Genomic DNA, 57671 nt, shown 5'->3' on the forward strand with positions numbered 1-57671 from the left:
AATTTCGGCAAACGCACCTTCCTACGGTTCGAACAGAACGGTGATCGAGGTCCCGGCGTCTTCGCCGCCACTACAACGCGGGCAGCAAACTGCGCGATGCGCAGGAAGCGGGTTGTGCAGACCTTCCTTAGTGACGCCGTGGAGCAGAAGGCCCGTAACAGCCAGCAAGGCTGGAGCGACAACTCGGAAATGGCGGCGACATACACACGTAGATATACCGCGAAAAAGGGACGTGAGATTTCTTTGAAACTCCAGGAACGACTCGATGACAAGCTCGATCGCAACAAGTGAAGGCACTTCGACTGGACTCGTGCCCCGCCTGCCTGAGACTGCGTACACGAGAAGCGGCATCGAGTTTCGACCATATGAAAATGTCTGGCATTGGACCGATGGACCCTTTCGCCTACATCTGGACTTTGGCAAGGTGAAGGTGCATGCGGCATTCCCGCGCGATTCCTTGAAGCACACGTTGCTGGTGTTCGCGAAACGTAGCTCGGCATGCCATGTCAGCAACCTGTTCGGTGTATTTCAACACTTTCTTGCTCTTAGGGTGAGCTCGGCGCCGCTGATGTCGATAACTACCCAAGAGGTCTCCAATTATGCTGCTTGCCTCAAGGAACACGAGCGGTGGCGCGTCGGCACATTGAATGTGCTCCTTCAGAAGTGGGCTGCCCTCGGACATAGCGGCGTTGAGCCCGACTGCACGCAGTATTTGCGAGAGCGGCGCAAGCCAGGTAATGAAAAGGGGGCCGCCGTACGCACCCGCGACCCTGAGGCCGGTCCATTCAGTGAAGCGGAATACACGGCCCTCTATAAATCGGTAGACGCGGCGTACGGCTCGGGCGAAGTGCCGCGATGGATCGCCGTCCTGACCCGGTTGCTGTTCGCGTGCGGCGGGCGGATTTCTCAGTACGCCTCTCTCAAGGTGTTGGATCTGGCCGGGCGCCAAGCCCCCTTCGTGCTTAGTCTTCCACAGGTCAAAACAAGGGAAGTGCACTCTCGTGTTTCTTTCAAAGAGTTCGACCTAAGTCCGCAAACGGGCAGGCTTGTGCTGGAGCACATCGAAGATTTGAGGTCGCAGGGCTTCGATAACGACGCGCCGTTATTTCCTGAGTCAATCCTGATGACGCTGGGGCCAAAGGAGGAGCGTCGAGTTTCCAGCGACCTGTTCTTCGACCACTTCACGAGCGATGGGCTTTCCAAGCTGTATAGCGCAATCATGAAGCCGATAGCGCCGCCGACCGCACGTCTCCAGTTCGAACCGATGCCGGTCAGTCCAAGTCGATTTCGGTACACGTTCGGAACCCGACTTGCGGAGGAAGGCGCCAGTAAAGCTGTCATCGCGGACCGCCTGGGTCACGCGGATCTTCAGAACGTAGACGTGTACTTTGAAGCCTCCCCGAAAAGTATTGAAAACATCGATAAAGCGATGGACCCTCAACTTGCACCCTTGGCGCAAGCCTTCAGGGGGCGCCTCGTTGAGGACGAGGAACACTCGACACATAAGGGCGCTCCGGGTAGTCGCATCATTGACTTCCGCGTGTCAAAGGCGCCCGTCGGAAGTTGCGGCTGCAAAGGCGAAGGGTGCGGATTCTCCCGCCCGACTGCTTGCTATACCTGTTTCAAGTTCGAGCCCTGGCTTGATGCACCTCATGAAAAGGTGCTCCGGCGACTGCAAGATGAGCGAAAACGCTGGGAGGGCGACGAGCGACTGGCGGCTGTTAACGATGACGCCATCCGGGCGGTACGAGAGGTCATTGCTGAATGTGCACAGGCCAATGAACAGCGCAGATCGGGAGGGGCCGCATGAACGCGCCTGTCCTTCATTTCACTCCCCGTGCAGAGCTGGAGCCGCAGGCCAATCTCGAGGCTTTCATTGCGCTCTGCAGGAATTCGGACGTGCTGGGTGCCCGGGAGCAGTTCGATAAGAACGCTTGGGAAGTTGGATACGTCAAAGGACAGAACAAAGTAAATCGGGTTGGGTTCAGCACCCTCGAAGCATCCCGCGAAGACAGGTCCGAGCCGAGCCTGCCACATCCGTTTCTGGACTTCGCGAAGGCGACTATCGTCTACCTTCACGATAAGCGCCCGGTCACGTCTCAAGCTCAGCGCATCGCGGCTCTTCGATGTTTAGAGGCGGCGTTGCGAGAATGGAACAAGGCGTCGCGCCCGACGGCGGTTAACGTTGAGGTGCTGAACACTGCGGTCGAGTTAGCCAGAAAGCAGGTCTCGGATGCGGTGGCTTACCGTATTGCCGGCCAACTGCAGCTGATTGCGGAATTCATGAATTCGAAAGGCTTCATCTCGCTTCGGCAGACATGGGTCCATGGGATGAAGAGGCCTCGGGAGCTCGGTTCGCGAATCTCTAAAGAGGCTCTCGATGCTCGCCAGGAGAAATTACCTTCCGCAGCGGTGCTACGGGCGCTAGGCGGTATCTTCCAAGAGGCGGTTCAACCGGCAGACGTGGCGGTGTCCAGCTACCTGGCGGTGATGCTCTGTGCGCCGGAGCGGATCAACGAGGTGCTCCGATTGGCGCGCAACTGTCTGGTCGAGGGCGACGGGAGATTCGACGGAAAGCTTGGCCTCCGCTGGGCGGGGTCCAAAGGTGCGAAGGACACGACGAAATGGCTCCCCACCCAGATGGTCCCTGTGGCGAGGCAGGCTATTTCCAACCTGCTGAAAGTGACAGCACCCGCCAAAAATATAGCAGCGTGGTACACGGACAATCCGAACACGCTTTACCTTCACGACGGCGCGGCGCACCTCCGCGGTCAAGAGGTCCTTACGGCAGCAGAAGTGGCGCTGATACTGTGGGGAGATGAGGGTGCGACTAACCAGGCTAACACTTGGGCTCGGGAGACAGCCGCATTGCCGAAAGTACAGCTCGCCGGTCGCAAGGCTGGGTACTGGTTCGAAGACGTTGAGCGCGCGGTACTGGGAATGCTTCCGGAGACCTTTCCGTTCGTTCCGGGCGCTCCTGAGCTTCTGTGCAAAGACGCCATGGTCATCATCCGGACCAACGAGATGCACGCGCAGAAGGCGACGTACCTCTGCATGATTACTTGCGTCGACTACAGCTCGATAACGAATCCGCTCGGGGCACGGGAGGGTCAGTCTTCTATCTTTGAGCGCTTCAACTACACGGAGGACGACGGTTCGCCCATCGAGCTCCGGAGCCATGCTCTTCGGCATTACCTGAACATGCTCGCCCAGTTGGGTGGTCTTAGCAACGCAGAGATCGCTATCTTCTCCGGTCGTAAGGACGTTCGTCAGAACAGAGCCTATGACCACATGAGCTCGGACGAGGCTCAGGCACCCATCAGCCAGGCTCTGAAGGCGGGTTTTACAGCCGGCCTTATTCCTGCGGCGACGCGGGATTTGATAACGCGTAGCGAGTTCAAGAGGTTTGGGGTCGTCGCCGCCCATACGACGGAATATGGCTGGTGCATGCACAACTTCGCTAGCGAGCCATGTCAGATGTACCGCGACTGCATAAACTGCGAGGAGCAGGAGTGCGTCAAAGGCGATGCGCACAAGGAAGCCAATTTGCGCCTGCTGAAGGAAGAAACTGAGTTCCTTCTGAATGAGGCGCGGGAGGCGTTGAACGACGAAGAGTACGGTGCCGACGTCTGGGTGGCGCATCAATCAAAGACGCTGGAGCGCGTGAACGCCCTCCTGTCCATCATGGACGACCCGTCGGTACAACCTGGATCTCGGATTCGGCTCAATCTGGAGAACGCTGCCCTCATTACCGCTGACTCCACGCAACCCATCTACTTCCTCAAAGCCGAGGAACAAAAGCTGCTGCCATGAAGAAGACCCGCGCCCCTGATCTGACCGCAGAGCGTATCAAGCTTGTGCTCGACACTCTGGATGGGTGGAAAGGCAAATTGACTTGGGACCTGCTGATTGGAGCTATCCGGAAGGACACCGGCATCACTTACTCGCGGTTCACGTTCGCGGAATACACGGAAATTGCCAACGCGTTCTCGCTGAAGAAAGACGCTTTGCGGGGCACCTGGAAGGGCGAGCGCGGTCAGCCTCGGGATGAACGCGTTCGGGCTGCACTTGAGCAGGTCGAACGGTACAAGGCCAAGGTCGAGCGTCTTGAAATGCAAAACCAACTGCTCCTGGAGCAATTCGTGACTTGGGCGCACAACGCCGAGCGCAAGGGGGTGACGGTGATGATGCTAAATGCCCCACTGCCCAAGCCCGAGCGCGACCGAACCAAAGGGGTGAAGTGATGGCGAGCGGACAACACCTTACAGAAGAAAACGTCAAACTTGGGACCGGTGCATTTCGACGCTGAAACGGCGCGGGGCACGGCTATCAAGAAACGAATTGCCGCCGTTGCCGCTTACGCTCGGCGTGCCGATTTCTTGCGGTCCTGCAACAGCGATGCTGGCTCGACTCCCAGAGCGTCAGCGATGCGCTCGATGTTATAGATCGTCACGTTCTTTTCGCTGCGCTCCAACATCCCTACATACGTACGATGGACGCCGGCCCTCTCTGCAAGGGCCTCTTGCGAGAGATCCAATTCGATGCGTCTTCGCCGAACGTTAGCGGCGAAAATGGCAACCAGGCGGCACTGTGTGGGAGCAACGGACATCCATGAAATGTCCGTCGTTGCATACTTTGATTCTACATACTAAGATTAGCATTTTTACTGTAGGCGCCATGTGCGAGTCGTTCTGCACTCGTGCTCATGGCAGACACCCAGCACACCCATGCTTTTGACTCAGACGACCTGGGAAGAAAAGAATCCCGTACGCCGACAACTAGTCAGCCCCTACACCGCCTTCCGATGCGTGGCCGTATCCAGCGAGTCCCTTTGCTTTTTAATTCAGCATACCCGCGGGGACATCGAAGAAGATTCACTTCCCGTGGGCACTTACCTTGTGACAAAGGCCGAGGACGTTCTCGAAGTAGTTGGACAACTCGAAGCCGGGTGCAGTCGCGTTTATGCATTTCAGACGCAACCACTGGAAGACGAGCGATGTGTCATGAACGCGATTGCCGATATCAGGAGCTATTGCGAAGACGGCGTGACTTGGTTTTCATATGTCACCACAGACGGCACCATTACTCCTTGCCTCCCTTGGCAGCCTCGTGCGCGTTCCGACCACAAATTGAAAGTTGAGTGGTCGTCAAAGCGATAGCTTGGAGTCAAGGTCCGTGTCAGCGATCGAGTTCCGTGACGAACTGCTTGAGAGGGGATGGCCCGACGATATCCAGGTTGCCGAGCTGGCCGACGAGGCACCCGGCCCGGAAGCGACAACATTTGCGATCCGGGCGCAAGCGAGCGGTGACCTGCTGGGAGTGTGGTGTGCGCCCCGGCATTGCTTCCTTTACCCCGACTTCCAGTTCCACCGCTCGGGCGCAATACGGAAGGACGTTGCCGACCTCCTCGCCGTCCTGCCCAGCGAAGACGATCGCGGAGGCTGGAGACGGACGTTCTGGCTATATTCGCCGCATGCGTTGCTTGATGACCGGACGCCTGCGGAGATCTTTTTTGACGATCCGGCGCGGGTGATCGCTGTTGCGCGAGAGGAATTTCTGGGCGATCGCGAGGCGACCTGGTGAATTTTCAACCGGCCCCTGCTGGCCCGTGCGGCGGGCCGGATTTCCGTCTCGCGCATGCTTGGCACTCTGCGGACTGGGTCCGCGGCACGGCGAGGTGATAACGAACAGCAGGCGGCCCGCTGGCCGATACATTGGTAGCATTTTTCCCGGGGGCGAACCATGACTGTGCACATCATCCAGAATCGCCAGGAGTATCGCGAAGCCCGACAGACACTCCTCGATCTGGTTAGACGTGACCCGATGCTTGGCACGCCGGAGGACGACCAGCTGTTGGCACTGGCAATCGGTGTCGAACGCTACGAAGTGCAGTATGTCCTGGATCTGCCCGCTGGCTCCCGACTGACGATGGTCGCGAAGCACGGCTGGAACGCTGACGGCTCTCACCGGTTTCTGCTGCCGGCATGGGAGCGACGGCGGCTACGGTTCGCGCTGGGCCTGCACACCCCTCTGACCCAGGACGACCGTCAGGTTCTGCAGCAAGTCGTGCCCGTGATTGAGGACGCAGGCGAGCCGTACGCAGTGCGGATCGCGGACGTGCCCGAGCCCCTGCGGGAGGAATTGAGGGAGTGGTGGCGGATGTGGTGCTTGCCGTTGTTCGACCCGGATGGCTGCGGCGACTGTATATATGTGTGGGACTGGTCGGACTGGCTCGACAGGCGGGTTCCGGACCTCCCTTGAGTCCAGACCGCCGCAGGACACCAGTCCCACAAGGTGACGTTGTTCGATCGCGCTGTAATGCGTCGCAAACGACGCATTACTAATGCATTGATCCATCGGGATGGGGCGGGACGACCGGCGCGCTCCCAAACGACGCAGTTTTACGCAAGCCGTCGGCGGCGTCGTTCGCCGCCTTGACTGGATGGTGCAAACTTTCGTGCTCGTGCGGTTTGCGGCCGTTTCGCTCAGTTGCGAGCGATTTGCTTCGGTGTTGCCCCGTCCTGCTTTACTAGCCTGAGACCACCCTGAGGACGTAGACCATATAGTCGAGCCAGTTCTTCGAAATGAAGGGAAAGCGCGCCAACGAGGTCTTCGTCCGAATACCCGAGGGTCGTAGTTAGGTTGTTGATCAAGCCGTTCATGACCGTAGACGTTTCAGGGGCGAAGTCGAGTGCTTGCGGTTCCTGAGTTCGATAACCACGGCTCGACATCTGTCGCCAAAGCCATTGTGATTTGTTGCTATCGATCCTATGAAGTGACGTTGCGCGCACAATCAAGGCTGCCATCGAGACCTTCCAGAACGGCTTCATATAGGCAGCTTTTTCCAACGTCAGATTGCTAAGGTACGGCCCAATATCGTCGGCTGGCATGAGCAATTCGGATGCGAACTGATCTGCTTCCTCCTCCATGCTCGGCGTCGGATAGTCGTGCATCACAAGGTGTCCGAGTTCATGCGCGAGCGAGAACCGCTGCCTATCGGCTGGTCGATCTTTGTTTAGAAAAATCAACGGCGGTAGCCCGGCAACGCGGTAGCTAATGCCGTCCACTCCAGCGTCTGCCATTTCACAGAAGGCGACGATGCATCCCGCCCTTTCGGCATACTCGACCAAATTACTAACGGGGCCGGACGGCATATACCAGGCGCGACGGACATTGCGTGCTATCTGTGCCGTATCCCCGTTGAAATCATCAAGGTCATAGTGCGGAAACGGTAACTCCGGTGCGATATCTGCACTTTCCAGTAAAGTTCTGACATGGCCAATGCGGACATTGATCTCAGCGATCAATTTGTCGATCACCTTTTGTCCCGTCGCCGCTCGCTTCCTAAACATCGGGTGCGCACTCAGCGGCGCGCCGTACACGCGCTCCGTACGGCAAAAGAAAGAAACCGGGCAGTCCAACGCGACGCCCAATTTCTCTATTACGTCGTCCGTAGCCGGCCGAAGTCCCTGTTCAAGCTTTGAGAGAGTTCCTTGCGCAATTCCGGCTCGCTCAGCGAGTTGAATTTGTCCCAGCCCGAGCATCCGCCTGCGCAGTGAAACAAGCTCAGGTCGGAATGTCTCCGCCAGCGGCTGCCTTGTCTTGAGTTCCATCTTTCCGTGATCCATCTGTTTTCGGCTTGATAACGCGGTCGGCAACTGCCATTCCGTCCATCATCGGGGACGGGGCAAACGGCATTACCGTTTGCGTGTCGGTGCCCGACTCGCCATGCACGTCGATTTTCCAAAGGATCTGCTTCTTGTGTCGCTGCACCAGTACGATTTGCTCGATCTCGGTTTCGTCTTTCGAGAGCACATACAGCAGTTCCAGCCTGGCGATCCCGCCGAAAAGATCCTGAATCTGATCGTGAAACGCCAGAGCGGCCTGCGTCGGATAGTTGCGAGACAGAAGCGACTCTTCTGCCTTCTTCATGCGAATGAAAATTCGGTCATCGATCAATACCCCATCCCAATTGCGCAATGTTTCGACGCGCGCGGTAGGGTGTCCATCGAATCGTACCTTGGCGTGCGAGATCAACTGATTCCACATCAGGTTTGCACGCACGCGCTTGTGCTGCATCCGCGACGCCACTGGGCTGGCGAGCCAATCTTTCCATGCCGAAGCATAGATGTGCTGGAAATCAGCAAAATAAGGGAGCACTACCTTGCGCACTTCTTCTTCGGCGATGAAAGGCATAGCAACACTCAGGCAAATGACATGGGCACTATGATAGCGGCTGACTACAAAATCAACAACAAAATATTCCAAAAATTATTCCATCCCCTCCGGCGGTGTTAGTTGCTCGCCCTACTTAGTGACGTGCCTCAGTTGACAACGGTTCGCCGGCGCGGCGGCCATGAGTAAAGTGGGCCGTATGCGGATTGACCATAGAATGAAAAGCAGAGAGCATGAAGGCCTTAATACATGACCGAACATGCCATCTGCTTCAAGTGCATCGAGGACGAGGTACTACGCGGCCACGGTGAACCCTTAACGATTCGTGGAGCTTGATGAGAGGGAGTGCCTTAAATTTCGTCGATGCTGACGCTTGAAAGCCGTTGATAGCTCGCGGCGAGGATGTCTGGGCGGCGCCCCAAGCGGGCGGTGTAGTATGCTTCAGAAGGTTCAATGTTGAATGGACAATAGCCTTGGCCGCCTTTGACTTCAAAGAAATAGCTCCCCCGAACAAAGGGGAGGATCGAGACCAATTTGAGTTGTTCGCACGCGAGTTTCTAACGATGAAGGGGTTTGCCGTTTTGATCGATCCCGATCGAGGACCCGACGCAGGACGAGATCTTGTAGTCGAAGAAACGCGCACTGGCGTCGCGGGCGAAACCAAGGTCAAGTGGCTAGTTAGCTGCAAACATAATGCCCACTCTGGGGCATCTGTTCTGCAAAGCGCCGAGAGTGACATTCGAGACCGAATTGAAACACACGGTTGCGCGGGGTTTATAGGATTCTATTCAGCCGTCGCGAGCAGCGGCCTAGCCACGAAGCTGCGTGCTCTAGAAAAGACTTATCCCACCATCGTTTTCGACCGCGAGAAGATCGAAGCCTCGTTACTGGCATCCCGAGAGGGAATCGTGCTTGCCCGCAGGTTCATGCCGGTCTCAACCTCATCGTGGGAAAGAGACCATCCGAAAGCTGCGAAGATATTCGCAGAAGAGCCTTCTCTGAAATGCAAAGCTTGCGGTAAAGAGCTTTTGGGCAAGCATCCAAGTGGAATCGTCGTTAGCTGGCAAACCTATTCCGAAGAGGCGAATCTTTCATTCAAGACTAAGCATGAGCATGTATATTGGTGCTGCAAGGGCGATTGCGACGCTCGGCTTGAAGAGGAGTTTGCAAAACCAGGACTTATTGATGGGTGGGAAGATATTTCGGATTTAGCGATTCCGATCGCATACATTCGGTGCGTTATGTCGACGTTAAATGAGTTGCACAACCGTGAGCAATATTCTCAGGAAGCATTCGACGCGACAAAAGAGCTGCTGCTGAATCTTTTCCCCATGGTTGCGCGAGAGCCATCAGCAAACGACCATGAGCGAATCCAAAGCCTAAGCGCGATTCCTGCGCATTTTGGTGGTTGGGGATACGAATGAGGGGATCGGCTTCGGCCGGGGTTCCCGCAATACTTGGACGTTACCGGACGCGGTGAAAATGTGCGCGAGGCGATCCTCTCCGTAATCTTTGAACGATCGAATACGGCTGGAGTGTATGCCAGCCCACGGTGCGTCTATCTCGTCTCGGTCCGCTACCGCCTGATGGCGATCGGCAGCAAGCGACCCGCTGCTGCCGGTCGCCATCTCGGGAGCCATGCGGCCGTGTTGAATGTACAGCGGCCATTCGAAAATCGGGAATGGTCAGCCGCGTGCGAGTCGCTTACCGGACGTTCGCATCTCAGCAGGCAGCGAATAGCCGGTCTCAACGAAATCAGCTACTCCGGGTATCGGCGGGGCGAGTAAAAGTTCGACATTGCGCTCGGCGGCATTGCCCCTCCTCGTGTCGCCGTTACCCGTGGACAAAACGTGCGCGACTTAGGGTAGATAAAGGGAGAAGCTATGGCCGCGCAAGTGTGGCGCGCGGTCCCGCCAGGTCGTGACGCACACAACGAAACGCTAGTCGACGGAAGTCGGCTCGTCTTCGTTCTGTGCAACGGGTGCAGTCCGCTTTGCGCGGGGAATCCTCGTCGCGGCGGTGCTTTCGCCAGACCGTTCTCTCGCCAACCGCTTCAACAGCTCTGCTACCGGTTCATCGCTCGGGTCCTGCGGAACGAGTTCGCCGCGGAATGCCTTGGCGAGCAGCGCAGGCGTGAGCGCGCTGGCAGTGGATCGCGCACTATTTAAGCGAGCCTCAAGACGGTCGGCGAGTGCGAATAGATGCTCGACGCGGCGGACTATTTCGTATTGTTCCGGCAACGGAGGCAGAGTTAGCTCAAGCTCCCGAACCCGCTGACAATTCAGAGCTTGCGGGCCTGTGCCATTTCCCTCTCTGCGGTTGGCCTCGTACTTTGCCTGAAATGAGTACCACAAGTACTCCGCGTGAAGAAGGCCCTCGAATGGCACAACGGCAGCGACATTCTGATTAATCGTGGCCGGAATCTTCAAAACTGCCGATTGACCTCGCGTTTTCCCTTCTCCGATCATCGCGATGAGCACGGTATCAATCGGCAATAATTTGACCGAGCACGAAGAGAACCCGTCGTCTGTGATTTGCTCCCTCGTCTGGTAAATGAGATTGTTGCGTACCTCACCCGAGCTTACCCATGGCACACCCGCGCCCCACAGTGCCTGATCCGCCCGTGATGGCGTGCTGCCATTTGACACCATACCCACGATGCCGACCGGGCAATTGACCCATCCCAGAGGCAGGTCTGGTGACTCTCGAATCAGCGAAAACAGTTCAAGAATCTCGTCCCGCCGTTTACCTTTGAGCTCGACAGAGAGCCTCTCTTTCAGCGTACGAAACTCCGCTCGCCGGTTGGGCGAATCTGTCGATGGCGACGCTTGACGCTTCGTCCGCCAGTCCGCCGTCAAACGCCCGGATGTAGCAGCGGAAAGGACTGAGAGCCTAAAACGCGCCGTAAGTGCAGTCACAGAGTCGAGTCGTTCACGGCACGCATCCACTCGCGCCAGCACGGCGTCGAGTTTCTCTGCGATGCGTTTTTGCTCGGGTATGGGGGCGAGCGCAATCTCATGCGATTTTAAGATTCCCTGACTAATGTTTTGTTGCGCGCCCCCCTGTCCCTTTTTTACTAAGGCACGCTTTGCATTCATCAAAGCAAAGAAAAGATATCGTAGGTGAACGACCTCACTACTTGGTCGACAGAATGCGATGGCTTGATTAGTTGCGCATTCAAAGGTCGTGATGCCGAGCTTTCCTATCGATCCGTACATCGCAACCAACAGGGTGTTCGGCTGCAACTTCTTCGCTGCGCTATTTACGAGCCCTTCATTCGTGATGCTTGTGGCCGCTGAGTCGACGTAGCCATCGTTGAGATCTCCGATGACCAACCACGGGAGGGTACCTGACTCGTAGTAGCTTTTGACGCTCCGAGAGGGTGTCCCTCCGCTCCCCCATTCTCCGAGAACGGAGAGTGGAACCAATTGCCAGCCATCTGCGAGGTTGTTCATTGCTCGGCAGCCTCCACACCCAATTCATCCATCAAAGCCCGCAGTTCATCAAGCGCGCCCTCGATCTCGTCAATTACTTCCTGCGCCAGCACCTCGGGCTTCTCAATCTCCCCGTCAGCACCGTCGCTTTCATCCTTGAGCCACGCTATATCTAGACTATCGCCGCGCTTCGAGATGTCCTCGCGCGAGAAGTATCGGAATCGCCCTTCTTCTCCAGTGTCAACTCGTGCAGCGCTACCATTTGGCGCGCTGCCATAGGCTTTCTCAAACTCGGCGAAATGCGCTCGGGTCAACGGCGTGCGTTTACCGAACTGCGGCATGTTTGCTCGAAGGTCGTAGACCCACACGCCAGCTGTATTGTCCTTTTCGGTCTTGCCTCGGGTGAAAAAGAGAACGTTGGTCTTCACGCCTTGCGCGTAGAAGATGCCCGTGGGTAGGCGCAAGATCGTGTGCAGGTTGCACTTCTCCATCAGATCGCGTCGAATGTCCGCGCCCGTGTGTGACTCGAAGAGCACGTTATCGGGCAGCACAACCGCCGCACGACCACCTGGTTTGAGTGCCCGGTAGATGTGCTGCAAGAATGCGAGCTGCTTATTGCTCGTCGCGTACGTGAAGTCGTCCCGCGTGGGCAGGCCTCCGCCCTTCTTGGTTCCGAATGGGGGATTTGTGAGTATCAGATCCGCCTTCGGCAGTTTCTGACCTTCGCTCGAGAGCGTGTCGCCGTACCGGATCCCGCTGCTTTCCCCCGACTCAAGATCGTGCAGCATCAAATTCATCAGTCCGAGTCGGTGCGTGTCCTGCACTAGCTCCATGCCATGAAATTGCAGCCGGTACTTCTTGTAAGCCGTTTGGTCGAGGGCCTCGATATCATTGTGCTCGCGAATAAAGTGATTCGCTGCAATGAGAAACCCGCCCGTACCCGCAGCAGGATCTTGGATTACCTCCCCCAACTTCGGCTGCATCAGATCTACGATGCTATCGATGAGCATTCGCGGCGTAAAGTATTGCCCCGCGCCAGACTTCTTCTCACCGGCGTTCTTCTCCAGCAAGCCTTCGTAAAGATCGCCAAGCCCTTCAGTTTTGGCTGAGTACCAGTCGATAGTGTCGATCGCCGTGATGAGCGCGGTTAGCGTCGCGGGCTTGTCGATGAACGAACGCGCTGCCGCGAAGATTTCCTTCGTGATGAGCGAGCCGTGCGTGCCAAGGTGAATGAGCATCACCTTGTAGGCTTCGAGCCGCTCGGGCGCGGCCTTGCTCTCGAGGTCGTCCCAGCGATAGTCCTCCGGCAGCTTGTCCTCAGTGCCCGTCTCCTTGGCCATTTTGAGGAACAATAAGTAGGTCAATTCGGTCACATATTCGTGATATGTCACTCCATCGTCGCGCAGGACGTTGCAGAGGTTCCAGAGCTTCGCGACAATGTCAGTGGTGATATTGCTCATCAATCAATTCTCTTTAGTTCGAAGCGGCTTGCTGCCAGATGGCTTCATTCATATCTGCCAGTACTTCGGGGAGTTGCTGCTCAAAAATTTGATTCAGGCGTTTGAAGCCACCCTGTTGCCCGAAAGGGCCTTCGTTGATGGAAACATCATCGAGCAAGATGTTGGCTTTGATCTGCTTCGCGATACGCTTGAGCCAGTCTTGCTGCATCGGAGGTAGTTTGCGGTCATGGATCACGCGATGCACGGCAGCGTCTACGCGCTGGTCGAACGGGATGAGCGCGTCGCCAAGCGCGGCCTGCCGCACAAAGCCCAGCACACGCGCCGCGATCTCGTGATTCGATTTCTGCGCCCACGCATGCGTGAGCGAGTTTTCATTGAAACCCGCGCGATCGAGCGCGACCACAAGCTCCCGCAAATCCCGGCGCGTCAGCTCGCGCGGACGCTGCACCACAGCGATTAGTGCGGGAAAGGTGTTGCTGTTTTCTTTCACAAACTGCGCGAAGCGTTCGAGATAGTCCTCGGGCGGACCATATACCGGGGACACGTCAAGGAGTGAATCCTCGTGTGAAGATATCACGAGCGGGTCCGCGGGTACGTCGCGCTTGCGATCGAGAGTCTCGCCGAGGCCAACGTTGTTCGTCCACCATTCCGCCAACTTCTTGATGTCGGCGGTTCTGATGAACTGCGCGAAGTCTTGCGGATCGCAACCCGCGTGTTTAAGCGCGTTGGTCTGTGCCTCAGTCAGGTGGCGTGTTTTGCGCTGCCACTTCGCGAGCAACTGCTCCCGCGCGCGCTCCGCAATGGCCTCGTCAGGATGGTCGGTGATTTCCTTCGCCAGCTGCGCGAACCCGATGTTCGGATTCTGCACAACGGGCTTCATGCTGGTCACGGCTTCAAGATTCGCGTAGAGGTCCACGGCATCGAAGATGCGGAAGACTTCTTTCTCGATCTCGTCGCATCGGCGCGTCGCGCGCCCAAGCATCTGTTCGTACAGAATCCGGCTATTGACCCGGCGCAAGAAAACAAGATTGCTGATCGATGGCACGTCGATGCCGGTCGTGAGCAGATCCACGGTCACCGCGATTACTGGCAGCGCCTCGTTGCGGTAGCGTCGGATGAGCTGCAAAGGTTTGTCTGCCGTACCAGTAATTTTAAGCACCGCGTCATCTTCGATCTCGATGCCCTTGGCTTCGAACGAGTCTTTCAGCAGCCGCACAACCATATCCGCGTGCACGTCGGTCGCGCAAAAGATCAGCGTCTTATCCGGGCCTGCGGGATTCAAATAGTCTGAGAGCGCATCGCAAACTATCTTGTTGAACGCTTCAGTAATAACCTTGCGATTGAAGTGCCCGACATCGAAGTTCAGTTCATCAGGCGTCTGGAACAAGTCCATCTGCTGCGTGCCCGCGTTGTAGAACTGAACCTGCTCGCCGGGTTTGTAGTGAATGCCGCCATCGCTCAGGCTGGTGCGAATGCGCAAGGCAGGATCATGGTCGATGAGATGGCCGTCGAGGACGGCCTCTCTGTACGAATAGACGAAGACGGGCAAGTCGAAAATCTCGGTCGTATGCAGCGCGGGAGTTGCTGTGAGTCCAATCTTCACCGCATCGAAGTGATCGAGCACGCGCCGGTACTTCGAGATGTAATCCCCTTGGTCCCGAAACTGCACCTCCACATCGCTCATCTCGCGATCTAGCAAATAGCCCCTATGGCATTCATCGACGACTATGCAGTCGTAGGAATCGACTGGCAAGCCGCCATCATCCGAGTAAAGCACGCGCTGTACGAGACCCTGCACCGTCGCGATATGGACCTTGGTATCTGCCTCGGGCTGCTGGTCGTCAATCTCCTTGATCCCAAACACATCAGCGAAGCGTTGCAGCGACTCCATCTGCGTTTCCTTGAACGCATTCGCGGCCTGCTCGCCGAGCGCAGACCGATCGACGAGGAATAGAATGCGCCGGAAGCGTTGGGCCTTGAGCAGCCTGTATACAAGCGCAATGCAAGTCTTCGTCTTGCCCGTCCCCGTTGCCATCGCGAGCAAGATGCTCTGCTTACCCTCCTTAATGGCGTCCTCGGTCGCGAGGATCGCGCGCCGCTGATAATCGCGCAGAGGGAAGCCGTAGTTGAACTCCATGCTGTTGAGCTTTGCTTCCGCGCCGTCGATATCTTGCTTGAGCAACTCGCGCACGCCGCCCGGCGTCCACCAGCCATCGAGCGTCTTACGATGATTGGTCGGGCGACGGAGGTCACAAAACCAGATGCCACTCACCTCGGCGAACTGACGCTGGAATGGGCGACCGTTGGTCGCGAACACGAGCGGCACGCGAAACTGGCCCCATTGCGCGAGCATCGGCGCGTTCGCCTCATCCAGCGCGTCCTTCGCATACCGCTTGGCTTGGTCGATTGCCGAGACGACGTTCTTCGCGCCGCGCTTGGCCTCGACCATTGCAACGCATTCCGCGCCGATGAATAGCGCGTAGTCTGCGGGGCCGCTCGCAGTTGGCCACTCGGCGATGGCGAGGTAACGATTTGGCTCCGGGCGCGTGCCCGCGCTATACCGCAGCGCAACCGAGTCTGCTTCCCAGCCCGCTTCGCGAAGTTGCAGGTCGATAAGCTCGCGCGTGGCTTTTTCGTCGAGAACGATCAGACTTGCGGCTTTGTCGGCTTGCTTTTGCAGCTGGACCAACTGTTCCTTTGGCTGCGCCGCGGCTTTGGCCTGCAATTCGGCTAGCTGCGCTGCCGAGTCTGACTGCAACTGCGCGAGCCTGCTTTCGAGCGTACCGACCGCGTGGCTCCCGTCTATTGCGAGGGATTCCCAGAGTTTCGCTTCTTCCTTGGCGTGCACGGCGAGTTGCTGCGCGGTCTGCACATGGCCGGCTTGCTCTTGGAACTTCTTCTGAAGGTCAGCTAGCTCGGCCTTCAGTGCGGCCGATTCATCAACTGGCGCCGAGGGCGGGATGAACGCACCGCCTTTGAAATCGGCATTGACGAACGTGCGGTGGAACCAGAACCCAAGCTGCGTCGCGACCTTGAGGCCCTGCAACGCTGCGCGGTGATCGCCGGAGAATTGATGGTTCGCCTCGTTCCCCGCCTGGCGGAGCCAGTGAAACAAATCCGCGGTATCGCGTGGCAGCCAGCCGCCGCCTTTGAGCCGCGAGAGCAGTGCGGCCTGATTGCCTTCGTTGGGAGCATAGACGCCCACGCGCGCCGCCACTTGCTGCGCCATCGCCTCGCCAAATTGGCGCAGCTTGAGCAAACTCGTGTTGGGATCGTCGACGAAGTACCGCTCGGCAGCTGCCCCGAGAACGGCCAAGTCTTCCTGCGCGCGCGCCATATGCGCAAAGTTCGAGCGAGGCTGGGACATGTCTAGTTGTTCTCCTACGGCGCGCTCGCGCCCCCGGACCGGAATTTTACCGCAATATCCTCGGCGGTCTGCGAACGTTCAGTTCCGATATTGCTTAGCTTTCACAAACGCATCCGGATGGCCGCTTTTAGCAAATCCTCATCCGAGGTTAAAAGGATGCAGTGGACAGACGCAGATATGCTTAATCCAGCGTCCAGTTCTAAAAGGGAACAGTCATTCGAACGTCTTGGCGGCGGCTACGTTGAATGACTGAAGGTGGCCGACCGCTGTCCCACGCGCCCGCCTGAACCCGACCCACACGGGACAGCCGAGCTGCTCCGAAGCGGTCAGTCCAATGCACGGTACGCCAGTTCTATGGTCTAGATTAGCTCGGCGACGCGTACGATGATGAGCGCGGCCGGTACGAGGATTATTTGTGCGCACACGGTCCCAAGAACACGTGCACCGGCAAGGGTAGTGATAGCTCGCCTAAAGCTATTCTCGGAGATCCGGCCTTCGATCACGTCGTCCGTCATGACAGAAACCTGCGGGTCGATTACCACCGCCAGAACCACGGTCGCAAATCCATTGATGACCGACGATAGATTGGCGCACGTCACGCGCAAATCTGGCTTCAGGTATCCCGCGTAGAGTGACGCGAAAACGCCGACCGTCCAGATGGCTATCGCGAAGACGTTGAGAGCTATCACCCTTTCAGAGACACCCGCACCGCTCGTCAACTGAGAGATGTTTTGGCGTGACGGGATGCGTGCACCGTCACGCATATAGTTGATGCCGCCGCGACTGAAAATATGGAGCAAAAGGCGCGGCAATGAACGATTGGCTTGGAAGTGCTCGACTGCGCGACTGAAATAGCGCTGGAACGTTGGGATCAGCAACGCGCCGACTATGCTTGCTGCAGTGGCCGTAACCAGAAAGAGCCGAAAATCACCGAGCAGCTCACCCTCCAGATGCTGAGCGATATCAAGCTCTACGCGCTTGGCTATGAACGGCCATTGAAACGAGTTCGCGGTTCGGGAGACAAGCGCGATGATCCCGAACAGAGAGAACGACACGGCGATACGCCGCGTGCGAACACCTGCGATCCGTACCGCATAGGCTAGCGTCGCGATGACGTGGATTACGAATGTAAGTCCGCAGATGATGAAAAGCTGGGTGTCCATGCTATCGCAACGAGGTTGGGCAAGAGTTGGAGTCTACTGGAGTGCCGTCCCCGGACCGATCCTCAACAAACTGAAGATCGATCTCGTCACGAAGCTTGGCTCGAAAGCCTCCAGTGTCGCGTCCTGCGCTTCAGCGGAGACCAAGCGTCGACGACCGAGTGCGGCAGACTACCGATTCGACCACGCGGAACATCTGATTTCCATGTATCGCTTGCCGGACCGCCTCTGGTCGGCTAATGTCTGATCGAACGTTTTGGTCACACGATCAGCGATTCTTGCAAAGGGACAGCAGTCAGGGGCGCTTCTTCAACACATCCGTTTTGTTGTCTAACACGATACGCTGTAGACGTGGACGCCCATGACACGGTCTTCACCAACTGCTGATCTTCAAATAGAACGGCCGCAAAATCGTCGATCGCGAGTGTGGACGGTATTAGGCCACGATGCATCTCTGCAAGGAGGTTGACACGTCGTTCAGAGACATGAGCGTTGTGGTAGTGGGCTGCGCATGCTCCCGGAAGTAGCCCCAAGCCGCGCTGGACTCCGTAGTTTCCCTGCTCGAACGGCCCCCCTAGCGCCGTCTCAAACCAGCACATCGCACCAGCACTCATTCCTGCAAGCAGAACGCCGCGATTCCATGCTTCCTTCATCGCAACGTCGAGGCCCCATTCCCGCCATACTGCAAGGGCAGATCGGAGATGGCCGCCTCCCACGAAAATTGCGTCCTGACTCAAAAGGTGCGGCTTGAAATCGGTGTATGGAATGACGTTTGGACCCCAGCCGTTGAAGAACGGAAGGTTCGACACCTCACAGTCGAGCGAACCGTATGCCTCGTAAAACTTATCGATCTGCGCACGGTTATCGCCACTTGGAGTCGCGACGAAACATATACGCGGCCGAGGCTTGTCGATGAGCCGGTGTATGTATGCATCGACTAACGATGGTTCTTTTTCGGTCGTAAATCCGCCTCCGCCAATAGCCAATATGCGTCGCATTCCTTTTGCCTCGAAAACGTACCGGAGTCATTGTTGACGATTTGGGCGGGCGTGTCGAACGGCCGGTGATGGCAGAAACTGAGTCCGACAGCCTCCGGTCCAGTTCGACCGAGGCCATGTGAAAACGTAAAAGTACTCGGTTTTCGGGCGTCGCTTTACTCTTCCCAACGCGCCGCCAAGCCAACATAGCGCGATCTGGAGGGTCGCCTTGCTCGACCTCCGCGTTTAGCCAGCGTTTTCACACGGCCTCGACCGAGAGTGTGTGGAAACGTGCTGATCGCCTATAGTGAATCAATACATCTTCCGGTGATGGCCCATGAAGCGATACATCGAGTGTGCAGCACGAGACCAGATCGCATTGCTTCCAGAAGCTCTTGAAGACTATGTCGATGTTGAGAACCCCGTACGCGTAGTCGATGTCTTCGTTGACGAACTTGATCTCGCTCAATTGGGTTTTGAACGTGCGGCACCAGCATCGACCGGCCGGCCTGGCTATTACCCGGCAACACTACTAAAGCTGTACATCTACGGGTATCTCAATAGGCTTCAATCGAGCCGCAGACTAGAGCGCGAAGCTCAGCGCAATCTCGAACTTATTTGGCTGCTCGGGCGGCTGACACCCGACTTCAAGACGATTGCCGATTTCCGCAAAGACAATGGCGACGCGATACGTGGGGTTTGCCGCCAATTCGTCACGATGTGCACTCGCCTTAAGCTGTTCGTCGATGCGACCGTTGCCATAGATGGAAGTAAATTCAAGGCGGTGAACAACCGCGACAAGAATTTCACTGACCGCAAGCTAGAGGCTCGCGTCGAGCAACTCGAACAGAGCATCGCTCGATACATGGACGAGCTGGATCGTGCAGACCGTGATCCAGCAAACGTACCCGAAGGACGCGTTGCGCATCTGCACGAGAAGATTTCGAAGGTGCGCGAGCATATGCGCAAGATTCGGGAGATCGAGGTGCAAATGAAGGCCAGTCCCGACGGTCAAATTTCGCTGACCGATCCCGATGCTCGATCAATGGCAACCAGCGGGCGCGGGACAGGCATGGTCGGCTATAACGTGCAGACCGCAGTTGATCTCAAGCATCACATGATCGTTGCCCACGAGGTGGTCAACGTCGGTCACGACCGGAATCAACTTGCCTCGATGGCGCGACTCGCGCGGGAAGCCATAGATTCGACTACGCTTTCGGCGTTTGCAGATCGGGGCTACTTCAAGAGCGAAGAAATCATGCGTTGCCAGCAGGACGGAATAACGCCTTTAGTGCCGAAGCCGTTCACTTCGAACAACAAAGCCGATGGTCTGCTCGATAAACGGGACTTCGTTTACATCGAAGCCGATGACGAGTATCAGTGTCCCGCGGGTGAGCGTGCGATACATCGCTTCACCACCTTCGAGGCAGGACTGACCATACACAAATACTGGTCGTCCGCCTGCCCCAGGTGCGCAATGAAACCGCAGTGTACGTCCGGGGTTAACCGAAGGATCACGCGTTGGGAGCATGAATCGATACTGGAAGAGATGCAAAGTCGACTCGACAACATACCGAATGCGGCGAGGTTAAGACGTCAGACTGTTGAGCATCCGTTCGGAACGTTGAAGTTCTGGATGGGCGCCGCACACTTCTTAACAAGGACGCTTTCGAATGTCCGAACCGAGATGAGCTTGAACGTGCTTGCATACAACATGAAGCGGGCGATCAAGATCCTCGGTGCGCAAACCTTGATGGCAGCGATACGGGCGTAAGCCCTGTTCACGCGCTTAAGGCGTTGCCAGCTTCGGCATTCCCAATCGGGCGTTGCCTCGTTCGACGCAAACACTGGGCGGGTGTTTTCACACGGCCTCGACCCATTCGAGTCACTCTGTCTGCATTAACAGCGGTCCGCTGCCTCTCGAAGTGAGACGTTCGCATGCAGCGCTGTTATCGCTAGCATCGCCTTCCGGCGGTTCCGCGATTTACCCTGCCCCGGGACTGCTTGATTTAGGCAGTAGAGTGAGAGAAGATGACTGGTCATTCGTTATCAAGCTGCATGCCCTGTTCGAGTCGGCACTCGGCTATGTCGTCGGTCAACGCCTCGGTCCTGAGGTCGCAGCGGTAGTCATGCGGCCGGACATGAACGGCTCGAAGGGCAAAGTGGCGTTCGCACGCGCGCTCGGCGTGATCAACGACGGCGAGGTCCGGTATCTTGACCTGCTCTCGAAACTGCGCAATCGCTGCGCGCATGGCGTGCGGCAGGCGGTGGAGTTCTCGCTGCCGGGTTACCTCGCGAACGTTTCGCCGAACGAGCGCAAACAGTTCGTGCATGCACTGCACGGCGACCAAACCGACCGGCCAGTCGCCCTCGCGGGCCGTACCACTACGGCGGCGAAGTTCGCGCTCGACAATCCGAAGATCGAGATCTGGCTGATCGCGATGTGGATGCTTGCCTCCTTGTACCTGCTCAAGGAACTGGAGGATCTTGTCCGCGCGAAGGAACGTATGCTGATCGAGGCGTCGCTGCGCCGGCAGCAGCCGGTCCTAAACGGCCTGTTCGCCGCGCTGAGAGGCAGCCCCTCTGCTGCGGCCCAGCTCGCCACGGAGCTGCTCGGGACATCACCTAGCGCGTGCCGGCACTCCGTGGCGTCTCCGGCTCATGTTCGCGCATAGTGCAGCAGGACGTGACGACTAAGGCTAATCTCAGGGAGCGTTATCAGCCGAAGAGTAACCTCGCTGCAGACGCTGCTTGACCGGTTTTCCAGAGAAAAGTACATATCTTATGGCACTACTTCGAGGGGATGCACTCGACAACTTCCGGCAAATGGTCGTCTCGGCGAAAAAGATTGAGCCGCACTGGCATGTCGGAAGTGACCATTGGCTGGACAGGGCGCTAGTTAAGCTCTGGCGCCAATATATTGAATTGCGAGCAGAGATCGAGGTGGCCGCGAGCGATGCGGCAAGCAAGGCCCAAGCAGACCTTGAAATGTGGCGCAAGCGGCTCTCAGAACTTAACCCCGACGCACTGAGGGAGGAAGTCGAGAAGGAAGCCCGAATGATCTCGGCAATCGATGCTCAACCATACGAAAGGGTTGCTGCCCGGTTCAGCGGGCGCCTAATGCCACTATTCACGGAGGTGACCATCCTCTCGGCGGCATTATGCGAAGCCGACATTAATCTTGCTCTCGAGTGGGGATGCTCGTTCATTGGCAAGCCGGAGCTGTTCGTACTCATCGAGTCGCGCACGACCGTGGATAAGTGGCGGCATGGACCGAAAATGTTGCTGTCAGACTATTTGCTTCCCTCAGATTCAGGTGAGTTCGAAGCATTGGGACGGGTCTCTCGCGAACGCAATCGGCTGATCCATCCTAAGGCCCATGTTCAAGTCCAAGGGAGAAAGAATCGCCTCGCCGAGAAGCACAAGAGTTTAGGAACTGCCGAAGTGCTGTTCTGGTTGCCTCGCTTTTTCAGTCTTCCCTTTGATTTGACCGATTTTCTGCGAGGCTGCACGCCGGTCAACGGAGCGAAATTTCCCGTTTTGTCGCATCGGGGCGAAATTAAGCGAGCGAGCCAGCACCGACTAGCATGCGCGGTCGATCTGGACTCGTCAGGCGAGGGCGTGAAAAAAACAGAAACGACCGCTTCCGGAAGGCAACCGCCGCTCAGCAGCAACCTTTGAATGTCGCTTCCTTGTCGGTCGTTGCCAAACAGCGTCCCACTGCCAGGTTCGACGATCGCCTCGGGCGCGCGGTCCATGCAAGCTCAGCACCATTCAGACGTGGTGTCCAACGCCGCACAGCACCGCATGTATTGCGCCGCCCGCGCGCTTTGCATCAGATCCAGCCGAATTTCCCGTCTGCCGTCATGTGACCGATGACCGTTTCGATCGCACTTCGAGGTTTGATAATCGCGCTTCCGCGTGCGATGCCCCGCCGCAAGCACAAGGGAGGTAGATCTTCACGCTGTCGATCGCGACATCCTTCCAGGCACGGGCAACGATAGCGAGGACTTAGGCTCATCTGTGAATCCGACATGGGGTGGTCGAAGCGAGATTCGGCAACGGGGAGCGAGCCATCTTGTAAGCCGTCGGACGGCAGCGGGCACCCGACCAAGTTTCTCATTTGACAATGTATTCAGTCATGCCGCGCCCTGTTCGCCCGTCACGTCGAGCGCAGCCAAGTCAATCACCGGAACTAAGCTCAAGCGATTGTCTAGTATGACTTCGACCGGTGATTTCCCATCAAGCTCGTCTCGCTGACGCCGCATGAACGAATGGATCACCCAAGCGTTTGTTTTCGCATTGGCGAACGGGCGGAGAACCGCGACCAGCCTCGCAGGCTCGGCATCGAACTGCCATTTTGGGTATCGAAACCCTCTCGCCTTCCCTGGTGGAAGCAGGGCATACAGTTCACCGTTCTGGCGCTGATCATTGATCGTCCGCTCGTTGCGACCCGCATATTAGCGGGCAAGTAGGAGCGCAAGGTTGTCAGGGCTCTCGTATTCGACGAGAGCCAGGCGCCTTCCCCGAGCACGGGCTCCAGGCAGCAAGTCAGCGACGACTGCACTGCGTTGGGCCAGCCTAGTATGCCTAGCTGCTCCGTCATTCGGAACATTGCCGCTCCGCACAGTTTCTAGAGCGGCCGTCAGATATTCAATGGCATCCCGCGTAGCATTTGCGACAAGTGTCCCCGCGATCTGGCCAGCAAGCTTGCGCAAGGCAGCTTTTCCATCAATCCCCCCTGTGAGACCGGACATGCGTATACGAGCGGCCGCGTCTATGCCCAGCTCACTGTGCGACGCGTCGGCACTGAGGGCGGGCGGGATGATATCGGTCAACAGGCCCGTCAAGCCAACCCAATTCTCAGTCGACCGTTCTTCCGGCCGTTCGACGATTTCCCTGTCTAGCTTGCAGGCGAACGGCACCAGCCCTTTCGCTTGATCGACCTTGCGTTGCTCCCTGCGATCCAGAGCAGTCGTGGTGCACCTCTTGTCTACGCGCTCAGAGCTTTCCAGCTTCAAACTGTTCGGCCTTGCGGCCCTATGTTTCTCGCAATCGCCTTTTTTCATCGCCATATGCTCTTGTACCGACAACATTCTTGCCGCGATAACCGACCCGACTGGACGGCTGTAATAAATCAATACTTCGAGGTCACGCACGTGACGCTACGACGACAGTTCTGTGCCGCGCGCGCGGCGAGGACGATGGTCGTACGTCCGCGTCGGGGCCTCATACCCGCAAATCGAATGGCGCCAACTCCTTGTCGGAAGGCTCTTTGCGGTATGCCGGTACTCTTGTAGCACGCGGCGCCAGACGTTGTAAAACAGCTTGGAGGCATCGCTCGCTGATCGCCGACGCCAATGTATCGGGCAGCGCTCGAAGGCTGTGCGGTGGACCGGCACATGTTTTTCGGCTAACACGGGGCTTCTTTTTGCGGATGGGCACGCGTGATCGCCGTGGCAATTATTTGTGGATAACTTCTGTTCATTACTCCCCCGCACCCCCTCATGCCAACGAGAGATATTGTTGCCAAAACGTCCAAAGCGACGAAATGCCGAAAACAACCGCCGCGGGGCATTTGCGTTAAAGCGAAGTATTACCCACAGTTCGGTGGCTCGCGTCGATTTTTTGCGTGGAATATGCGCGTAAAACTACGTGTACCCACATTGTTTGCGCATATGACGGCATGAAACTGCCCAACTTAGAGGCATTGCATCATCTGCCAACACTTTTTAGTGTGGATAACCGTTCTAAGACGAATATCGCGCACTGAGGTCAGAAAGGCCCCGGATTGTCCCGCCAGATCAAAAGTCTGGCAGGATTTTCCGGGGCCTTTTCTATTGATTCGACGGGATCAAACCACCCCGTCCAACCTCGTACTCAAACGCTCGATTTCAACGCCTCGAGCAAAGGCGGCAACCATCTTTCCTCGGGTCCTTTCCGGCGAATCAGCGCCACAGGCCGGCGAGGCAGCGGCGGCGACACGCGGATCGTCCTGACTTTATCTCCCGCCGCCTGGCTGCGCAGAATCGGCGAAGGCAGGACGCTGATGCCCACATTCTCGGCAACCAGCTGCAGATTCGTCGACGGTTGGCTGGAATTGACGATCGGTTCAGGCGCGGCCAGTCCCTCCTGGCTGAACATTTCCACGACCGATCGGGTGAGGAGCGAATCGGCCGGCGGCAGAATCCATCGCTCGTTGCTTAGCATGTCCCACGACACGCTTCGTCGTTCGGTGAGAGGGTGAGCGGTCGCGGCAATCACCTCCATGTTCGCCGTGAACAACTTCGTGATGTCCAGTGCCTCCGTCCTCATGCTCGGCAGATCCAGCGAACTGATCAGAAAATCCAGTTCGCCTTCCTGCAATCTGAGGAACAGATCGGGCACCGCGGCTTCGACCATCTTCACGCGTATGGACGCATCGAGGCTGAGTAGCCGTTGGAAAACACCGGGCAGATAACCTTGCGCGATGAAATGAGGCGCGCCCACGTTAAGCGACAAAATCTGGCTGTCGCTCAGGGTCTCTTGACGCAGTCGCTCCAGCTCGCCCATCAGGAGTTTTGCGCCGCGCAGCACCGTCGTCCCGTACTGGGTCGGCACCACGCCACGCGCGTCGCGCTCGAACAACGGAACGCCGAACGCGCTTTCCACCTCGACCAACGCCTTGCTCAACGCCGGCTGCGTGACGTTGAGGAGCCTCGCTGCCGAGTGCAGGCTTCCGCTCTCCTCCAGCGTCAGCAGGATATGCAGATGCCGGAATCTCAACCGGCCGACGAGTCGGCGTAAGCCCTCGCTGTCTTTTTCTGCTGGCGGCACGGTGATTCCAAAAAGTTTTCGCTAGATAAAATCATATCACTATCAGTAATTTCATCGGATGCGTAAACTCCGAACACAACAACTGCTCAAGTTATCGACATGCCGCCTGCTTTTCGCTCTTCGTTATAAGACGTGGGGCGGATGCGGAGACGGACTTGGGAGTGGTTGGTGTCAGCAATAAAAAAGAGACGTGATGCAAGCGCCGTTCGCGGTAGCTCATGCAGTCCAAAAAACATATTGGAGACATGGATGGACAGTTCGACTGGAACGTATTCGCCGCCTGCCTGTGCCCGACCGATTGTTCGGTCCCGGGAGGAGCGCTCATGACGCAGGCCACCGTGGGCGGACATCGTCGGTGGGTCATCGTAGCGATGCTCACCGCTTTCATGCTGATCAACTTCTGCGATAAAGCCGTATTCGGCATCGCCGCGCCGTCGATCATGCGCGACCTGGGACTCGGCCCAGCGCAGTTCGGCACGCTGGGCGGCAGTTTCTTTTATCTGTTCTCGTTGGCGCTGATCCTGTTCGGAAAACTGGCGGAGAGAATCAGCCCGAAAAAGCTTCTGCTGGTCTGCGCGTTCATCTGGACGGTGGCGCAGTTGCCCATCGCCTTTGGTGCATCGATTTCCCTGCTGTACGCGTCGCGGATTCTGCTCGGATTCGGCGAGGGTCCCTCGGCGCCGTTGTGCAATCACGCCGCGTTTACCTGGTTCGAGAACAAGGAGCGCAATTTGCCCAGCACGTTTGTTTCGCTGGGAGCATTCGCGGGGCTGCTGGTTTCCGGGCCGCTGCTGACTCATATCATCGTCGAATACGACTGGCATCGCGCCTATCTGGTCCTGAGTCTCGCCAGCCTCGCGTGGGGCGTGATCTGGATATTCGTGGGTCAGGATGGACCGTACTCCAGCCTGAATATCAAGTCGTCCGCTGCCGCCATACTGCGCGCACGCTACTTTCAACTGTTCTTTAACAGGACATTTCTCAGTGCCGCGTTTGTGATCTGGACGTCCTATTTCGCCTTCTCGCTTATTTTCAGTTGGGTGCCGTCTTATATGCGCGCGGTTCTGCATTTCGGCGACTCCGCGACAGGATGGGCATTCATGCTGTTCTCTTTCTTAGGGATGCCAATTCTTCTCGTGACGTCGTTGACGAGTCAGCGTTTGCAGATGCGCGGTGTCTCTTCGAAGCGCGCGCGAGGATGGATGAATTGCGGCCTCCTGATGCTAAGCGGCGTGTTGACCGTCGGCGCATTGATGCTCCCTCTCGCTCCGATGGTCCGGGCGGGCATTCTGGCCGTCGCGTGGAATTTGCCGCAGGTGTCGTTCGTGCTTGCCGTCGCTATCGTCGCGGAAATTACGCCGGATTCACAGCGCTCGACCTTGCTGTGCGCATTGTCCGCCATCGGGACCACGGCTGGATTGATCGCGCCGGCGATGACGGGACATTTTCTCGAAGGGGCGGCGGGGGTGGAAGCCGGATATCACAGCGCATTTGAAATCGCGGGTGCGTTGCTGATCGTGTCCTCGTTAGTCGGGTTCTGGCTCATCGACCCCGAGGCAAGCAAACGACAGATCCTGCTCGAAGCGCGTGACGACAAGCAACAGGGCAACACCGAAACCGTTTTGAGCAGTCAGGCCTGAGCCTGAATGCAGATAAAGATATCGATAAAAATCCCGGCAATGCCGGCTTTGAATAACGAACTCATTAGGACGATCGAGAAACGAGCTTCGCGATAACGATGTAACGCCAGCATTCAGCCCCTTTCACGGAATTGTTCAGCAGACGGTTGACGCCAGTCTGGCGGGATCGCTCGTCCGTCGAATTTCGATCGACCTATTTACGCAATACAACCTGATCCGCCGATATGTCCATCGGCATCGGCGATCCGGCTATCAGTTCATATCAGGAAGAAGACAGGAAGCGACCATGATTAAACCGCTGCAAGGTGTGCGCATCGTTGATATGTCCCATGTTATTGCTGGGCCTATGGCGTCACTCTATCTTGCGCAACTCGGCGCGGAGGTGATCAAGATCGAGTCGCCGACGGGCGGCGACGTGATGCGCTCCAAAGCGTCGAAGAACCAGGTCGATTGTTTCGATACGCCGTCGGCGTTCGCTGCGTTCAATGCCGGAAAGAACTCCGTGGCCGTGGACATCCGGCAGCCTGAAGGCGCGGACATCGTCCGGTCGCTTGCCAGGCAGGCGGACATTTTCATCGAGAACTTCCGGCCGGGCGTCGTCGCCAAATATGGACTCGGCTTCGACGACATCCGCAAAGACAACCCCGACATCGTCTACTGCTCCATTTCCGGCTTTGGACAAAACAGCAAATGGTCCAGTCGCGGTGCCTACGACCACGTCATCCAGGCACTTACGGGCATGATGATGATGTCCGGCGATTCCCCCGATTCGCCGCCTGCCAAAGTCGGCTTCCCTGTCGTCGATATGGCAACCGGAATGATCGCCGCGCTCTCGATGATGTCGGCGCTGCGCATGCGCGATATCACTGGCGACGCGCAGTACATCGACTGTTCGATGACGGATGCGTCGTTGATGCTGATGTATCCCCACGCGTGCAGTTTCCTCACGGACGGCGTCGAGCCCGAACGAATCGGCAATCGCGGTTTTACGGGTAGCCCGGGTGCGAATACCTACAAGTGCCTGGACGGCTGGCTGGCGATTGCGGCCAACACGCCTGCGCAATTCCGCAAGCTCGCGGACCTGCTGGGACTGAGCGGTTTGTGCGAGAACGACGACATCATCGATGTGCAGGCATTCAACGCACCGGGAGGCGGATTCGTTGTCGCGCGTAACGAAGCGCTGGCGCAGGAGGTGCTGTCGTCCGCTTTCGAAAAACGGGCCGCGGCGGAAATGGAAGTCGCGTTGAATGACGTCGGCGTGCCTGCGGCGAGAGTGCGCAGCATCGGTGAGTACCTCTCCACGGAACACTCGGAAAGCAATCTCTCGCCGCACGCCAGTTTCGATCAAGGTCCGTTTCGCATGCGTACGCCGGGCCTTGGATTCCGGTCGCAAGACTGGGGCAATGAAGATTCGAAAAAGGCTCCTTCATTAGGAGAGCAAACCCGTGAGCAGCTTACGCAACTCGGGTTGGATAAAGACCGCGTAGAGAGTCTGTTTGAACGTGGGATCGTAGGTTCACCAATAAAAAATAAGGAGACATGTCAATGAAAATCCGTCACCTCGCATGGATCGCCGGCACCGTCGCATGCGCGGCTCATGCACAGAGCAGCGTTACGCTTTATGGCGTTATCGACGTCGGCGTCACCTATGCCAATAACGTGCAGACCGCCGTCACCAGTCACGGTTTAGTGGGCGGCAGTCAGGTCGCGCTAAGCGACGGCGCCGCCAACGGTGCCGCCGGGAGCCGCTGGGGCATCCACGGCGTCGAAGACCTCGGAGGCGGTCTTGCGGCGATCTTTACTCTGGAAAGCGCGTTTACGGTCAACAACGGCGCGCTCGGCACGGGTGGCGCCGAATTCGGCCGACAGGCGTTCGTCGGCTTGACAGGCCATTACGGTACTTTGACGCTCGGGCGTCAGTACGATACCTATACCGACTTCGTGCAGCCACTCACGGCAACCGGGCAATGGTCCGGTTACATGGGCGCGCAACCCGACGACGTGGATAGTCTGTCGAATACGAGCCGGATTAATAGCGCGATAAAGTTTAGAACACCTACTTATAAAGGCGCGTCGGCAGCGGTCATGTACAGCCTGGGCGGCGTGGCCGGAAGCTTCACGCAGAATCAGGTCTTTTCGATCGGCGCCGGGTATTCGCAGGGTCCGCTGACGGCAGCCGTCGGTTATCTGAATGCGCGGGACCCCAATATTTCCCTCTACGGGACCATGCCGAACAAAGGGTCGACGACGACCAACAACATCGGTTCCTTCGGCTCTCCGACGAGCCCGCAATCCTATCCGGTGAATGCGGGTTACGCGTCGGCCAAAACCACCCAGTTCGCCGGCGCCGGCATCAACTACACGTTCAATCCGGTGACTCTCGGCGTGGTCGTCACGAATACGCGCTACTACAGTCTCGGCTCCAGTTCGGGACCCAATCCGTTGGGATATACCGGCACCGCCTCGTTCATGAACTACGAGTTGAGCGTCAAGTCGCAGGTGACGCCGGCGTTTCTGGTCGGTACCGCGTTTCACTATACCGACAGGAGTTCGGTCAACGGCGACGGCGGAGCCAAATATCTGCAACTGGATCTGGGCGCGTTCTACTACCTGTCGAAACGCACCGACGTGTACATATTGACGGTATTGCAACGCGCGAGCGGCCGCGATTCGCTCGGTCAACCCGCGGTTGCGTCGATTACCGGCTTCAGTCCGTCGACCACCAATCGTCAGATCGCCGTGCGCGTTGCGTTACAGCAGCGGTTCTAGATCGGGTCTTGCTCAACATCTGAAGACGCATCGTTGGTGCCCGGTTGCAGCGTGAGCGTGGAGCTTGCCATGCGGCCGGCGCATTGAAGCGTCGTCTGTTTAACTGGAATTGGAGAAGGGTTCGCATGAGAGAAGCTGTCATTGTCTCCACGGCTCGCACGCCGATTGGCCGCGCGTTCAAGGGGGCGTTCAACCAGACGAAATCGCCGACCTTGCTCGCGCATGCGCTTAACCATGCCGCGCAGCGCGCATCGATCGATGCAGCGGAAGTCGGAGACGTCGTGATCGGCTGCGTGCTCGCCGCCGGTACGTCGGCGATGAACGTGGCCCGCAACGCGGTCCTCGCGGCGGGCTTTCCCGCCACCGTGTCGGCGCAAACGATGGACCGTCAGTGCTCGTCCGGTCTCATGGCGATTGCGACCGCCGCCAAGCAGGTGATCGTCGATGGCATGGACATCACCATCGGCGGTGGGGTGGACAACATTTCCGCGGTTCAGAACGAGTACTTTGCGTGGTGCGCGCGGGAGCAGGACGCCAAGGTGATCGGGCACGCGCCGCATGCGTATATGCCGATGCTGCAAACGGCGGAGTTCGTGTCGAGCCGCTATGCGATCAGCCGCGAAGCCGCCGACCACTACAGCCTCCAGTCCCAGCAGCGCACGGCGGCCGCTCAGGAGGCGGGCTACTTCGACGCGGAGATCGTTCCGGTCACGACGACGATGGCGGTGTCGGATCGTCAGACCGGCGCAATCAGCTACAAGGACGTGACGATCGCACGCGACGAAGGCAATCGGCCGGAGACGACGTACGAGGGGCTGGCGAGTCTCAAGCCCGTGATCGAGCATGGCGTGGTGACCGCGGGAAACGCGAGCCAGTTGTCGGATGCGGCCTCCGCGTGCGTCATGATGGAACGCGCCGTCGCCGAGCGACGCGGCCTCGCTCCCATCGGCATCTATCGCGGCATCGCGGTCGCGGGATGTGCGCCGGAAGAAATGGGCATTGGTCCCATCTACGCGGTGCCGAAGCTTCTCGCGCGGCATGGTCTTAAAGTCAGCGATATTGGCCTGTGGGAATTGAACGAAGCCTTCGCATGTCAGGCGCTTTTCTGTCGCGACTACCTCGGCATCGATCCCGACATCTACAACGTCAACGGCGGCAGTATCGCGATTGGTCATCCTTATGGAATGACGGGAGCGAGACTGGTGGGGCATGCGCTGATCGAAGGCAAACGTCGTGGCGTAAAGTACGTGGTCGTCACCATGTGCGTTGGTGGCGGCATGGGCGCCGCGGGGCTTTTCGAGGTCGCGTGACGGTGCGATCAGCGTAACGCGGTCAGGCGGCTTATCCCGTGCGATTGCGAGCGTGAGTTGCACGACGGCTCTTCTCACAGGTCACCCGCGCGGATCATTCGCGCAGGTCATTCGGATTGATGCACGGCGCTCGTGTCATTACGACGCCGATTTCACGCAGGGGCGAAAAGAAGCAATGAGATTGAATGGAAAAGTGAGCATTGTCACTGGCGCGGGGCAAGGCATCGGCGCGGCGACCGCACTCAAATTTGCGCGGGAGGGGGCGATCGTCGTCGTGGGCGATCTGAACCAGGCGGCGGTGAGCGGCGTGGTGAGCGCATGTCGGGATACCGGTGCCGAAGCGTTTGGTATCACGCTCGACGTGGCGAACCGCGAAGCCGTCGATCGCATGGTCGAGACCGTGCTGGAGCGTTACGGAAAGATCGACGTGCTGGTGAACAATGCCGGCATTACCCGCGATGCACGCCTGCAGAAAATGACGCCGAAACAGTTCGACGACGTGATCGACGTGAACCTGCGAGGCGTGTTCCATGCGTCGCAGGCAGTGGTGGACGCGATGATCGAGCGGGGCACGGGGGTGATTCTGAATGCCAGCTCGGTGGTGGGTATCTATGGCAATTACGGCCAGACCAACTATGCCGCCGCGAAGTTCGGCGTGATCGGTTTCACGAAGACGTGGAGCCGGGAGTTGGGACCGAAGGGCATACGCGTCAATGCGGTGGCGCCGGGCTTTATCGACACGCCGATCCTGTCCACCGTGCCCGACGACGTGCTGGCGAAGATGCGCGAACAGGTGCCGTTGCGCCGACTCGGCAAAGCCGAGGAAATCGCCAACGTGTACGCCTTTCTGGCCAGCGACGAAGCCAGTTACATCAACGGCGCGGTGATCGAAGTGTCGGGCGGCATGACGCTGTGAGCGATCGGACTCGATCATTTAAAAGCACTCCTGAGGGCATGATTCATGAAACCGTTCGCAACGCTCAATCGTCGTAACGACATCGCCTTGCTATGTATCGATAACCCGCCGGTCAACGCGTTGTCGCCGGCGGTGATCGCGGACCTCGTCGCCGCACTCGACGCTTTCGAGGCCGATCGCAGCTACAAGGCACTGGTGGTGTATGGCGAGGGCCGCACGTTCGTGGCCGGCGGCGACATCGCCGCGTTCGATCTCGACGACTTCTCGACGGCCCCGTTCAACCGGTTTCTCGCGCGGCTCGAAGCGCTCGATCGAATCGTGGTCGCCGCGTTGCATGGCACGGTGCTCGGCGGCGGGTTGGAGCTCGCGTTGGCCTGCCACTATCGGGTCGCGCAACCGCGCACGCAGCTCGGCCTTCCCGAGGTCAAGCTCGGCATCCTGCCGGGATCGCTGGGGACGCAGCGTCTCCCGCGGCTGGTGGGCGTCGACGTGGCGCTCGATCTCATCGCCAGCGGCCGCAGCATTGGCGCCGCCGAGGCGCTGGAGATCGGTCTCGTCGATGAACTGAGCGACGCGGCACCGCTGGAGGCAGGTCTCGCGCTGAGCGCGGCGCTCGTGGCGCGCGGCGCCGCGCCGCGGCGCGTCAGCGAACGCGAGGTGTCCACGGAAGCACTCGCACCGACGTTCTTCGAACAGGCGTTCGACGAAGCCACGCGTCGCAAACCGTTCTATCCGTCCGCGCGCAAGATCGTCGAGGCGGTCCAGGCGTCGACGTTGCCGTTCGCCGAGGGCGAGGCGGTGGAGGCGCGGCTCTTCGAGGCACTGCGTCTTTCGCCCGAATCGCGGGCCTTACGCCATCTGTTTTTCGCCGAGCGGCAAGCCGCCCGAATTCCGGGCCTGCCGCGCGATACGGCGCTGCGCCCGGTGCGATCGGTCGGCGTTCTCGGCGCGGGCACGATGGGCGGCGGCATCGCGATGAACTTCGCCAATGCCGGCATTCCGGTCGTGCTGGTCGAGACCTCGCGGGAGGCGCTCGATCGAGGGCTCGGCATCATCCGCCGCAACTACGAGGCGAGCGCCGCGAAGGGCCGGCTCACGATGCAGCAGGTCGAGGAGCGCATGGCGTTGCTGTCCGGCTCGCTGGACGACACCGCGCTAGCCGACTGCGATCTCGTCATCGAGGCGGTGTTCGAAAACATCGATCTCAAGCAGCAGGTCTGCGCGCGGCTCGGCGCGGTGTGCAAGCCGGGCGCGATCATCGCGACCAACACGTCGACACTCGACGTCGATCGACTGGCCGAGGCCACGGGTCGTCCGGCCGACGTGGTCGGCATGCACTTCTTCAGTCCGGCCCACGTGATGCGCCTGCTCGAAGTGGTGCGGGGCGCGCGTACCGCGCCCGACGTGCTCGCCACCGTCATGCAGCTTGCGCGCACGATCCGCAAGGTGGCGGTGGTGTCGGGCGTGTGCTACGGATTCATCGGCAACCGGATGCTGGAAGTCTATCTGCGCGAAGCGGAGTTCCTGATGATGGAGGGCGCCAGTCCCGCGCAGATTGACAGCGCGGTCGAGGCGCTCGGTATGGCGATGGGGCCCTGCCGCATGCTCGATATGGCGGGCATCGATGTCGGTGCGAAGGTGGTGATCGAATGCGGCAAGGCCGGTGGTTTGCCGCCCGACGACAGCTATCGCGCGATGGTGCGCCGGATGTTCGAGCTTGGCCGCCTCGGGCAGAAGAGCGGAGTGGGCTACTACCGCTACGAGGGCCGTACGCCCGTGGCGGACGCGGAAACCGCGCGCATCGCGCGGGAGCTCGCCGGGCATCATGGGATCGCGCAGCGCACGGACATCGGCGCGCAGGAAATCGTCGAGAGGCTGCTTTACCCGCTGATCAACGAGGGCGCGAAGATTCTCGAAGAGGGCATTGCTTATCGTCCCGGCGATATCGACATGGTGTGGACGGCCGGCTACGGTTTTCCCGATCACAAGGGCGGCCCGATTTTCATGGCCGATGCGATCGGTCTCGAACGCATCGTCGAGCGGCTCAACCATTACGGGCAGGTGCGTGGTAATCGCTTCGGCTACTGGAGCGTGTCGCCGCTGCTGGCCGCGTGCGCGCAGCGCAAGCAGCGGCTCGGCGCTGTCGCGTCGAGCTGAATGGAGTGAATGTGTGCGCGCGTCGGCGGCTCTGCAGGCTGACGCGCGGCACGATCGAAGCACGCGAAGACGCCGCCACATTCACGCTCACCGCCGCAAATGCTCCAACGTATCCCTTAACGGCGTACTCGAAATCACGATCGGCCCGGTGAACGGCGTATCCAGATCCACGATCACATAAATCGCCGACGCGATCGACACCGCCCCCAGCGAGATCGTCACCAGCGCCAACGCATTGCGTGGCGCGATCAGGCCGAAGCTCAGAAAAATCACGCCCAGCCAGAACGTCAGCGTCTTGAGGAACGGCTGCGAGATCGAGCTATGCGCTTCCTCGATGAGTTTCCAGCGAGCATCGACGACGCGCCGATATTGCGTCAGCGAATCTTCGAGCGCGCGTTGCTGCAGCGAATCCTGCGTGCGCAGTTGCCGCAACTGCCGGCCCACCGCGGTCAGCATGTCGCCGAGTTGCACGTTTTCAAGTTGCTGCAGATCGTCCGGCGCGCCGAGATTGCGCGGATAGTCGCCGCCCGGCGCCGCCTCCCGTGGCCACGTCGACGCGATCGCCGCCGCCGTGTACTGGCGCAACAGTTGCCGCGATTCGTCGGCGGCGCTGCCGAGTTCGCGCAGCGTGGTATCGAATTCGATCAGCTCGGCCGCATAGGTGCGCAGATCGTTCGACGCCGTATCGAAGCTCGATTTCGCCGACGCCGTCATCAAACCGAGCACCAGCGCCGCGAACGTGACGAGCATGCCGATCACCAGTTGCACGAGCTGCACGGTCTCGTGCGCCTTGTGCTCTTCCGGCAGCAGCGGCCGCACGCCAACACCGATCGCGGTGGCGACCAGCAACAGCGCGAATACGACTATCGCTGAACCGATTTCCGACATGGCGTGCTCCGGGTGGACAACAGGCTTCAGCAAGCAGCCCTGAGGAAACGGGCTTGGACACTTATTGATTTAGCGCAAGCCGCGTGTGCGATCAACCATAAAGTTTTCCGCTGTTGCGCCGTTGTTGCTCAATGTGGTGTTTGCTTACTTTTCAGTCAAGTTGCGGACCGGGCCGAACGGGCGTGGAGCGCAGCCTGCGTGGGCAGGGCGCGGCCGGAGACGATCCGGCAGGCGTTGTGCGCGCAGCCCAAGGAGACCAGTCCGATGTTGAAAAAGCTGTCGATTCGCACCAGCCTCACCCTGATGATCGTGTTTTTCGGCGTCGCGCTGCTGCTTGGCGCCGCCGCGGGATTGTTGTCGCTGCGCTCGGCCAATGCGTCGCTGCAGCAGATGTACACGGTCGACACCCCCGCCGTCGCCGATCTCGAGGGCAGCTCCGGCCAACTGTTGCGGCTGCGTCTTGCGCTCGCGACTTATGCGTCGCTTGCCGCGCTGAACGATCAGGACGGCGCGAACGCGGTGCTCAAGCGCTTCGATCAGTACCGCAAAGCATCCGACGAGCGGCTCGCCCACTATTTGAGCAATGCGGGTACGGAGAGCGGCGAACAGCGCCTGATCGCGGCGATGCAGCAGCAACGCGATACGTTCCTGCGCGACGGCGTCGAGCCGGCTCTCGCCGCGCTCAAGGCCGGCGACGTCAACGCGTTCCAGCAACTGCAGGCGCACAAGCTGCCGTCACTGTACAGCGCGTACGAAAAGGCGATGCTCGCGCTCGAACAGCTGCAACTCGATCACGGCGCGCAGCGCTATCAGGACGCGCAGAGCCTGTTCTACGCGATCTGCACGACGGTCGCGATCGGCATGGTGCTGTCGCTGCTCGGTGGGTGGTTGTGCCGCGCGGTGCTGGTGCGTGCCATCGTCCGTCCGGTCGACGCGACGATCGCGCAGTTCCAGCGTATCGCCGGCGGCGATCTGACTGGCCGCATCGAGGTGACCGGCGACAACGAAATGGGCCGTCTCGCGGCCGCGCTGCGCAAGATGCAGACATCGCTGATCGCGACGGTGAATTCGGTTCGTCAGGGCACCGAATCGATCGATACCGGCGTCAGCGAGATCGCCGCGGGCAACGCCGATCTGTCGCAGCGCACCGAGGAGCAGGCCGCGTCGCTCGAAGAAACGGCCGCGAGCATCGAGCAGCTGACCTCGACCGTCAAGCAGACCGCCGACAACGCGAAGCAGGCGAGCGCGCTGGCGCAGGGTGCGTCGACGCTGGCCGCGCAGGGCGGCGAGCTGACCGAGCAGGTGGTCGGCACGATGCATGGCATCGTCGACGATTCGCGGCGGATTGCCGATATCGTCGGCGTGATCGAGGGCATCGCGTTCCAGACCAACATCCTCGCGTTGAACGCGGCCGTCGAAGCGGCGCGTGCGGGTGAGCAGGGCCGCGGCTTCGCGGTGGTCGCGAGCGAGGTGCGCTCGCTCGCGCAACGCAGCGCGGCGGCGGCCAAGGAGATCAAGGGCTTGATCGATGCGTCGACGGCGCGCGTCGAACAGGGTTCGCAGCTCGTCGAGCGCTCGGGCACGACGATGTCGGATATCGTCGCGGCGATCGCGCGCGTGAGTTCGATCATGGGCGAGATCGCCGCGGCGGCGCTCGAACAGAGCACCGGCATCGATCAGGTCAACCTCGCGGTCGCGCAGATGGATGAGGTGACGCAGCAGAATGCGGCGCTGGTCGAGCAGGCGGCTGCGGCGGCGAGTTCGCTGGAGGAGCAGGCGCGGCGACTGTCGGCGGCGGTTGCGGTGTTTCAGACCGGGGGCGGCGCGCGGGCAGTGGCGGCGGTGGCTGGGAGTAAAGCCTCGGGTTTTGCTTCGGAGCCCAAATTGACGGGCGAGTTTGCGGCGGCATAAGCGTAGGCCTGCAAAGGCCGCTTCGTTGCGCGACTGGCCATGGTTCGTTATGAATGGAGTCGAGCCGAAGCTGCCAGGCAAGTTCGCGGCAGCCTAAGCGCAGTGCCGAGAAAGTACTCCGTCACGCGGCCTGGTCGCCGTTCTTCACGACTTGCGCCGAGCCTAAGCCGACGGGGGCGTTCGCGGCAACCTAAACGCAGTGCCACGAAGGCACCTCGTCACGCGGTCTGGTCACTGTTCTTCACGACTAGCGCCCAGTCCAAATTCACAGGCGAGTTCGCGGCTGCCTAAACGCAGGCCTGCAAAGGCCCACTCATAACACGGTCGTGCCGTCGTTTGTGATGAGAGCCCCGACCATGACGCCGCACGGCGCCACCACCTGCGCCTCTTACCCCTACTGCATCGCCGCGTAATACCTGGCCACGCTATCGATTTCCTCCGGCGTCATCTGCCGCGCGACGTTGCGCATCTGCTCGTTGATGTCGTTGTGCCGTGCGCCCGACGCGAACGCCCGCAGTTGCGCGGCCAGATAGTCCGCCGACTGCCCGCCGAGCCACGGCGCCGCGCCCTTGCGGTCGAGCTGGCCGTGGCAGGCCGCGCACGGCGCGATGTTGCGCTGCGGGTCGCCCTGCATCGCGAGTCGGACCGCCGTCGCATCCGGCTCGGCGCCGGCGCGCGTTGTTTCGGCCGCCGGCGGACGCGCGAACGACGCGAAGTAAGCGGCCAGATCGCGCAGATCCTGGTCGCTGCGCTCGGCGATGATCGCCTGCATCACCGCGCTGGGCCGCTGGCCGCTCTGGTAGTCGCGCATTTCCTTGTACAGCACGTCGGCGTACTGACTGGCGAGCGCGGGCGCCGTCACCTGCACGGTGCCGAGCACACCGTGGCACATCGAGCAGTGCTGCGTCGCGATCGTCGCGCCGCGGCCGATCGAGTCCGCGGCCGCGCGCGTCGAGCCCGACGGCGGCAACACCACCACGTCGCTCGGCACATGGCTCGCCGCGTTGCCGCTGTACCAGCTCGACGGCACGCCGGCGGCGCCGCAAATTCGCGCCCACAGGCCGCATTCACATTTTATTCATCGCGTCATTCACGGCCTTTTCCACGGCTGCGTGCGCCAGTTCGTTCCTGTTGTGCGCCACCTGCGTCACGCGAAGAGCCGCATCAACGCCGCACGCGCGTTGCTGACCAGTTCGCTTTCGCCGGCACGCGGCGGCAGCAGATGAAACTCGATGGCGGGCAGCGCGGGCAGCCCGACATTCGCGGCACAGGCCACCACGCCGTCGCCCAGCGACGACTCGTTCAGGCAGGAGATGCCGAGCCCCGCCTTCAACGCGAGCTGCAGACCCGCGACGCCCGACGCCGAATGCGACACCACGTACGGCACCTTGTGTTCGTCGAGCAGCTTGACGACGAAGCGCTGCAACTGACACGTGGTCGGCAGCAGCACCAGTCGATACGGCGCGTCGGGGCGCGACCCGGTATCGGCGGCACTGGCCCACAGCAGCTTTTCGCGCCGCACCACGGTGCTCGTGGCGCGGCCGCCGCTGCGTGCGCGCGTGGGTGCCGGCATGAAGCGCGCGGACAGGCCGATATCGAACGACGCGTGATCGTCCGCGCCGCTGTCGATCACCGTGCTCGGCAGCACGGTCACGTGCAGCTTCAGGCGCGGGTGCTGTTCGGAGAAGGTCTTCAGGATGCGCGCGATGTCGTGTGGACGGTAATAGTCGGTGATCGCGATGCGCAGTTCGCCGTCGAGCGAGCGGCCTTGCAGGTCGTCGAACGCGGCTTCGCTCATCGCGATGATGCGGCGCGCGTGCTCGAGCAGGCGCTCGCCGGCGGGTGTCGGATGCACGCCCTGGCGGCCGCGCACGAAGAGCGGCTGGCCGGCGCGTTCCTCGAGTTTCTTGAGCTGCTCGCTCACCGACGACTGCGACAGAAACACCCGCTCGGCACCCGCCGACACGCCGCCCGATTCGGCCACGGCGACGAAGGTGCGAAGCTGCGTGAGGTCAAAACCGCGTTGACTCATGATTCGGATTTTCCGATGGGTTCGATCTGAATTTCCGGCTTTTCCGATGGATAGCCCAGCCGTAGGATACCTCCGAACGACTTGCGGAGGGTGTGATGGAAAACGGATCTTTAGCGGCACAGCGTGGCGTCGACGAACACGGCGCGCGGCATCGGTGGAAAGTGCTCGGCGTCGGCTTTGCGGCGAACGCGAGCTTTTCGGCGGCGTTCTCGGGTATTCCGACCACCGCGGTGTTTCTGCGCTCGGGTTATCACCTCGGCAATCACGAGCTCGGTCTGGTGCTCGGTATGCTCGGCCTCGGGATCGCGGTGAGCGAACTGCCGTGGGGCCTGCTGACCGACCGTTGGGGAGATCGTCGCGTGCTGCTGCTCGGTCTGCTGTCGACGGCCGCCGCGCTGGCCGGCCTCGCGCTGTTCGTGTCGCCCGGCGGCGCGCACGTGCCGGGTATGACGCCGCTCGCGCTCGGGCTTCTGCTGGTCGGGCTGCTCGGCGGCAGCGTCAACGGTTCGAGCGGGCGCGCGGTGATGGCTTGGTTTCGCGAGGGCGAGCGTGGTCTCGCGATGAGCATCCGCCAGACCGCGGTGCCGGCGGGCGGCGGACTCGGCGCGCTGGTGCTGCCGGTGCTGGCGTCGCGCTTCGGTTTTGCGAGTGCGTATGCGGTGCTGGCGGTGGCGTGCGCGTTCACCGCGTGGTTTGCGTGGCGCTGGCTGCATGAGCCTGGGTATGGGAATGAGGCGGCGAAGGCCGTGGTGGCATCGGCGGGGAAGGGCGCGACGGCTGGAACGGCTGCAACGGTAGTGAACGGCACGAACGGTGTGAACGGCACGAACGGCACGAACGGCACGAACGGCACGAACGGCACGAACGGCACGAACGGCATGCGACCAGTCCACCAGCCGACGTCTCGAACGAATGCCGTGAACCCCACGAGCGCCACCTCGACCGCTTCCGCCACGTTCGCCCGCGCCGCATCAACGACTGCTCAGTCCACCAGCGCTTCATCCACCGCCGCATCGCCACTGCGCGATCTCGCGATCTGGCGTGTCGCGCTCGGCGCCGGTGCATTGTGCGTGCCGCAGATCGCCGTGATCACGTTCGGCACGGTATTCCTGCACGACTTCAGCCGCGCCGGTGTATTCGCGATCAGCGCGACGATGGCGGCGGTGCAGGCGGGCGCGGCGGTCGCGCGGGTCTGGAGCGGCGCCTGGACCGACCGGCGCGGCAATCGTCGCGCGTATATGCGTGCCTGCAGTCTGCTGACGGCGGTGTTGTTCGCGTTGCTCGCGCTCGCGACCGGGCTCGTCGGCCTGCATCGCACGGCGAGCGTCGCGCTGTTCGCGCTGATGATCGTGCTGGGCGGCGTCAGCGCGTCGGCGTGGCACGGCGTCGCCTTCACCGAACTGGCGACGCTTGCCGGCACGCGCCGCGCGGGCACCGCGCTCGCGATGGGCAATACCTGTGTGTTCCTCACGCTGTTCCTGACGCCGCTCGCCATTCCGGCGTTGCTGTCGGTGGGGGCGTGGCCGATGGTGTGGGCGGTGGCGAGCGCCTGCGCGTTGCTCGCGCTGCCGGTGTTGCCGCGCGCGGCGGCCACACGCGCGCTGCGCGCGGTGCGTGCCTGACATATAGGGGGAAGAGCACGCCGGCGCGGCCGGCGCGCGTGTCGATCGTGAAGTGCCGACCGCGAAGTCCAGATTGCCTGTTCGGGCTAAAAACAAGAAATTTTCTCCCTGGATTCGGAACACTCCGATTGTCGCGACATGGTGAGGGTGATGTGATGGCTTTACCCGCGCGCGATCCGTCGCCGGGATGCCGGATGGCCGCGCGCGGGACAACGCGGCCATTGCCGCGCGCAAGCGCACCACTCTGACAATGCGAGATCAACCGCAGTGAATCTTCGAATCATTCTGGCTGACGATCACCCCTTCGTTTTACTCGGCTCCCGATCGACGCTCGAGACTTGCGAGGACCTTGCCATCGTCGGCGAGGCGCTCACGCCCACGGCGTTGCTCGCGCTGCTGCGCGGCACGCCGTGCGACGTGCTGGTGATCGATCTGTCGATGCCCGAGCCCCGCGGCCAAGGCGGCGTAGTCGAGGAGGGCATCGGCCTGATCCGGCGCATTCGCCGCGACTGGCCCGCGTTGCGCGTGCTCGTCGTGACCGGGCAGACCAACGGCGCGATCCTGCGCACCGTCGCGGCAGACAGCGCCGTCAGTCTGCTCGGCAAAACCGATTCGCTCGACGAATTACCGCACGCCATTCGCGAATGCGCGCGCGGCGTGCGCTACCTGGGCCGTTCGGTCGCCGCCGCGCTCGCGCTATCGCACGAGGACGACAAGCTGTTCCTCACGGCGCTGCTGTTGTCGAAGCGTCAGACGGAGATTCTGCGCAGACTGGTCAGCGGCGAGTCGATCGGCGAGATCGCGGCGGCGCTCGGCTGCAACCGCCGCACCGTCACCCGGCAAAAACAGGCAGCGATGGCGCATCTCGGCGTCAGCGACGACCCCGCGCTGTTTGCCTGCGTGCGTACCTGCGGGATGCTGTTTTCCGATTTTGCCGCCCGGCGATAAAGCTCATATTGCCTGAGTCATTTCGGAGTGCTCCGATGTCGATCCGCGAAGAATTCCTCGACCATTGAGCGGTATCGGTTACGCGAAGAAGGCCGGGAAATGAAGGCAATGAGGAGCGTCGGGTAATGAATCCGTTAGCGGCGGCAGGTACACCGATTCGCACGCCGGTTCGCACGATCATCGCGGACGACCATCCGCTGGTGCTGCTGGCTATCGAGAATCTGATCGGCCATTACCCGAACCTGCAGGTGGTCGGCCGCGCGGCGGACGTGACCGGGCTATTCGTCGAGGTCGATCGCAGTCCGTGCGACCTCGTGCTGATGGATCTTTACATGCCTGGCGCTTTCGGCGGCGATGGCTTCGACGTCCTCAGGCAGTTCAAGGCGCGCTATCCCGACGTGGCGCTCGTGATCCTGACCATGGAAACCGAAGCGGAAGCGTTGCGCAAGGTGATGTCGCTGGGTGTCGACGGCTTGCTCAGCAAGCGCGACCGCATCGATCTGATTCATGTAGCGGTGGTTACGGTGCTCGCGCGCGAGCGTTATATCAGCCCGGCGGTGCGCGCGTCGCTCGCGGATAACACGCTCGCGCAGCGGCGCGAGTTCGTGCGAACCACGCTGACGCGGCGCGAGTTCGAGGTATTTACGCAATATGCGCTCGGTTTTTGCGTCACTGAAATTGCCGCCCGCCTCGGGCGTAGCGTGAAAACGATCAGCACGCAGAAATGCGCGGCAATGCGCAAGCTGGCGCTCCATAGCGACGCGGCGCTGTTTCGCCTGGCCGGCGAGTGCGGTGTGGTGCCGAACGAGTAGGAGGACCGCCAGCGGGTGGCGTTCATTCCCGCAGCAGGAGCAATCGAAATCGCGGCAGCAGTATCCCTCTCTGCCTGACCGGGGGAGCCACCTTGCGTGCAAGGCGGGCCGGTCGGCAATACGAAAAAACACAACAACACATGACCCGGAAAATCAGCCTTGTCGTGGCGGACGACCACGACTGCATTCGCGCAGGTATCCGCTGTCTGCTGCGCGACAAACCCGAACTCGAAATCGTCGGCGAGGCGGCGCATCTGTCCGGTCTCGCGGATCTGCTCGATGCCTGTCCATGCGATGTCGTCGTCTCGGACATCGGTATGCCGGGACTCGATGGAGACAACAGCGCGGTGCCGTTGCTGCGGCGGCTGCTACGGCGCAAGCCGCATCCGCGTGTGGTCGTGCTGACGATGGAGCGGCGCGCGCATGTGCTGTCCGGATTGCTCAGCATCGGCGTGACCGGCATCGTCGACAAACGCGATGCGCCGTACGCATTGATCGATGCAATCGAAGCGGTTGCCGCCGGCGGGATCGATCTGTCGGCGCAGGTGCGGACTGCGCTCGAAGCGGCCGAGCCACGGCTGCTGCCACGCGACGGCACGATGAGCGCGCGCGAGTGGGAAGTGTTCCAGCTTTACGCGCGCGGACTAGCGGTGCATGAGATCGCGGCGCGTCTGCAACGCAGCGGCAAGACCATCAGCACGCAGAAGCGTACCGCGATGCGAAAGCTCGGGCTCGAAACAGAAGCCGATCTGATCAATTACGCGAAGCAAATAGGACTGGTATGAGGGAAACCAATCTATAAACGTTCGTTTTTGTCCGGAAATTGCCAGGCAAAGTAATTCTCTAGGACTTTTCTGATTGGCGAGCGCCGAAGGGCATTCAATAATTGAGTCTGGCCTAAGTGTCCCGATCGCGTGCGCGTCATGCATTTGCGATGGGCGCTTAGGCTATTTCGTGATCCTGAGCTTTCGTGGGACGAAGGCGGATCCGGAAATCGTGTGCAGATGTTCTTCGTGCAATCGTGCGGTGCCTTCTGCTTCGTGGCTGGACGAACGAGTGGAGGGTAGATGGTTGCGTTAGGCAAGCGATTATGGTGCGAGGGTGTGGGCACGGCATGGCTCGTGTTCATTGGTTGTGGCAGCACCGTGCTGGATACCAGCGGGATACTGCAAGGCGGTAGCGCGCTCGAAATGTCGCTGGCGTTCGGTCTGGCGCTCATCACCGCCAGCTACGCGTTCGGCAAGGTGTCGGGCGCGCATTTCAATCCCGCGGTCACGGTCGGTTTCACGGTTGCGAACCGCTTTCCGGTGCGCGATCTGCTGCCGTACATCGCCGCGCAGATTCTCGGCGCCATCGTCGCGGCGGCGTTGCTTGCCTATATCGCGAGCGGCCGGCCGGGCTTCGACCTCGCGGCGAGCGAATTTGCCGCGAACGGCTTCGGTGACCATTCTCCCGCCGACTATCCGTTGCATTCGGCGCTCGTACTGGAGTTCGTGCTGTCCTTTGCCTTCGTTGCCGCGTGTCTGCTGCCCATCGATCGGAAAGAGCTTGCGCCGGTTGCGCCGTTCATCGTCGGCTGCTGTCTGATACTGGTTTATCTGGTGTCCATCCCGGTCACCAACGGCTCCGTCAATCCCGCGCGTTCCACCGCACAGGCGCTGTTCGTCGGCAACTGGGCGCTCGATCAGCTGTGGCTGTTCTGGGCCGCGCCGCTCGCCGGTGCGATCGCGGCCGGCGGCCTGTTTTCGTTTCTGAATGGTCATCCCGATCCGTCCTCGGCGTCGTTGGCGGACGGCCGGGGCGACATCGCGTGAACGGGAAGCGAGGCCATTCTTTGCGGTTCGTCGTCGGCGTTCTGCGCGTGCTGGCGGCGAAGCTGCGGCGGTACGCGTTGCCGTGCCTCTTCACGTTGGGTCTGCTGATCGCGGCTTACGCGCTCTACGGGCCGAGGCTCGCCGGCGTCGCCTGGGCGGCGCGCACGGCTTCCTCCATGGCGACCGGCAACGCTTCCAGCCAGGCCGGCACTTCTGCTGCGCCCCCAGCCACGACCTTGCCTGCTCATCTGACCGTCGGCGTACTCGAAGACGGCTGGCCGCCGTTCGACATCCCGCAGGACGGTCAACTCGCCGGTATGAGCGGCGAACTGCTGCGCGCGCTCGTGGGGCCGGACGTCGTCATCGAGACGAAGGCGTTTCCCGATATGACGCAACTACTTGCCGCCGCCTGTGCCGGCCAAGTCGATCTGTTGATGAGCGCGGCGCGCACGCCCGAGCGCGAACGTTGCCTGAGCTTCACGGCGCCGTATTTTCACTCGTTCGCGGCGGCCGTCGTGCGACGCGACGACGATCGCTACGCGAGCGCCGCCGCGCTTACCGGCGCGCGGATTGCGGTCGAGCGCGGTTTTGCGCGTGAGCGTCTGCTGCGCGACAGCTTCCCGCGAGCCAAAGTCGTTGCGTTCTCGAATACCCGCGAAGCGCTCGGCGCGGTTCTGCGCGGGGATGCCGACATTTACTTCGGTTTCATGCCGGTCGTGCAATTCGAACTGGCCACCGACGCGTTTCGCGGCTTGCGCGTGGCATTCGAGCAGAGCGGCAAGGCGCTCAACCTGCGCTTCGCGGTCCCGCTCGACCGGATTGCGTTGCGCGATCAACTGAACCACGCGCTCGAATCGATGAACCCCGTCGAGGCCGCGGCGATCCGCTCGCGCTGGTTGCCCGGCAATTTCAATGCCGCATATGTGCCCGATGTCCCCGGCTTCAGGCTGAGCGAGGAAGAAAAAAACTGGCTGGAGGCGCTGCCGCCGCTGCAGATCGGCTTCGACGGCGACTGGGCGCCGCTCAGCTATGTCGACGACAGCGGCCGTCCATCCGGTTTGACCGCCGATTACCTCGCGTACCTGAGCAGCACGCTCGGTGTCGAGTTCAAGCGCGCCCACGAGGGCGACTGGGCGGCCACCGTCGAAGCGTTCCAGCGCGGAGATCTGGCCATGCTGTCCACGGCGTCGAGCCACGGTCAACTGCTTGAAGGTGTCAGCCGCAGCCGCGTCTACGAGAGCGATCCGCTGGTGCTCGTCGCACGCAGTGGGACGCCGCCCGCCTGCGCGCTCAAGGATTTCGCGTCGTGCCGCATCGTCATGTCGCCGCATACGGGCGGCTCGGTGCCGCTTGCGTTCGGTGCCGTGCCGCCCGGGCAGCTCGTCGTCGCGCCGAGCGTGGCCGACGCGCTACATCAGGTCGCGACCGGCGAGGCGGACATGCTGGCCGGCAACGCGGCCGTCGTCAATGCGCAGCTGCAGCAGGGCTACGAGGGCGTGCTTCGGGAGTTCGGCACGCTAGGCGAGTCGCATTCGCTGTACTTCGCGGTGCGTGAGGACCTGAGCCCGCTCGTCAAGCTGATCGACCGCGCGTTGAAGGCCATGCCGACCGCCGAGAGACAGCGCATCCGCGCGAAGTGGGTGAGTGCCGACGCGTCGGGCAACCCGGTGCTGAGCGTGACCGCGATGCGTCTGCTGCCGGTGCTGATCGGCATCGGCGTGGTGTTGCTGGTCACGCTGCGCGCGTACGTGCTGCTGCAACGCGAGGTCAGGCTGCGCAAGCAGACCGAGCGGGAGCTCGCGCTGCAGCTGAATCTGCAGGACACGATGATGAAGACCGTGCCTTATCCGCTCGTCGCGCGAGATCTGGACGGGCGCTACATCGCGGTCAACGAGGCCTATGAGAAAGCCAGCGGGCTGAGCCGCGAAGCCGTGCTCGGACGCACCACGGCCGAGGTCGGCACCTGGGGCGAGGCGAACAGCCGCATGCTCGACGACATGACGCGCGAGATGCTGCATGGCGGCAGCATGGCAAAGGTCGAACTGCAATTCGAGGACAGCGCGGGCGAACTGCGCCACGGCCTGTTCTGGACGAGCGTGTGCGACGGCAGCGACGGGCAGCCGGTGTGCATACTCGGCACGATGGTCGACATCACCGACATCCGCCGCGCCGAAATGCGTGCGCGCAAAACCGAGCGGCGCCTGTTCGACGTCACGCGCTCGTTGCCGGCGGTGGTGTTCCAGTTGCGGCGCTCGCCGGCCGGCGAGTATTCGTTTCCGTACATCGGCGGCGATACGCTGCATCTGGTCGGCGACGCGTCGCTCAGGCATCGCGCGCGAGTCGATTTCGAGCGCGTGGCGCAGCCGGACCGCGCGCTCGTGCTCGCCGAACTCGAGCGCTCCGCCAGTTGTGTGACGCCGGTGCACATGGAATTCCGCCTCGAAACCATGGGGCAGCAGAAATGGGTGCGCGCCGAGCTGGTGCCGCGGCGCGACGCGGATGGCAGCGTCGTCTGGGGCGGCTACTGGGTCGACGCGAGCATCGAGCGCGCGCGTTCCCAGGAGCTGGCACGGGCGCGCGACGTGGCCGAAGCGGCGTCGCGCGCGAAAGACAATTTCCTCGCCATGATGAGCCACGAAATCCGCACGCCGATGAACGGTGTGCTCGGCCTCGTCGAAGTGCTGGAACGCACGCCGCTCAGCACCGACCAGAGCGAAATGCTCGGTATGGTCAACGAATCGGCGGGCGCGTTGCTGCAGATTCTCGACGACCTGCTCGACTATTCGAAGATCGACGCAGGACGGCTCACGATCGAAGCCGAGCCGATCGATCTGCGCGAACTCGTCGATAACGCGGTCGGGTTGCTCGCGGCGCGCGCGCATGAAAAAAGGCTGAAGGTGCGTGTCGAAATCGCGGCCGAGGTGGCCGCGACGCTGCGCGGCGACAGCGTGCGGCTGCGACAGATTCTCTTCAACCTGCTCGGCAATGCGATCAAGTTCACGCCGACCGGCGAAGTGGGCGTGAGCGTGTCGGTGATCGGTCATGACGACGGCACGGGGACGTCTACGCAGACGCTCGAAATGATCGTGCACGACACCGGCATCGGTATCGCGCCGGACGTGCAGGCGAGTCTGTTCGAGCCGTTCGTGCAGGCCGAGTCGTCCACCACGCGGCGTTTCGGCGGCACGGGGCTGGGGCTGACGATCTGTCGCAAGCTGGTCGAGCTGATGAACGGCACGCTGGCGCTGCACAGCGAACCCGGGCGCGGCACGAGCATGATCGTGCGGCTGACGATGCCGGTCGTTGCGCAGCACTACGCGATCAGCGGCTTGCGCGGCAAATGCGGCGTCGTGATGGCGAGCGATCCGCGTGTCGGCCGGGCGCTGCTGCACTTCGGCAAGGCGCTTGGGCTCGAATTGCGCGGCCTCTCACCCGACGCGCTCGATGCGTCGACGTTGCGCGAGCGAGCGGCGCTGACCGACGCCGATCTGCTGTTCATTAGCGAGGATGCGGATTTGCCTGAAGGGATCGGCGCGAACACGCGCGTTGTCACGTTGACGGAAAAGTCGAAACCGACCGGCTACCGCATTCTCGACGACAAGGTGCGCGTGAGCATCAATCCGATTTCATGGCGAGGTCTCGGCGCCGCGTGCACAGCCGCGATGACGGGCCTCGCGTCGCTGGCGCCCCGCTCGAACGGCGTGCCGCTGACGGCCGAAGGCGTTGCGATGCCGCCGGATCGCGAACGCGCGATCGCGAGCGGACGGCTGATTCTCGTCGCCGAAGATCATCCGGTCAATCAGGAGCTGATCCGTCATCAACTGGCGTTGCTCGGTTTTGCCTGCGACGTCGCGAACGACGGCGCCGAAGCGCTCGCCGCGCTCGAACGGACGAATTATGGCTGCCTGATTACCGATTGCCACATGCCGAACCTGTCGGGCTACGAGTTGACGCGGCGGATTCGCGAAACGGAAGCGAAGCGCGGCAATGCGCAACGTCTGCCGATTCTCGGCATCACCGCGAACACCGCGCCCGACGATCTGCGTCGATGCCGCGACGCCGGCATGGACGACAGCCTGATCAAGCCGACCCGGCTCGCCACGTTGCGCGACTATCTGGACCGCTGGTTCGGCGGCGACAGCGCGTGGCAGGGCACGTCGGCGGAGGCGGCCGGTCAACTGCCGGCCGGGCCGACTATCGAAAGTCCTGTGCCTCAGGCTAGCGTCGCGGAACCGTTCGTGCCGGTCGATCTCGCGCATATGACGCAGTTGTGGGGCAGCGAATCGACGGTCAAGGTGTTGCTCGACTCGTTCGTTTCCTCGTTGCGTGACGACATGCAGGCGCTCGCGTCGCTGCTCGAACACGCGGAGCTCGCGCGGTTGCGCGAGTGGTTGCATCGGGTGATGGGGGCGGCGAGCGTGCTGCAATATGCGCCGCTCATCCAGGTACTCGACGCATATCGCCACGACATCGCCGGCAAAACGCCGCAGTGTTTGCGAGAAGAGGGCTTTGCGCTGATCCACAGCTGTGAAGTGATGTTCGACGGCATCGAGCAGCAGGCAGCCTTGCTCGCGTAGCGTCGGCGATTGCGCACGTGTGGTCGTGCGCACCACGCCGGCATTTCAAATTGCCGGCATTTCAACGGCTCGAGGCGAAAAAAAACGCGGCCGAGGCCGCGTTAAAGATTTGGAGACACCCTTCGATGAAGGAGTCACTTCTCGCAGGCAGGAGCATACCAGGGATGGGGTGCTTTATTCATTACAAATTGCACAATTAACTCTTTGGATAAATCGATTAAAACGCGCACCTGACACATTTTAACCCTCTATTTAGGGCCTATTTTGCGAACGTCTGTGCGTGGTGCGCACTTTTTCGCCTGTCGGGGCGTTTGAATTCCGCGCGAATCTTTATCGTCTCCAGGCTCGCGCGGCGTCGCGGAATCTGCGCGAAGCCAACGAGAAGAGGCCACGACGATCCCCATCGCGGCCGTCACCCGCGTCGAACGATTTGCACTAGTATGTGGAAACCCCGCGCGGTTGACGTGACACCGCGGCGGCGCGTCAAAGTGCGGAGAAGACCATGATTACGCTGCGAAAACTGAATCTGGCCGTGGTGTTGTGGGCGTTGGCGTCGGGCGTTGCGTGCGCGGATACGGTGGCGCTGAAGGCCGATCTCGAACCATCGAGCGAAGTGCCGCCGCGCGTAAGCCACGGCCACGGCATGCTGAACGCGACCTTCGACACGTCCACCCAATCGCTGCAATGGACGATCACCTACGAAGGCCTGAGCGGCCCGGCGACCGCCGCGCATTTCCACGGTCCGGCGCCGGTCGGCCAGAACGCGAAGGTGCAGGTGCCGATCGACAAGAGCGCACTCGCGAGTCCGATCAAAGGTACGGCGAAGCTGACCGAGCAGCAGGTCACCGATCTGATGGCCGGGCAGTGGTACTTCAACGTCCATACCGCGCAGAATCCGATGGGCGAAATTCGCGGCCAGGTGTTGCCGGCGAACTAGGCGTTGTATTGGCGTGGGCCGCTGGCGGACGATCGAAGACCGTCGCCGATTAGAACCCGCCACCCACGCGGCCTGCCCGCCAACGCACGTACCATGACGGGACTTCAACGAAGGAGCCTGTCCCGATGAGTTGGCAAAGCGCGCTCGCCTGCTGGTATTTGCGCCGGCAGTTCAAGCCGGAAACCCTGAAGCCGTCCATCAACGTCGAACGGGCGCGAGCGCTGAGCGCGAAGCGCGTGTGGTCGCCCCGCGTGCCGCACGGCTGGCATCTGCGTGAAACCTATGGCGCGGCCGATGCCCCGCTGCTCGGCGAATGGCTCGAACGCGTGGATGGCGGCTCGGCCGGTGGCGCCGAACCTCTCGTGCTGTATTGCCACGGCGGTGGCTATTACTTCTGCTCGCCGCGCACGCATCGTTCGCTGACGTTCGGGCTGGCTACGCGCGCCGACGCACGGCTTTTCTCCCTCGACTACCGCCTCGCGCCCGAGCACCGTTTCCCGGCCGCGCTCGACGACGCCACCGCCGCGTATCGCCAGTTACTGGCGATGGGCGTCGCGCCCGGTTCGATCGTAATTGCCGGCGACTCGGCCGGCGGCGGTCTCGCGCTCGCTACGCTGGTCGCGCTACGCGACGCCGGCGAGCCGTTGCCGGCCGGCGCCGTGCTGTTCTCGCCGTGGACCGATCTCGCGACGACCGGCGCGAGCCTGCGCACCAACGACAGCGTCGACCCGATGTTCTGTGGTGCGTCGATCGAACGCGCGGCCAAGGTCTATCTGGGCGATGCGGCGGCCACGCATCCGTACGCGTCGCCGGTCTACGCCGACCTGCGCGGGTTGCCGCCGCTCTTCATTCTGGCGGGCAGCACCGAGGTGTTGCTCGACGACTCTCGCCGGGTCGCCGACAACGCGCGCGCGGCGGGTGTCGATTGCGAATGCGAGGTGTGGAAGAAGCTGCCGCACGTGTGGCCGATGTTCGCGCCGTTCATGCCGGAGGCGAACCGCGCGCTCGACCGCGCGGCCGCGTTCGTGCGGCGCGCGACGAGCCGCGCGTCGGCGGCGGCGAGCGCCGCTCAGGCGTCCAGCGTGACGTCGAGCGTCTGATAGACGGCCTCGATCGTTTCCTGACCGTACTGCCGCTCCAGTCGCCGCACGGTGAAGTGACCGTGCGCGACCTGCTGGAAGTGGTCGATAAATACCGTGTTGACCATCGCGCCGAGCACCGCGCCGATCGCCGGAATCGATTTGGCCGCGATCTGCTCGCTCACCTGCACCGAAAAGCGCGCGGCGATCGCGTTGAGCAGGCGCAGCAGCGCCGCCGAGCCGTGCGTCGCGAAACCCTTGCTCGCCACCTCCGACGACGCCTTCGACACCGCCTGCGCGAGCGCGCCGCGCATGAAGAAATAGCCGAGGTCGGCGTCGTCGTCCTCGCTCGACGTGCCGCCCATGCCGAGCACGGTCAGGCATTGCAGCTGGGTTTCGACCGAGCTCAGATCCTCGCCCTCGCTGCGCGCGATATCGCAGATCGAGCGGAACATCAGCGTGGTCGTGACCGGCAGCTCGACCGGCAGCGCGACGAGGCCGAACGCGCCGCCGGCCGCGCCGGTCGTCGCGACCGCGAACTTGTGCAGCAGGTTGCTCGGCTTGTCGGGCGCGAGCGCTCGCGCGGCGTCGCGCCGGCCGAGCGTGCGCAGCGCGATCGACAGGCATTTGCGCAACGCGGCCTGGGTCGCGTCGGAGACCTTTTCGTTGGCGAATGCGGGGATGCGCGACAACAGCTTCTCGATCGGCGCACCGACGACGCTCGCGAGCTTCATCGTGAGAGCGGGGCTTTCGAGCTGGTGTTTGGCGCGCCGCAGCGCGTTCAGATCCTGCTCCGATAAGGTTTGGGCTGCAAGCGGACTCGGCTGCATGGGCCTCCCTGAAGGCTTCGTGTGATGAGTAATGTGGGGCAGTTTAACGGCGCGGCGCGATGCGTCGCGGGTCACGCTTAGAGCGTCGCACCATGGTATGATTCCCGACCCTTTGACAAGTCAACTTTTGCTCCATCAAAAATGGCTGTCCATACCGCCGCCCATCACTCGAGTGGGCAAGTTCTACCGTTTCGCGAATCCCTGCTGGCGATGCTCGGCATTTCCTTCGTCACGATGCTGGTCGCGCTCGACCAGACCGTGGTCGGCACCGCGCTGCCCACCATCGTGTCCGAATTGCGGGGCTTCGAGCTCTACGCGTGGGTCGCCACCTCGTACCTGCTGACTTCAGTCATCACCGTGCCGATCTTCGGGCGGCTTGGCGATTACTACGGGCGCAAGCCGTTCGTGATCGCGTCGATCGTCGTGTTCACCGGCGCGTCGGTGCTGTGCGGCGCGGCCAACAGCATGATGTTTCTGGTGCTCGCGCGCGGCCTGCAGGGCATTGGCGGCGGGATGCTGGTCGGCACCGCGTTCGCGTGCATTCCCGATCTGTTCCCCGATTCGGTCGTGCGGCTGCGCTGGCAGGTGCTGATGAGTTCGGCGTTCGGGATCGCCAACGCGGTCGGGCCGTCGCTCGGCGGTTTTCTCACGCAGTACTACGGCTGGCGCTCGGTGTTCTACGTGAATCTGCCGGTCGGGCTGCTGTCGCTGTTTTTCGTCTGGCGCTTCCTGCCGCATCTGCGGCAGGTCGAGCACACGACCAAGATGCGGCTCGACTGGCCCGGCGCGGTGCTGATCGCGGTCGCGCTCGGCTCGCTGCAACTGTTCGTCGAATTGCTGCCGAAGCACGGCGTCACGCTCTCCGCGGTCGCGCTGCTCGGGCTGAGCGTGGCGGCGGCCGTGTCGTTGTGGAAGTGGGAAAAGCGTTGTCCGACCGCGATCCTGCCGGTCGACATGTTCCGCAATCGCAGTCTCGCCGCGTTGTTCACGCTGGCCGTGCTCGGCGGCTTCACGATGTTTTCGATGCTGTTCTACGCGCCGCTGCTGTTCCAGGGCGGCTTCGGGATGTCGCCGAAGGAGGCGGGGCTCGTCATTACGCCGCTCGTCGTGTTCATCACGATCGGCAGCATCGCGAACGGGCGCATCGTGTCGCGCGTGAAGAATCCGAACCTGATGCTGTATATCGGCTTCGCGATGATCGCGCTGTCGTGCCTCGGCGTCGTCGTCGCGACCCGTTCGATGCCGCAGTGGATGCTGATGTCGTTCATGGTGCTCGGCGGTCTCGGCCTCGGCTTCGTGATGCCGAACCTGACGATCTTCGCGCAGCAGACCGCGGGCCGCGAACACCTCGGCATCGCGACCGCGCTGATGCAGTCGCTGCGGATGATCGGCGGCATGCTCGGCACGGCGCTGACCGGCACGCTGGTGACGCACATGTACCGGAGCGGCGTGCGCAACGCGCTCGATACCGACGGCGCGACGCACTGGTTCGCCGATCTCGGCGATCCGCAGATCCTGATCAATCGCGACGCGCAGACCACGCTCGTCGAGCAGTTGACGCACGCGGGCCACAACGGCGCGATGTTGCTCGAAAGCGCGCGCGAGGCGCTGGTCGGGGCCATCCATCTGGGTCTCGCGATGGCGGCGGTGATCGCGGTCGTTTCCGTGTGGCAAAGCCGCCGCGTGCCGCCGATCAAGCTGCAACGCAAGCTCGAACCGGTGATTCACGCGGACTGATTTTTTGACTTGGTGTTGGACAGCAGATTATGGAAGAACAGGACCGCGTCGCCGTGATGCAGCAATTCGGCCGCACGTATCGGGCGTTCATGTCGGCATTCGAGACCCAGGTGGGTCATCCGTTGCCGCGTTGGCGCATTCTGCTCGCGCTGCACGAGCAGGCCGGCGAGTCGTCGCAGAAGCGGCTCGTCGAGCGGCTGCGCGTCGATCCGGGCGCGCTTACGCGGCAGCTGAAAACGCTCGAAGGAATGGGCTGGATCGCGCGCAGCATGGATACGCGCGATAACCGCGTGACCAACGTGCGTCTGACCGAGGCCGGGCAGGCGGCAACCGAAGAGAGCCTGCCGCGCCGCAATGCGTTTTTGCACGACACGATGGCGTCGTTGCCGGATGACGCGCTCGGGGCGCTGTCGGGTGCGCTGAAGATGCTGGAGGCGCGGATCGGTGAGGTGGTGGCTACCGCCGCTGCCACTGCGGTTGCCGGCGCGGCCGTCGCGACTGCCCCAGCCGCTCCGAAAACCACCGGCGACGAGACTGCGCAACGCGCCTGATTCATCCAGCGCGCGTCGCAAGGAAAAAAGGCTGTGGACCATGGGTCCGCAGCCTTTTTTCATTTCAGAATTCATTAACAGCCCACGCGCGAGCGCAGCGCGGGCCGAGCGCAATCGCAATCAGAAGAACGTCTCGATCACTTCCTTCACGCGATACTGCGGATCGACGACCAGCACCTGTTTCCATTTATCGAACGTCAGGCACGGGTGCGAAATGTCGAACGCGATCATGTCGCCCACCTTCAGATCGGCGCCGGCGGGAATTCGCAGATACGCGTGCTGGTCCATCATGCCGAAGATTTCCCAGCCTTCGCTCGCGGCGATATCGCGCGGCGCTTCGCTGCCCGGACGATAGTGACGCGCCGGCTCCGGCATGCCCGCGTCGAACGCGGAGTCGCGCTTGCCGAGACCGATGATCGCGCGATCCGGTTCGGGAATCGACTGCACGTATGCCCACAACTGCAGCGCCGGAATCAGCCCTTCGCCCATTTTCTTCGCGACCGGATTGCGCTTGAAGATGTCGGTCTGCGCCTTGCGGTAGATGCCGACGTCGTGAGTCAGATAGCAGCCGGGGCGCAGCACGACCTCGACCTTGCCGGTTTGCGTGGCTTGCGCGAATTCTTCGGCGACCACGTCGTACCACGCCGAGCCTGCGCCCGACAGCACCGCCGGCGAACGCGCGAAGCGCCCCTGTTCGACCAGTTCGCGCGTGACCGCGACCGCGCCTTGCAGAAACGCGCGCACCTCGGCTTCTTCCTTCAGCACGCCTTCATACAGTTCGACGCCCGCGAGCTTCAGCACGTCCGGATAACGCGCGATCGCGTCGAGCACCGCATTGCGCTGCGCTGCGTCGCGCACACCGGTGCGGCCGCCCGGCACGCCGAGTTCGAGCAGCACCTGCAGCGGCTTTTTCACCGACGTGAAAAACTCGCCAAGCTGCTCGGCGCCTTCGGCCGAATCGACGAGGCAGAAGAATTCAAAGTCCGGATCGCTGAGCAGTTCGGCGACCATCATCATGTTGTGACGGCCGACCAGCTGGTTCGCCATCAGCACGCGCGACACCCCGCCGTGATACGCGGCGCGCACCTGATGCGCGGTGGCGAGCGTGATGCCCCACGCGCCGGCGTCGAGCTGGCGGCGGAACAGTTGCGGCGCCATCGTCGTCTTGCCGTGCGGCGCGAGCTTCACGCCGTATTCGGCGACGAACGCCTGCATCCACTTCAGATTGTGCTCGACGCGATCCGCGTACAGCACCGCGGCCGGCAGGCTCACGTCCTCGTCGAGCAGGTTCCATTCGAGGCGCGCGGCATCCGTCAACTGGATGCTGGTGCCCGGAACCATGCCCAAGCCCTTGCTATAAGGATCAATCGTCGCGCCTTGATAGTTTGTAACTTTCATGTCTCCGTGCTCCATCGTCCGGTTAAATTGAATCAGATTTGACTTCATCATGTTACCGAAAGTACGATGTCTGGAGAAATGTTATTTAGTACCAAAACTTTCGCGGACCTTTCCAGCGGCCGCGCAGGCCGTGTCGCAAATCGCACCGTATCGCACCGCCATGAACAGTAGCGCCGAACCGCTTGCTTTCGACATCGTCGCGCGCATCGCCGAATGCGCGCCGGAATTGCGCTCGGCCGAACGTAAGGTCGCCGCGCTGATCCTCGACGACCTGACTGGAGCGTCGCGCGCGAGCATCGGTGCGCTCGCGCAGCAGGCCGAGGTCAGCGTCGCCACGGTCACGCGCTTCGCGAAAGCGGTCGGCTGTCGCGACGTGCGCGAACTGAAGCTGCGGCTCGCGCAGGCGGCCGCGGTCGGTCAGCGCTTTCTGGAGCGTGACGCAGCAAGCGACGCACCCGAGCCGATCGCCACCCGCGTGTTCGACGAATTGCAGACCGCGCTCGCGCACAATCATCAGTTGTTGCGCCAGGCGCCGCTCGGCGACGCGGCGGCGGCGCTGCGCGATGCGCGCATGATCTACGTGTTCGGCATGGGCGGCGGCTCGACCGCGCTGGCCGACGAAATGCGCTTTCGTCTCGTGCGCCTCGGCCGGCCGGTCGCGACCTATCAGGACGGGCTGTTGCAGCGGATGGTGGCGAGCACAGTGTCGCGCGAATGCGTGGTGATCGCGCTGTCCACCACCGGCCGCGTGCCGGAGATGATCGAGAACTGCAAGATCGCGCGCAGCTACGGCGCGACCGTGATCGCGCTGACCGCGCCCGCGTCGCCGCTGGCGAAGCTCGCGGATTGGGTGATCCCGATCGTCGCGTTCGAAACCGATTTCATTTACAAGCCATCGTCATCCCGTTACGCGATGATGATGGCACTCGACGTGCTCGTCACCGAACTTGCCGTCAGTCAGGGCGACGAGAGCCGCGAATTGCTGCGCCGCATGAAGCACGCGCTCGACGCGCATCGCGGTGGTGGCGATCGACAACCCCTAGGGGACTGATAGGAGACTGATCCATGCATTCGCATCCCGAAGCCGCCGACACGCTGATCGTCGGCGCGCAACTGTACGACGGCACGGGCGCGCCGCCCGTCGAGCGCGACGTGGCGATCCGCGACGGGCGCATCGCCGCGATCGGCAATCTGTCGAACTGGCTCGCCGAAGAGGTGATCGAGGCCGAGGGCCGCGCGCTCGCGCCGGGCTTCATCGACGTGCACACGCACGACGACACCCACGTGATCCGCTCGCCGCAGATGCTGCCAAAGATCACCCAGGGCGTGACGACGGTGATCGTCGGCAATTGCGGGATCAGCGCGTCGCCGGTGTCGCTGAAGGGCGATCCGCCCGATCCGATGAACCTGCTCGGCGAGCGCGACGCGTTCCAGTATCCGAGCTTCGCCGACTACGTGAACGCGGTGAATGCCGCGCGGCCGGCGGTGAACGTCGGCGCGTTGGTCGGTCATACGGCGTTGCGCAACAACCAGATGGACCGGCTCGATCGTGCGGCCACGGCGCAGGAAATCGACGGCATGCGCGCGCAGCTCGAGGAAGCGCTCGCGCATGGCGCGCTCGGCCTGAGTTCGGGGCTCGCGTACGGTTCGGCGTTCGCCGCGCCGACCGAGGAGGTGATGGCGTTGGCCGAACCGCTCGCCGCCGCCGGCGCGCTGTACACCACCCACATGCGCACCGAGTTCGACGCGATTCTCGACGCGATGGACGAGGCGTATCGCGTCGGCCGTCATGCGCATGTGCCGGTGATCATCTCGCATCTGAAGTGCGCGGGGCCGTCGAACTGGGGGCGCAGCGTCGAGGTGCTGAAGTCGCTCGAAGGCGCGCGCGGCGCGCAGCCGGTCGGTTGCGACTGCTATCCGTACAACCGCAGTTCATCGACGCTGGACCTCAAGCAGGTGACCGGCGACATCGACATCACGATTACGTGGTCCGAGCCGCATCCGGAGATGGCGGGCAAGCTGATCCGCGAAATCGCGACCGAATGGGGCGTGTCGCAGCAGGAAGCGGGCAAGCGCCTGCAGCCGGCCGGCGCGGTGTATCACAACATGTCGGAAGACGACGTGCGGCGCATCCTGTCGCATCCGGCGACGATGGTCGGCTCGGATGGCCTGCCGAACGATCCGCTGCCGCATCCGCGGTTGTGGGGCGCGTTTCCGCGCGTGCTCGGCCATTACGCGCGCGATGCCGCGTTGCTGCCGCTCGAAGAAGCGGTGCGCAAGATGACGAGCCTGTCCGCGCGCCGCTTCGGTCTCGCGCAGCGCGGCGAGGTGCGCATCGGCTATCACGCCGATCT

At 61.4% G+C, this 57671-nt stretch carries 42 protein-coding genes and 2 pseudogenes (1 of these 44 running past the window's edge); 29 read left to right on the plus strand and 15 right to left on the minus strand.

From position 1 onward, the window contains the following. From HHL14_RS32815 to HHL14_RS06975, 4 genes and pseudogenes are all read left to right on the plus strand, one after another. A pseudogene (locus tag HHL14_RS32815) lies at positions 1-291 on the plus strand (hypothetical protein); the annotation flags it as partial. Beyond that, entirely contained in the window at positions 266-1810 is a 1545-nt protein-coding gene (locus HHL14_RS06965) for a site-specific integrase (protein WP_169496862.1), read from the plus strand. The pseudogene HHL14_RS32815 and the gene HHL14_RS06965, both read left to right, overlap by 26 nt. Then, positions 1807-3813, plus strand: coding sequence for an integrase (locus HHL14_RS06970; RefSeq protein ID WP_169496863.1), 2007 nt, complete (start codon positions 1807-1809; stop codon positions 3811-3813). Before HHL14_RS06965 ends, HHL14_RS06970 begins: the two co-directional genes overlap by 4 nt. Then, the gene (locus tag HHL14_RS06975; protein WP_169496864.1) at positions 3810-4244 is read left to right on the plus strand and encodes a hypothetical protein; all 435 of its coding nucleotides are present in this window, start codon (positions 3810-3812) and stop codon (positions 4242-4244) included. The genes HHL14_RS06970 and HHL14_RS06975 overlap by 4 nt, the downstream gene beginning before the upstream one ends. A 113-nt stretch (positions 4245-4357) precedes the next feature. On the opposite strand, the gene HHL14_RS06980 is transcribed toward HHL14_RS06975, so the two are convergent. Beyond that, positions 4358-4609 (minus strand): helix-turn-helix domain-containing protein, encoded by a 252-nt coding sequence (locus HHL14_RS06980; protein ID WP_169496865.1) that lies wholly within the window; start codon positions 4607-4609, stop codon positions 4358-4360. A 566-nt stretch (positions 4610-5175) separates the two neighbouring features. Here HHL14_RS06980 and HHL14_RS06985 point away from each other — a divergent pair. Both HHL14_RS06985 and HHL14_RS06990 read left to right on the plus strand, forming a co-directional pair. Continuing rightward, the gene (locus HHL14_RS06985; RefSeq protein WP_329601629.1) at positions 5176-5583 is read left to right on the plus strand and encodes a hypothetical protein; all 408 of its coding nucleotides are present in this window, start codon (positions 5176-5178) and stop codon (positions 5581-5583) included. A gap of 159 nt (positions 5584-5742) precedes the next feature. After that, entirely contained in the window at positions 5743-6261 is a 519-nt protein-coding gene (locus HHL14_RS06990) for a hypothetical protein (RefSeq protein ID WP_169496867.1), read from the plus strand. A 224-nt stretch (positions 6262-6485) separates the two neighbouring features. Here HHL14_RS06990 and HHL14_RS06995 read toward each other — a convergent pair whose 3' ends face one another. Continuing rightward, positions 6486-7613, minus strand: a complete 1128-nt coding sequence (locus HHL14_RS06995) for a helix-turn-helix domain-containing protein (protein WP_169496868.1) — start codon at positions 7611-7613, stop codon at positions 6486-6488. Then, on the minus strand, positions 7567-8268 hold the full coding sequence (locus HHL14_RS07000; protein ID WP_169496869.1) for a hypothetical protein: 702 nt from the start codon (positions 8266-8268) through the stop codon (positions 7567-7569). Before HHL14_RS07000 ends, HHL14_RS06995 begins: the two co-directional genes overlap by 47 nt. 380 nt (positions 8269-8648) lie before the next feature. Here HHL14_RS07000 and HHL14_RS07005 point away from each other — a divergent pair, with 380 nt between their 5' ends. Then, a complete protein-coding gene (locus tag HHL14_RS07005) occupies positions 8649-9599 on the plus strand; it encodes a PDDEXK family nuclease (protein WP_169496870.1) in 951 nt (316 codons plus the stop codon). A gap of 516 nt (positions 9600-10115) precedes the next feature. On the opposite strand, the gene HHL14_RS07010 is transcribed toward HHL14_RS07005, so the two are convergent. The 5 genes from HHL14_RS07010 to HHL14_RS07030 all read right to left on the minus strand — a co-directional run bounded on the left by HHL14_RS07010 (position 10116) and on the right by HHL14_RS07030 (position 18594). After that, a complete protein-coding gene (locus tag HHL14_RS07010; RefSeq protein WP_169496871.1) occupies positions 10116-11630 on the minus strand; it encodes a restriction endonuclease subunit S in 1515 nt (504 codons plus the stop codon). After that, a complete protein-coding gene (locus tag HHL14_RS07015) occupies positions 11627-13069 on the minus strand; it encodes a class I SAM-dependent DNA methyltransferase (protein ID WP_169496872.1) in 1443 nt (480 codons plus the stop codon). Before HHL14_RS07015 ends, HHL14_RS07010 begins: the two co-directional genes overlap by 4 nt. A gap of 13 nt (positions 13070-13082) precedes the next feature. Next, on the minus strand, positions 13083-16436 hold the full coding sequence (gene hsdR, locus HHL14_RS07020; protein ID WP_169496873.1) for a type I restriction-modification system endonuclease: 3354 nt from the start codon (positions 16434-16436) through the stop codon (positions 13083-13085). Between the two features lie 359 nt (positions 16437-16795). After that, positions 16796-17599 carry a lipid II flippase Amj family protein gene (locus tag HHL14_RS07025; RefSeq protein ID WP_169496874.1) on the minus strand — a complete coding sequence of 268 codons (804 nt, stop codon included), beginning with the start codon at positions 17597-17599 and terminating at the stop codon, positions 16796-16798. 257 nt (positions 17600-17856) lie between these two features. Then, positions 17857-18594, minus strand: coding sequence for a Type 1 glutamine amidotransferase-like domain-containing protein (locus HHL14_RS07030; protein WP_169496875.1), 738 nt, complete (start codon positions 18592-18594; stop codon positions 17857-17859). A 316-nt stretch (positions 18595-18910) separates the two neighbouring features. Here HHL14_RS07030 and HHL14_RS07035 point away from each other — a divergent pair, with 316 nt between their 5' ends. The 3 genes from HHL14_RS07035 (at position 18911) to HHL14_RS07045 (ending at position 22254) form a co-directional block, all read left to right on the plus strand. After that, on the plus strand, positions 18911-20347 hold the full coding sequence (locus HHL14_RS07035) for an IS1182 family transposase (RefSeq protein ID WP_169496876.1): 1437 nt from the start codon (positions 18911-18913) through the stop codon (positions 20345-20347). 247 nt (positions 20348-20594) lie between these two features. Then, the gene (locus tag HHL14_RS07040) at positions 20595-21248 is read left to right on the plus strand and encodes a hypothetical protein (protein ID WP_169496877.1); all 654 of its coding nucleotides are present in this window, start codon (positions 20595-20597) and stop codon (positions 21246-21248) included. A 109-nt stretch (positions 21249-21357) separates the two neighbouring features. Next, a complete protein-coding gene (locus HHL14_RS07045) occupies positions 21358-22254 on the plus strand; it encodes a hypothetical protein (protein WP_169496878.1) in 897 nt (298 codons plus the stop codon). Between the two features lie 779 nt (positions 22255-23033). On the opposite strand, the gene HHL14_RS32820 is transcribed toward HHL14_RS07045, so the two are convergent. Together HHL14_RS32820 and HHL14_RS07055 are read right to left on the minus strand one after the other, a co-directional pair. Next, a complete protein-coding gene (locus HHL14_RS32820) occupies positions 23034-23732 on the minus strand; it encodes a hypothetical protein (protein ID WP_206002236.1) in 699 nt (232 codons plus the stop codon). Positions 23733-24453: 721 nt separating this feature from the next. Beyond that, on the minus strand, positions 24454-25389 hold the full coding sequence (locus HHL14_RS07055; protein WP_169496879.1) for a LysR family transcriptional regulator: 936 nt from the start codon (positions 25387-25389) through the stop codon (positions 24454-24456). 323 nt (positions 25390-25712) lie between these two features. On the opposite strand from HHL14_RS07055, the gene HHL14_RS07060 reads away from it, so the two are divergent. The 6 genes from HHL14_RS07060 (at position 25713) to HHL14_RS07085 (ending at position 34181) form a co-directional block, all read left to right on the plus strand. Further along, complete coding sequence (locus HHL14_RS07060; protein ID WP_169496880.1) at positions 25713-27029, plus strand: MFS transporter; 1317 nt, start codon at positions 25713-25715, stop codon at positions 27027-27029. Between the two features lie 286 nt (positions 27030-27315). Beyond that, entirely contained in the window at positions 27316-28578 is a 1263-nt protein-coding gene (locus HHL14_RS07065; protein ID WP_169496881.1) for a CaiB/BaiF CoA transferase family protein, read from the plus strand. Next, on the plus strand, positions 28575-29798 hold the full coding sequence (locus HHL14_RS07070) for a porin (protein ID WP_169496882.1): 1224 nt from the start codon (positions 28575-28577) through the stop codon (positions 29796-29798). Before HHL14_RS07065 ends, HHL14_RS07070 begins: the two co-directional genes overlap by 4 nt. Positions 29799-29923: 125 nt before the next feature. Next, complete coding sequence (locus HHL14_RS07075; RefSeq protein WP_169496883.1) at positions 29924-31108, plus strand: acetyl-CoA C-acyltransferase; 1185 nt, start codon at positions 29924-29926, stop codon at positions 31106-31108. A 175-nt stretch (positions 31109-31283) separates the two neighbouring features. Then, entirely contained in the window at positions 31284-32024 is a 741-nt protein-coding gene (gene fabG / locus HHL14_RS07080) for a 3-oxoacyl-ACP reductase FabG (RefSeq protein ID WP_169496884.1), read from the plus strand. Between the two features lie 45 nt (positions 32025-32069). Beyond that, positions 32070-34181, plus strand: coding sequence for a 3-hydroxyacyl-CoA dehydrogenase NAD-binding domain-containing protein (locus tag HHL14_RS07085; protein ID WP_169496885.1), 2112 nt, complete (start codon positions 32070-32072; stop codon positions 34179-34181). A gap of 87 nt (positions 34182-34268) precedes the next feature. Here HHL14_RS07085 and HHL14_RS07090 read toward each other — a convergent pair whose 3' ends face one another. Further along, complete coding sequence (locus HHL14_RS07090) at positions 34269-35069, minus strand: bestrophin-like domain (RefSeq protein ID WP_169496886.1); 801 nt, start codon at positions 35067-35069, stop codon at positions 34269-34271. Positions 35070-35333: 264 nt separating this feature from the next. Between HHL14_RS07090 and HHL14_RS07095 the strand changes: the two genes are divergently transcribed. Beyond that, entirely contained in the window at positions 35334-36980 is a 1647-nt protein-coding gene (locus tag HHL14_RS07095; protein WP_169496887.1) for a methyl-accepting chemotaxis protein, read from the plus strand. A 394-nt stretch (positions 36981-37374) separates the two neighbouring features. Here HHL14_RS07095 and HHL14_RS07100 read toward each other — a convergent pair. Together HHL14_RS07100 and HHL14_RS07105 are read right to left on the minus strand one after the other, a co-directional pair. Further along, positions 37375-38043: pseudogene (locus HHL14_RS07100) on the minus strand (c-type cytochrome); the annotation flags it as partial. An 84-nt stretch (positions 38044-38127) separates the two neighbouring features. Continuing rightward, positions 38128-39012 (minus strand): LysR family transcriptional regulator, encoded by an 885-nt coding sequence (locus HHL14_RS07105; RefSeq protein ID WP_169496888.1) that lies wholly within the window; start codon positions 39010-39012, stop codon positions 38128-38130. A gap of 95 nt (positions 39013-39107) precedes the next feature. Here HHL14_RS07105 and HHL14_RS07110 point away from each other — a divergent pair, with 95 nt between their 5' ends. The 8 genes from HHL14_RS07110 (at position 39108) to HHL14_RS07145 (ending at position 50822) form a co-directional block, all read left to right on the plus strand. Next, the gene (locus tag HHL14_RS07110) at positions 39108-40634 is read left to right on the plus strand and encodes an MFS transporter (RefSeq protein WP_169496889.1); all 1527 of its coding nucleotides are present in this window, start codon (positions 39108-39110) and stop codon (positions 40632-40634) included. 267 nt (positions 40635-40901) lie between these two features. Further along, complete coding sequence (locus HHL14_RS07115; RefSeq protein ID WP_169496890.1) at positions 40902-41582, plus strand: response regulator; 681 nt, start codon at positions 40902-40904, stop codon at positions 41580-41582. Positions 41583-41707: 125 nt separating this feature from the next. Next, entirely contained in the window at positions 41708-42394 is a 687-nt protein-coding gene (locus HHL14_RS07120) for a response regulator transcription factor (RefSeq protein ID WP_169496891.1), read from the plus strand. A 140-nt stretch (positions 42395-42534) separates the two neighbouring features. Beyond that, positions 42535-43179, plus strand: a complete 645-nt coding sequence (locus HHL14_RS07125) for a response regulator transcription factor (protein ID WP_169496892.1) — start codon at positions 42535-42537, stop codon at positions 43177-43179. Between the two features lie 282 nt (positions 43180-43461). Beyond that, on the plus strand, positions 43462-44208 hold the full coding sequence (gene aqpZ, locus HHL14_RS07130; protein WP_169496893.1) for an aquaporin Z: 747 nt from the start codon (positions 43462-43464) through the stop codon (positions 44206-44208). Between the two features lie 176 nt (positions 44209-44384). Further along, positions 44385-48785, plus strand: coding sequence for an ATP-binding protein (locus tag HHL14_RS07135; protein ID WP_169497255.1), 4401 nt, complete (start codon positions 44385-44387; stop codon positions 48783-48785). 502 nt (positions 48786-49287) lie between these two features. Continuing rightward, positions 49288-49722: a CHRD domain-containing protein gene (locus HHL14_RS07140; protein WP_169496894.1), complete on the plus strand. Its 435-nt coding sequence runs from the start codon at positions 49288-49290 to the stop codon at positions 49720-49722. Positions 49723-49847: 125 nt separating this feature from the next. Further along, a complete protein-coding gene (locus HHL14_RS07145; protein WP_169496895.1) occupies positions 49848-50822 on the plus strand; it encodes an alpha/beta hydrolase in 975 nt (324 codons plus the stop codon). Here the strand turns inward: HHL14_RS07145 and HHL14_RS07150 are convergent. Next, the gene (locus tag HHL14_RS07150; RefSeq protein ID WP_169496896.1) at positions 50792-51631 is read right to left on the minus strand and encodes an EcsC family protein; all 840 of its coding nucleotides are present in this window, start codon (positions 51629-51631) and stop codon (positions 50792-50794) included. The two genes, HHL14_RS07145 and HHL14_RS07150, sit on opposite strands and share 31 nt — an antisense overlap. A gap of 141 nt (positions 51632-51772) precedes the next feature. Between HHL14_RS07150 and HHL14_RS07155 the strand changes: the two genes are divergently transcribed. Beyond that, entirely contained in the window at positions 51773-53368 is a 1596-nt protein-coding gene (locus tag HHL14_RS07155) for an MDR family MFS transporter (protein WP_169496897.1), read from the plus strand. Positions 53369-53397: 29 nt separating this feature from the next. Then, complete coding sequence (locus tag HHL14_RS07160) at positions 53398-53919, plus strand: MarR family winged helix-turn-helix transcriptional regulator (protein ID WP_169496898.1); 522 nt, start codon at positions 53398-53400, stop codon at positions 53917-53919. A 120-nt stretch (positions 53920-54039) separates the two neighbouring features. Here HHL14_RS07160 and HHL14_RS07165 read toward each other — a convergent pair whose 3' ends face one another. Beyond that, positions 54040-55317 carry an amino acid deaminase gene (locus HHL14_RS07165; RefSeq protein WP_169496899.1) on the minus strand — a complete coding sequence of 426 codons (1278 nt, stop codon included), beginning with the start codon at positions 55315-55317 and terminating at the stop codon, positions 54040-54042. A 160-nt stretch (positions 55318-55477) separates the two neighbouring features. Between HHL14_RS07165 and HHL14_RS07170 the strand changes: the two genes are divergently transcribed. Continuing rightward, the gene (locus HHL14_RS07170) at positions 55478-56368 is read left to right on the plus strand and encodes a MurR/RpiR family transcriptional regulator (protein WP_169497256.1); all 891 of its coding nucleotides are present in this window, start codon (positions 55478-55480) and stop codon (positions 56366-56368) included. A 14-nt stretch (positions 56369-56382) separates the two neighbouring features. Then, positions 56383-57671, plus strand: the 5' portion of a protein-coding gene (locus tag HHL14_RS07175) for an N-acyl-D-amino-acid deacylase family protein (protein WP_169496900.1). Its footprint extends 193 nt past the window's final position; the window shows 1289 of its 1482 coding nt (coding positions 1-1289); the start codon lies at positions 56383-56385; its stop codon lies beyond the right edge, outside the window.

It is taken from the genome of Paraburkholderia antibiotica (assembly GCF_012927125.1).
GTDB classification, from domain to species: domain Bacteria; phylum Pseudomonadota; class Gammaproteobacteria; order Burkholderiales; family Burkholderiaceae; genus Paraburkholderia; species Paraburkholderia antibiotica.

Bases quoted from the DNA above. Each gene is read 5' to 3' on its own strand.
- HHL14_RS06965 (WP_169496862.1), top strand. From the start codon at position 266: ATGACAAGCTCGATCGCAACAAGTGAAGGCACTTCGACTGGACTCGTG.
- HHL14_RS06970 (WP_169496863.1), top strand. From the start codon at position 1,807: ATGAACGCGCCTGTCCTTCATTTCACTCCCCGTGCAGAGCTGGAGCCG.
- HHL14_RS06975 (WP_169496864.1), top strand. From the start codon at position 3,810: ATGAAGAAGACCCGCGCCCCTGATCTGACCGCAGAGCGTATCAAGCTT.
- HHL14_RS06980 (WP_169496865.1), bottom strand. From the start codon at position 4,609: ATGTCCGTTGCTCCCACACAGTGCCGCCTGGTTGCCATTTTCGCCGCT.
- HHL14_RS06990 (WP_169496867.1), top strand. From the start codon at position 5,743: ATGACTGTGCACATCATCCAGAATCGCCAGGAGTATCGCGAAGCCCGA.
- HHL14_RS06995 (WP_169496868.1), bottom strand. From the start codon at position 7,613: ATGGAACTCAAGACAAGGCAGCCGCTGGCGGAGACATTCCGACCTGAG.
- HHL14_RS07010 (WP_169496871.1), bottom strand. From the start codon at position 11,630: ATGAACAACCTCGCAGATGGCTGGCAATTGGTTCCACTCTCCGTTCTC.
- HHL14_RS07015 (WP_169496872.1), bottom strand. From the start codon at position 13,069: ATGAGCAATATCACCACTGACATTGTCGCGAAGCTCTGGAACCTCTGC.
- hsdR (WP_169496873.1), bottom strand. From the start codon at position 16,436: ATGTCCCAGCCTCGCTCGAACTTTGCGCATATGGCGCGCGCGCAGGAA.
- HHL14_RS07025 (WP_169496874.1), bottom strand. From the start codon at position 17,599: ATGGACACCCAGCTTTTCATCATCTGCGGACTTACATTCGTAATCCAC.
- HHL14_RS07030 (WP_169496875.1), bottom strand. From the start codon at position 18,594: ATGCGACGCATATTGGCTATTGGCGGAGGCGGATTTACGACCGAAAAA.
- HHL14_RS07035 (WP_169496876.1), top strand. From the start codon at position 18,911: ATGAAGCGATACATCGAGTGTGCAGCACGAGACCAGATCGCATTGCTT.
- HHL14_RS07045 (WP_169496878.1), top strand. From the start codon at position 21,358: ATGGCACTACTTCGAGGGGATGCACTCGACAACTTCCGGCAAATGGTC.
- HHL14_RS07060 (WP_169496880.1), top strand. From the start codon at position 25,713: ATGACGCAGGCCACCGTGGGCGGACATCGTCGGTGGGTCATCGTAGCG.
- HHL14_RS07065 (WP_169496881.1), top strand. From the start codon at position 27,316: ATGATTAAACCGCTGCAAGGTGTGCGCATCGTTGATATGTCCCATGTT.
- HHL14_RS07070 (WP_169496882.1), top strand. From the start codon at position 28,575: ATGAAAATCCGTCACCTCGCATGGATCGCCGGCACCGTCGCATGCGCG.
- HHL14_RS07075 (WP_169496883.1), top strand. From the start codon at position 29,924: ATGAGAGAAGCTGTCATTGTCTCCACGGCTCGCACGCCGATTGGCCGC.
- fabG (WP_169496884.1), top strand. From the start codon at position 31,284: ATGAGATTGAATGGAAAAGTGAGCATTGTCACTGGCGCGGGGCAAGGC.
- HHL14_RS07085 (WP_169496885.1), top strand. From the start codon at position 32,070: ATGAAACCGTTCGCAACGCTCAATCGTCGTAACGACATCGCCTTGCTA.
- HHL14_RS07090 (WP_169496886.1), bottom strand. From the start codon at position 35,069: ATGTCGGAAATCGGTTCAGCGATAGTCGTATTCGCGCTGTTGCTGGTC.
- HHL14_RS07095 (WP_169496887.1), top strand. From the start codon at position 35,334: ATGTTGAAAAAGCTGTCGATTCGCACCAGCCTCACCCTGATGATCGTG.
- HHL14_RS07105 (WP_169496888.1), bottom strand. From the start codon at position 39,012: ATGAGTCAACGCGGTTTTGACCTCACGCAGCTTCGCACCTTCGTCGCC.
- HHL14_RS07110 (WP_169496889.1), top strand. From the start codon at position 39,108: ATGGAAAACGGATCTTTAGCGGCACAGCGTGGCGTCGACGAACACGGC.
- HHL14_RS07120 (WP_169496891.1), top strand. From the start codon at position 41,708: ATGAATCCGTTAGCGGCGGCAGGTACACCGATTCGCACGCCGGTTCGC.
- HHL14_RS07125 (WP_169496892.1), top strand. From the start codon at position 42,535: ATGACCCGGAAAATCAGCCTTGTCGTGGCGGACGACCACGACTGCATT.
- aqpZ (WP_169496893.1), top strand. From the start codon at position 43,462: ATGGTTGCGTTAGGCAAGCGATTATGGTGCGAGGGTGTGGGCACGGCA.
- HHL14_RS07135 (WP_169497255.1), top strand. From the start codon at position 44,385: ATGGCGACCGGCAACGCTTCCAGCCAGGCCGGCACTTCTGCTGCGCCC.
- HHL14_RS07140 (WP_169496894.1), top strand. From the start codon at position 49,288: ATGATTACGCTGCGAAAACTGAATCTGGCCGTGGTGTTGTGGGCGTTG.
- HHL14_RS07145 (WP_169496895.1), top strand. From the start codon at position 49,848: ATGAGTTGGCAAAGCGCGCTCGCCTGCTGGTATTTGCGCCGGCAGTTC.
- HHL14_RS07150 (WP_169496896.1), bottom strand. From the start codon at position 51,631: ATGCAGCCGAGTCCGCTTGCAGCCCAAACCTTATCGGAGCAGGATCTG.
- HHL14_RS07155 (WP_169496897.1), top strand. From the start codon at position 51,773: ATGGCTGTCCATACCGCCGCCCATCACTCGAGTGGGCAAGTTCTACCG.
- HHL14_RS07160 (WP_169496898.1), top strand. From the start codon at position 53,398: ATGGAAGAACAGGACCGCGTCGCCGTGATGCAGCAATTCGGCCGCACG.
- HHL14_RS07165 (WP_169496899.1), bottom strand. From the start codon at position 55,317: ATGAAAGTTACAAACTATCAAGGCGCGACGATTGATCCTTATAGCAAG.
- HHL14_RS07170 (WP_169497256.1), top strand. From the start codon at position 55,478: ATGAACAGTAGCGCCGAACCGCTTGCTTTCGACATCGTCGCGCGCATC.